We start from the raw sequence: 53,700 nt of genomic DNA, 5'->3' as shown, positions 1-53,700 counted from the left end.
GCCAGGAGTGCCACTGCTGCGATCGTCTTGCCGATGAAGTTCTGCATGTTCTGTCTCCCCGTCTGTACTGAGAGAATGCCATGATAGTTTTACTTTGAAGCGAAATGTCTCGTGTGCATTCGCGTCAATGCTTTATAGAAAAGTTCATAACTTTACTTGCAAGAGCTGAATTCGCGAAGGCAATTTGCATCGTCCCTGTTGGTCTTTTGTCAACCACGAGGATTGAGGGCAGACCGGGCGGGCGACTCTCATCGAAAACTTTGCCTGCCAGCCCAGGCGTGCGGCCTGCAAGATGGGATGTATCCAGCCGCGCAACTCTCGCCGCACCACCGTAGTTCGGCAGGCAGTTGTGTTGAGGCGGGCGACGGCGGGATCCGATGCCCGGCCGGGCCAGCGAAAGGCGCCAGAACACGAGCGCAGACAAGGCATGCGCGAGCCCGCAGCGTGGGGCCTACGCGTATGCCGCCTGATATTCGCAGGAGGGGGAAGGGGATCCGCTCGGACCCCCGGGTGTCAGTCGGCGCTGCGCCCGAGCATCTCGCCGGCAGGGATAGCGCCAAACTCGATGGCGAAGCCTTCCTCGAGATGCCGGACGACGCGGCCGTGGGTCGTGCCCATGGTCACACGGGCGCCGATCGCCGGGCGGACCTTGCTCGACACGGCGGCGCCGGACAGCGACAGGTCGATGATTCGGACCTGATAGCGGCGGCCGTCCTCGAGCACGACGTCGACGAACGGATTTTCCGGCGCGACGCGTTCGTGGCGGCGGTCCTCGGGCAGGTCGAGCTCGTGGCGATTGACCAGCCAAGTCAGCTGCGCCGCGAGCTTTTCGCGCTTGCGCTCGGTGCCCCTCAGCTTCAGCGCGAATCCGCCGGGCGAAGCCCTGACCACTTCGCCTTCGAGCCGGCCGAGGTGATCCAGATAGAGAATGATGTTTTCCCCGACGCGCAGTTCGACAGGGGTGGCGATCGACACGTCGCCGGGGGACATGTTCTCGGCGCGGCAGGGATATTCCGAATGGTCCTCGCGCATGAAACGGCCGAGAATGTCGACGGGGAAGCGGCTGAACCGTCGGCGCTCGTTGTAGTCCGGATCCGGCACTTGCTTCGGGACCTGCGTCATCATTCGTTCGCTCGAGAGGTGGCGGCGAATGTGCGCCGTGCCGTCTTTCCATAAACCCGGAAGCTTAATTTAGGATGGAATCTGCCTCGCGAAATCAAGCACCGATCGGGCTTTCCCAGTGATATTAACCGTTTCCGAGGGTTCGCGTTGCGCACCGACCCGCACAGGTCTAACCAATTGTAAGGACAGATGTAGCTCCTGTCGTCAGCACCAATAAGCACATCTCGACCTCCAGTCGGGTGTCGCCTGTTTACTCGCCGCCCCGCCCAGCGGGGCGGCTTTTTTTCGTCCGGTGGTGAAAAGCGGCTTGGATTTTCCCATGTGCCCATCGCGACCGGCGTGAACCGGCGAGACGCATCGACAAGGGCGGCCATGACACAGAACGATCTCGATCAGGCCCCGGAACCCGTATTCCGGCGGCAGCGCCCGCCACCGGCCTTCAACGTTCCTGGGATCGTGCTGGGGCTGATCTGCGTCTACATCGCCGTGCATGCGATTCGCATGTTCCTCCTCAGCCCGCTCGACGATTCGTTCGTGCTGGTCGACTTCGCCTTCATCCCCGGCTGCTACCAGGCCGTTGCCGAGTTCTGTGCCTATCAGAGGCCTGGCGCCGGTCTCTGGACGCCGCTCACCTATTCGTTCCTGCATGGCGACTGGATGCACCTTGGCGTCAACTCGGTGTGGCTGCTTGCCTTCGGGACACCTGTGGCGCGCCGGCTCGGCGCCGTCCGGTTCCTGCTGTTCTCCGGTTGCGGAGCGGTGGCAGGCGCTGCGGTGTTCTACCTGCTCAATCCGGAGATCGTGGCGCCGGTCATCGGCGCGTCGGGCGTCGTGTCGGCGCTGATGGGCGGCGCCTGCCGTTTCGCCTTCGGGGGAGCGGGCGGGACCATGTCGCCGGCGATCCAGGCTTATCTGCCGGTGGTGTCGATCCGCGAAGCGCTGTCCAACCGCACGGTGCTGATCTTTGTCGCCGTGTTCTTCGGCACCAACCTGCTGATCGGCAGCGCCGCCGGTGGCTTTCTTGGCGGTGGCACCGTTGCCTGGGAAGCCCATCTCGGCGGCTTTGCGTTTGGTTTCCTGCTGTTCAGCGTCTTCGACCGGCGGGCGCGTCCCCGGACCGCCTGAACTCGCCTCTTGCGATGCGGCCGGGACTGGCTCACCTTTCGGCAATGGCACCGGCGGGAGAAGGAGGCCTCGGGAGATGTCCGTAAACCAGATACTCGAGCACAAGGGCAGGGACGTGGTGACGCTCCATCCCGACGTGACGCTTGAAGAGGTCGCGCAGGTCCTGGCGAGGAAGAAGATCGGCGCGATCGTGCTGCTGGAGGAATCCGGGTCGGTCGCGGGGATCGTCTCGGAACGCGACATCGTGCGGGTAATCGGCACGGCGGGCGTTGCGGCGCTCTCGCACGGCGTCCGCGACGAGATGACCATGGACGTCAAAACCTGCACGGGCAGCACCGGCATCGACGAGGCGATGCAGATCATGACCGACGGGCGCTTTCGCCATCTGCCGGTCTGCGAGAACGGCAAGCTGGCAGGGATCATCTCGATCGGCGACGTAGTGAAGCGGCGAATCCAGGACGTCGAGCGCGAGGCCGCCGAGATGCGCGAGTATATCGCGAGCTAGTTGTTCCCGCGCATCGCGCCGGAACGTCTCAGACGGGCAGGCTGGCCCGCTCTTCGCCCATCTCGGCCATGCGCTGGATCTCGGCAATCTGGCTCATCGTCGCCTCGTAGCCGAGCGCGATCGCTTCTTCGGCGCGGAAAAATTCCGACAGGCCGATGTCGCGGACTCGCGGCTGCAGCGACAGATCCGGCGGGTCGCCCGCCAGTCGCGCCCGGGAAATCCGGTCCTGGATGATGTTGAACGCATCGACCATCGTTCGGGCGATGCCCATCTGGTCGCGCCGCAGGGCGGGATTGCCGCCTGCAGCCGCCACCACCGGGTCGGCCAGGCCGAGATCCTGCGGGCTCGCCGTGTCGCTGCCGCCGGCCGAGAGCCGGACGATGGCGGCGCGTCCGAACAGGTCGTAATGGAGGTTCACCGCGATCACGTGCCGCTCTTCGTAGACGCGGCAGACATTGACCGGCACCGGATTCACCAGCGCACCATCCATCAGCCGCCTGCCGCCGCACTCGACCGGCTCGAAGACGCCGGGCAGGGCGTAGGAAGCGCGCATGGCAAGGATCAACGAACCCGAATCGATCCACACCTCGTGGCCGTTGCGCGCCTCGGTGGCGACGCAGACGAGCGGCCGATCCAGATCCTCGATCCGGATGCCCTCGAGTTCCACCGACAGGCGGCGGCTGAGGCGCATGCCGCCGATCAGGCCATCGGCGCCAAAGCGGAAATCAAGAAAGCGCAGCAAGCCGCGCTTGGTCAGCGAAAGGGCGAAGGCTTCGAGTTCGTCGAGCTTGCCGGCGAGATAGCAGCCGCCGACCAGCGCCCCGATCGACGTGCCGGCGATCATCGAGACACGGACGCCGCTCTCGTCGAGCGCCCGCAACACACCGATATGGGCCCAGCCGCGGGCGGCGCCGCCGCCCAGCGCCAGCGCAACGCCGTTGGATCGCCGGGACGAGGGCATGACAATGGGCGGCTCGACCCCGACCGGGGCCTCTTCCCGCCATCCAAATACGCGATCAAACATCCTGCGCTGTCCCGACTGCACTGCGCCGTCCCATCACGAAGGATGGACGCAATCCCTGATTATAACTTTAAGGTAGGGACGATCGTCACGCCTTGTCGAGCGCAGGCACCAGACTGTGACCGTTTGGTTCAATTCTGCGATAGAAACACGTGTCCCGTCCGGTATGGCAGGTATCTTCGGGCTTCTCGACCGCGACCTTCAGCCAGATCGCATCCTGGTCGCAGTCCACGAGGATCTCGCGGACCGTCTGCAGCGCGCCGGAGGTCTCGCCCTTCTTCCACAGCGTCGATCGCGAGCGCGACCAGTAATGCGCAAAGCCGGTCGCCAGCGTCTGCGCCAGCGCTTCGGCGTTCATGTGCGCGACCATCAAGAGGTTGCCACTGGCATGGTCGGTAACCACGGCTGTCACCAGGCCCGCCGCATCGAAGCGGGGACGGAGCTCGCCTCCTTCCTCCTGCTCGGCGGAAATCGGCGAAGGCGCCGCGAACGACCCGGCACCCAGAGAAGGCTCTGTCACGGCCGACGGCCGGCCATGGCCAGGAAGCGTTCCTGCAGCTCGCGATCCTCGCGCAAGGCGCCATGGAAGGCCGTGGTCACCGTGGTCGATCCCTTGCTGCGGATGCCGCGCATCGCCATGCACATATGCTCCGCCTCCAGCATGACCGCGACGCCCTTGGGCCGCAGCATGCTCTCGATCGCCGCAGCGATCTGGGCGGTCATCGATTCCTGCGTCTGCAGTCGGCGGCCGAAGATATCGACCAGCCGGGCGATCTTCGACAGGCCGAGGACGCGGTCGTCCGGAAGGTAGGCGACATGCGCCTTGCCGATGATCGGCACCATGTGGTGTTCGCAATGCGAGTGGAAGTCGATGTCGCGGACCAGCACCATGTCCTCGTAGCCAGACACGTCCTCGAAGGTCCGGCCGAGCACGTCGCCCGGCTGGAGCTTGTAGCCGCCGAACAGCTCCTCATAGGCCTTCACGACCCGGGCAGGGGTCTCGCGCAGACCCTCGCGGGAGGGATCCTCGCCGATCCAGCGCAGCAGCGTGCCGACCGCGGCCTCGGCTTCTTCCCGGCTCGGGCGATCGTCGCTCTTGTCAGCTGGTTCGGGGAATTTCTTGACGACGGCTTCCATGCTGTCCTGCTCCGTGCGGGTCGGAATACGGGCGGCGACCCAGAGGGAATGGTGATCCGGTGCCTGTCCTTGCGAACCAGACAGGCCAACGGTCGAGATCTTCTTCAATGCCAATGCGCTCCCGCCTTCGCCGTCCCGCGCGCAGTCGAGGCGGGGGCGGCTTTCGATCCGGCGCCCACGATCCTATATAGTTGGCGACAAGACGAAATGACAGGGCGCAGCGCGCCGGGATAGGTTCCAGTGATCGACGACGTCTACAATGCGCGGATTCTCGAATTCGCCGGCAACATCCCGCGGATCGGCCGCCTCGACAATCCGGATGCCAGCGCCACGGCGCACTCCAAGCTGTGTGGGTCCACCGTCACGATCGACCTTCGGGTCGAGGACGGCAAGGTTGCGGATTTCGCCCATGAGGTGAAGGCGTGCGCGCTCGGCCAGGCGTCGTCCTCGGTGATGGCGCGCCACATCCTTGGCGCCAGCACTGCCGAGTTGCGGGAACTGCGCGAGACCATGCGCAAGATGCTGAAGGAAAACGGCGCGCCGCCCGAGGGCCGCTTCGCCGATCTGAAATATCTCGAGCCCGTCCGGGACTACAAGGCGCGCCACGCCTCGACGCTGCTGACCTTCGATGCCGTGGTGGAAGCGCTCGACAAGGTCGCCGCCAAGCGCGAGAGCGCCGCGGCCTAAGGGAAGTCACCCAAATGGGCGGCGCTCACCCGCATCGGCCGCAGGCTCGCTCCCGGAACTGGACAGGCAACTGGCGGCGGACGCCAGGACGGATCTTGGGCGTCGGCCTGGTGCGCCTTTACCAGCTGACCTTGTCGGCTTTCATCGGCAATGCCTGCCGACATCTGCCGACATGCTCGGAATATGCCTACGAGGCCGTCGCCCGCCACGGGCTGTGGATCGGCGGCTGGCTTGCCTGTTTCCGCGTCTTGCGATGCGGACCGGGCGGCACCTCGGGGATCGACCGGGTCCCGACGGAGATCCAGCCGAGAACGGCCGGCTGGCGACCCTGGACGCTCTGGCGATACGGCACCCGTCGCACCGGCGATGGGGGCTGAACAGACTCCGCGCCGGTAGCGGTCACGTCTGCCTTGGAATCCGCAGCACCTGACCGGGAAACACCAGATTGGCGTCGGCGACGATGTGCTGGTTGGCCTCCTGGATGAGAGGATAGCGCGAGGCGGCACCATAGTAGCGACGGGCGATGGCGGAGAGGGATTCGCCGCTTGCGACCGTGTGAAGCCAGTACCCGCCAAAGCCGGGCAGGATCATCGGGCCGTAGAGCACCGGAACGGTCACCGCGGGCGGCGGGACACCCTCCTCGCCGCCGCTGTCGTCGGTCACGGTGACGAAGAGTCGGCTGAGCGTGAAGGCCGCTGCCGACGGGATGGCCACCGCGGCCTGGAACTGCCGGATCGAGGTGGATCCGGCGGTGGCAGTCGCGACGATCTCGTCGTGTCCGTCGCTGATACGGATTGTCAGGTGGCTCTCGAACCCGACGGCGTTGCCAGCCACGAGGATCGGGTTTCCGACGAGATCGAATGGTTTCGGCTGGAGAATTTCGATGTTCACGGCGTGCCTCCCTTGCACAGGAACAGCTGCCTCAAATATATCCGACCCCGCCGGTGCCGGCAAACGACCGGCCAGGCGGCTCTCGCCTTACATGCAAACCACCCGCGATCGTAGGCGGGACTGGAAACAGAAAGACCAATCCGATGGCTGACGCCGTATCCCTCCGCTTTCCCGATGGCTCCGAGCGCGAATATGCCGCCGCATCGACGGGCGCCGAAATCGCCGGCGGAATCTCCAAATCCCTCGCCAAGAAAGCCGTCGCCTACGCGATCGACGGCGAAATGCGCGACCTTGCCGATCCGGTGGGTCGCAGCGGCGCAATCGAGATCGTCCTGCGCGACGACCCGCGCGCCCTCGAGCTGATCCGCCACGACGCTGCCCATGTGATGGCGGAGGCGGTGCAGGAATTGTGGCCCGGCACGCAGGTGACCATCGGCCCGGTGATCGAGAACGGCTTCTATTACGACTTCGCCCGCGACACGCCCTTCACGCCCGACGACCTGCCGGTCATCGAGAAGAAGATGGCGGAGATCATCCGCCGCAACGCGCCCTTCGCCAAGACGGTCTGGTCGCGGGACAAGGCGCGGGAGGTTTTCGCTGCCAAGGGCGAGGCCTACAAGGTCGAGCTCATCGACGCGATACCGGCCGACCAGGACCTCAAGATCTACAGCCAGGGCGACTGGTTCGACCTCTGCCGCGGACCGCACATGGCGTCGACGGGGCAGGTGGGCGAAGCCTTCAAGCTCTTGAAGGTCGCCGGCGCCTACTGGCGCGGCAATTCCGACAACCCGATGCTGACGCGCATCTACGGCACGGCCTGGGCCACCCAGGACGAGCTCAAGGCCTATCTCCACATGCTGGAAGAGGCCGAGAAGCGCGATCACCGCCGGCTCGGGCGGGAGATGGACCTCTACCACTTCCAGGACGATGCGCCGGGCACTGTGTTCTGGCACCCGAAGGGCTGGTCGCTCTACCAGACGCTGGTGTCCTACGTCCGTCGCCGCCAGGAGGCCGAGGGCTACCAGGAGGTCAACGCCCCGCAGTTGCTGGAGCGCTCGCTGTGGGAGACGTCCGGCCACTGGGAAAAATACCACGAGAACATGTTCGTCACGGAGACCGAGGACGAGCGGGTTTTCGCACTGAAGCCGATGAACTGTCCTGGCCACGTCCAGATCTTCAAGCATGGCCTGAAGAGTTATCGGGATCTGCCTCTGAAGCTTGCCGAATTGGGCATGGTGCATCGCTACGAGCCCTCCGGCGCCCTGCATGGCCTGATGCGCGTCCGCGCCTTCACGCAGGATGACGCCCACGTCTTCTGCACCGAGGCGCAGATCGCCGCCGAGAGCCTGAAGATCAACGAATTGATCCTGTCGATCTACCGCGATTTCGGCTTCGACCACGTGCTGGTGAAACTCTCGACCCGGCCGGATCAGCGCGTCGGTTCCGACGAGATGTGGGACCGGGCCGAAGCTTCCATGCGCGAGGTCCTGACGATCATCGAGCAGGAAGGCGGCGGACAGGTCACCACGGGTATCGCCGAGGGCGAGGGCGCCTTCTACGGCCCCAAATACGAATACACGCTGCGCGATGCGATCGGCCGGCAGTGGCAGGTCGGCACCAACCAGGTGGACTTCAACCTGCCCGGCCGGTTCGGCGCCTTCTATATCGACCGCGATTCGGAGAAGAAGACCCCGGTCATGCTGCATCGGGCGATGCTCGGCTCGGTGGAGCGCTTCATCGGCATTCTCCTGGAGAACTGTGCCGGGCATCTGCCGCTGTGGCTGTCGCCGGTGCAGGTGGTGGTGGCCACCATCACCTCCGACGCCGACGATTACGCGATGGAGGTCGCGCATCTGCTGAAGCGGGCGGGCCTGAAGGTCGAGACGGACCTGCGCAACGAGAAGATCAACTACAAGGTCCGCGAGCACTCGGTGGCCAAGATCCCGGTCATGCTGGTCTGCGGCAAGCGGGAGGCCGAGGAGCGCACGGTCAACATTCGTCGGCTCGGCTCGCGTGACCAGGCATCGGCGACGCTCGATTCGGCGCTCGCCGCGCTGGTCGACGAGGCGGTTCCGCCGGACCTGCGCCGGATCCGGGCGGAGGATGGCAGGGCCTGAGCCGGCGCCTCTATGGTGCCGGCCATCTCGCGACTGTGAACCGCAGCGTCATCCGCCTGTCATCGGCGAAGGGCAAATGCCGTAAGAGCAAAACTCTTGCGGCTGTTCATGAGACCATACCCTGAACTTACCTACGCCCGGCCCCATGACCGTCTTCTGAAGCGGTTGGCGATCGGCTGGATCGAGGATGTCTCCGGTCGGCGCCTGCTGGCGCGGCTCTATGGCAACTGGCGCAGCCGCGTGGCCGCGGGGGACCCGCTGGCCTTCAACGCGATGCTCGACCTGATGCGCATAAGGCTCGATTGCCGCGGCGCACTGCCTGAGCCGGCCACCCTGCCGTCGCATCTGGTGATGGTGGCCAACCATCCCTTCGGAATCGGTGACGGGATCGCGATGCTGGCGCTGGCCGAACGCCTCGGCCGGCCGTACCGGATCCTCGTCAACAACGATCTGATGAGGATCCCCGAGATGGCCGCCTACGGGCTGCCGGTGTCCTTCGAGGAGACGCGGCAGGCGCAGGCCCTCAATCTGGAGACGCGCCGCGAGGCGATGCGCCTCCTGTCGGAGGGCACCACCATCGTGATCTTCCCGGCCGGGGGCGTCGCCACCGCGCCGACGATGTTTGGTGCCGCCGCCGACCTGCCGTGGAAGCAGTTCACCGCCCGTCTCATCCAGTCGTCCCGCGCGGCGGTGCTGCCGGTGCATTTCGGCGGCCAGAACGGCCCGTTGTTCCATCTGGTCAGTCGCTGGTCGATGACGCTGCGACTGGGCTTGCTGATCGGCGAGTTCCGGCGGCTCTATGGCCGGGCGATCAACGTGACCATCGGCGACCTGATCGGCTACGAAGAGATCGCCGCCATCGACCGGCGGGCGTTGACCGAGCGGCTGCGGGAAATGGTCTTCGGCCTGGCGTCGCAGGAGTCGGAGGCCGACGACATGGCGGACCTGCGGGCTGCCTGACGGCGGAGGCTAGTCGCCCGAGCCGATGAGCGCGTCGGGCGCTTCCGAAAGGCTCGACGTCAGTACCTCGACATCGACGTTCTGCCCCGACTGCACCTCGAAAATGCGCTGGTAGACCTTGTCGCGGTTCTTGGCGATGAGGACATACTCGCCCTCGGCCAGGACCATCGACGGGAAGGCGCCGACGCTCTGCCGCACGATGTCGCCGGATGCCGTGGTGACCGACCAGGCGGTGTCGGCAAGCGCCTCGCCGCCAGGCTCCCTGACCAGCTTCATCGTCATCAGCGCGGCGCGGTGCTGCAGCGTCGCATCGGTGACCTTGCCGGCTTCGACGCGGATATCGGCCCGTACCAGCGCGTTGATCGAACCGTAATTGGAGACGACGTGATAGGTCCCGGCATTGAGCCGGACGATCTTCGACGCCGGTATGTCGCCGGCGACGAGGTTGCGTTCGGATTCAGTCTCGGCGTCGGTGTAGATGTCGAATGTCAGCTTGCCGGCATCGATCTCGGAACCGTCTGACACCAGGGCGTCCAGCCGCAGGCCGCCGGCATCGAGCACCACCACTTCGCGCGTCTTTACCCCGGTGAAGTCGATCCGACGGACCAGCCCGGCACGGCCGAACGCGACGTGCAGGATGTACGACCCGGTCGGCACCTCGAAATTGGCGATGTTGCTTTCCGACGAGGCGATCAGGCTCGGGCGGCCATCGAGACCGGGGATCGCCGAGAACAGCCGCCAGATCAGACCGTGCGGGATGCTTTCGCCGTCTTCCGTCAGCCGCGCCTCGAGCGTCAGCGTCGCGCGCGACCGGATCATGTCCTGGCTCGGCATGTTCTGCGGCGCATAGGCGGGCAGGCCGGGCAGGTCGATGGAAGGCACGCGCAACTTGCCGGGCTCGACGGGCAGGGCGATCGGATCGAAGCGCTGCAGCGAGCGGAGCGACGGCGCGCCGACGTCGGCGGCGTCGGGAACGAGATCGGCAGCAGAGGGCGACACATAGGCGCCGGGCTCGCGCTCCTTGTCCGACCCGAACAGACCGCGCGTGCCGCGGTCGAGCAGGGACGGTATCGGAATGTCCTGGGCGGCAGCGGATGCCGGCATCCAGAGCGCAATGCCCACGGCCATCAGAACACGCATGTCGATGGGCACCGCTCTGCTTCCCTCCGGCCTTTCGGCTCTCTGTCCCCTGATGCTTCATGCACGCAGATGCGGGACGATTTCAAGGCGCTTGGCTTCCCGACGCCCGGGTCGGCACGCGGGAGGTGGCGCCCGCGTTTGAATTGCGACTGCCGAAGCGATAGCAGAGGCGACTTACCAGACCGAAGGATGCCGTCTTGCCCGATGCAATCACGCTGCTCTCCACCCGCCGATCCGTGCCGATCCCGATGCTCGGCCTGCCGGCACCGTCCAGCGCCGAGCTGGAGACGATCCTGACGATCGGGGCACGGGTGCCCGACCACGGCAAGCTGGCGCCCTGGCGCTTCATCCTCTATCGCGGCGCGCCTGCCGAAGCGATCGGCGAAGCGCTTGCCGATTTGATCGAGACCCGCGACGGCGCGCCTTTGTCCGAGGGCCGCCGGCGCGTCGAGACGACGAGGTTGACCCGGGCGCCGCTGGTCATCGGCGTGGTCTCCACGGCGAAGGAGCATGTGAAGATCCGCGAGTGGGAGCAGGTCCTGTCCGGCGGCGCGGTGGCAATGAACCTCGTCAACGCGGTCCACGCGATGGGCTATGGCGCCAACTGGGTGACCGAATGGATGGCCTATGACGACGAGGCCAAGGCGCTGATGGGCATCGCGCCCGAGGAGCAGGTGATCGGCTTCATCCATGTCGGCACCCCGCAGGAGCCACCCAGCGAGCGGCCGCGCCCGGCTCTCGCCGACATCGTCTCGGAAGCCTTCGCGCCGGAGCCGCGCTGATGCTGTTCTACACCACCGACCGCAACGAGCACGGGCTGCCGCACGACCCTTTCAAAGCGATCGTCTCGCCGCGGCCGATCGGCTGGATCTCCACCCGGGCGAAGGACGGCTCGGTTAACCTGGCGCCCTACAGCTTCTTCAACGCCATCAGCGATTCGCCCAAGCTGGTGATGTTCTCGTCCGCGGGAATGAAGGATTCCGCCAGCATCGCCCTCGAGACCGGCGAGTTCGTCGCCAACCTCGCGACAGGCGACCTGGCACGGCAGCTCAACCGGACGTCGGCGCAGGCACCCAGGGGCATCAGCGAGTTCGCGCTGGCGGGGCTCACCGAAGCGCCCTGCCGCCTGGTGGCCGCGCCGCGCGTCGCGGAAAGTCCGGCGGCCCTCGAATGCCGTGTGACCCAGAGCTTCCACCCGAAAGGCGTCGACGGCGCGCCGTCGCCATACGTCATGGTGATCGGCGAGGTCGTCGCCATCCACATCGACGAGGCGATCCTCACCGACGGCATGATCGACATGTCCCTGGCCCGGCCGCTGTCTCGCCTTGGCTACCTCGATTACGCGGTCACCGACGCGGTGTTCCAGATGCCGCGGCCACGCATGCCGGACGCCAGCGACGTCTGAGCCGGCGCGCCGCGAGACGCGCCTTGAGCTTTGCCGTTATGGTGAACGAAACCTAAACCTTTGCTGGCGACAATCGGACAAGAGTTCGGTTTCGTCGCAGAGGGGTAGTGCGTCTCATGATCGTCCAGCGGTTCGTTCATTGGCGCGAGACGGCCACCAGCGCCGGACGCGCGGAAGCGGCCCGGGCCGTCGCGCAGGCTTTCGTCGATGGACGGTTTTGCCCCGCCGAGCGGGCCGAGGCCGAGGCGACTTTGACCCTGATGCTGGACGACCCGTCGCCCAAGGTCCGCCAGGCGCTGGCCGAAGGCCTTGCGGCAGCCAGGGGCGTTCCCGCCGTCATCCTGCGGGCCCTCTGCGAGGACAGCGACCCTATCGCCTGTCCCGTGGTCCAGTCCTCGCCGTCGCTCGACGACGAGGACCTCATCACCCTTGTGGCGAGCGGGTCTGATGCGGTGCGGCGCGCCGTCGTCGCGCGGCCTGTCCTGTCGGTTCGCGTTTCGGCGGCGATCGCCGAGATCGGCGACGCGCCCCTCTGCGTCGCGCTGCTCGACAATGACGGCGCGGCCGTTGCCGGGGTGAGCTACCAGCGGCTGGCCGAACGCCATGGCCAGGACGCCGATTTGCGCGGCGCGCTCCTGGCCCGCCAGGATCTGCCGTCGACGGTTCGCCAGACGTTGATTCTCGCGGCAGGGCAGGCGCTCGCAGCGTTGCCGCTATTGCGCTCGCTGGTCGGGCCTGGGCGTGCCGAGAATGTCACGCTTGCCGCCTGCGAGAAGGCGACGGCGAAACTGGCCGGGATCGCGCCCGCCGGGGAGATCCCGGCTCTCGTGGAGCATCTGCGGGCCAGCGGGCAACTGACGGCCGCCTTCCTGCTGCGTTCGGTCTCGACCGGGCACATCGACCTTCTGGGCGCGGCGCTGGCGCGTCTGTCGCAGACGCCGGAGCGGCGGGTCACGGCGATTCTCGCCGGCGGGCGCCAGAGGGCGGTCACCGCCCTCGTCGTCCAGTGCGGACTGCCTGCGTCGATGGGGCAGCTCTTCTGGATTGCGGTCACGACCTGGCGGGAGGTCGCTGCAGGCAAGCGGCCGGTGCGGCCGGAAGAGGTACCGCAGATGATCATGCAGCGCGTCGCGGCCAACGAGGAGTCCGAACGATCGCCGGCCAATCCCGACGATGCTACGCGATTCCTGCACCGGCTGGCGGCAGAAGCTGCGCACGACGCAGCCCGCGAACGGGCCCGTCGCCTGGCGGCCTGACGGCACTCGGTCAGTAGCGGAACTGTTCGGCCAGGATCCGCTCGTCCCAGGAATGCTCGACATCGAACAGGATCAGCCCGGTATCGGTCGCCGATTCGCGGATCGTGATCTTGCGAACCGACTTGACCTCCGTCGCGTCCGCAACCGCATTGACCGGACGCTTGTCCGGCTCCAGCACGACGATCTCGACCGTCTGGTGATTGGGCAGGAGGGCGCCGCGCCAGCGGCGGGGGCGGAACGGGCTGACCGGCGTCAATGCCAGCAGCGGCGCTTCCACCGGGATGATCGGTCCTTGCGCGGAGAGATTATAGGCGGTCGAGCCGATCGGGGTCGCCACCATGACGCCGTCGCAGACCAGCTCCTCGAGCCGGACGATGCCGTCGATGGCGATCTGCAGCCTCGCTGCCTGGTAGGACTGGCGGAACAGCGCCACCTCGTTGATCGCCAGCGCGTCGTGGGTGTTTCCCTCTGCGTCGATGGCAGTCATCGTCAGCGGATGGATGACGTTCTGGGTCGCCGCGGCGAGTCGCTCGCGCAGACCGTCCTCCCGATACTCGTTCATCAGGAAGCCGATCGTCCCCTTGTTCATGCCGTAGATCGGCACGCCGGTTCCCATGAAACGATGCAGCGTGTTGAGCATGTGGCCATCGCCGCCCAGCGCAACGATCACGCCGGCGTTCTCCGGCTTGTCGTTGCCGTAGAGGACACTCAACCGCCGCGCCGCTTCCTGGGCCGCCGGCGTGCTGCTGGCGAGAAAACTGATCGACTGGAGTTCACGTGACATGACGCCGCCTGGCCCTTGTGTCGACGCGGGCCAGGGCCGCGTCTTGGAACGGCTCAGCTAGCGCGGAAAAGGGTGAAGGCCAAGCGGCCCGCAGGATAGGCCCCGCGAAAGCCCCCGCCATCGAACACGGATCAGCCCGATAGCCGCGAAAAAGGCCGCTGCATCGCGCGCACTTTCGTGCTAATGCGCCCCTCGCGCCGGATTAGCTCAGCGGTAGAGCAGCGGTTTTGTAAACCGAAGGTCGGGGGTTCAATCCCCTCATCCGGCACCAGCCATTTCCTGCCCGATCGCAGGGCTTTCCCGTTTCCCTCGGCGACACCACGCGACAGGGGATGCAACATGGCCGACCGATACGATCCCCAGAACGCCGTCGTGATGGTTGATCGCGCAGCCAAGACTGCCAGAACCAGCCACCTCGGCGTCCCGGCCCTGCGAGATGCAGCTCACTTTCCCTTCGTCAGCAGCGCAAGGCCGCCTAGCACCACGAACAGCCCTGCTACGTGATGGGTCGTGAGCTGCTCGCCGAGCACGATTGCCGAGCCCACCACGCCGAACACCGGGACGAGGAAGGCGTAAAGGGAGGCGAAGGCGGCTCCGGCGCGTGCGACGAGGACGTAATAGCCAAGATAGGCAACCCCCATCCCGAGCGAGCCCTCGGCGACGAGCGGCCATACCGCCGATCCCAATTCCACGGAGAAAGGCTGCTCGAGGATCAGGGCGGCGAGGGAGAGCGCGACGGCGCCGAAGATGATGGTCCAGGCGGCGAGGACGTGCGGGTTGAGATCGCGGGTCTGGTGCGCGGCGAGGAGGCCGTTCAAGGCGAAGACCAGGCCGCCGGCCATCATGATCAGCATGCCGTCCAGATCAGCCGGATCGTCGGTAAGTGCCGCCCAGCCGCCCACGAAGATCACGAGGCCGGACAGCGCGACGACGATCCCGAGCATTCGCACCGTGGAAAAGGCACTTTGGCGCGTCACGAAGGTCGTCAGCAGGATCGTGGCAATCGGAACCGTTGTGCCAAGGACGGCGGCGAGATCCGCCGGCACGGTATGTTCCGCGGCGACCACCGCGAGATTGGGCAAGGCTATGGCGCTTACCGCCATCACCGCCGGCACCCACGGCCGCTTTTTGAGGTCTGGAAGCAATGCGTGCCCGAAGCCGAACCGCACGCTGCCCGCAATGACGATCGCGCCGACAATGGTCATCACCGCCGTGGCGGTGATCGGGGGAACGTGGCGCGCGGCTCCGATGAAGAGGTATCCGGCGGCCCAGGCGACGGAGATGGCGAAGAGCAGTCCAAACTTGAGAAGCATGGCGCAACGTCAGCCGAGATGCCGCCTTGCCGCGTACAGCGCGATGGCCGCGGCGTTGGAGACGTTCAGCGACTTGATCGTGCCCGGCATGTCGAGCCGCGCCAGGCGATCGACCGTCGTGCGCGTCTTCTGCCGCAATCCCTTGCCCTCGGCGCCCAGCACGATGGCGATGCGCTCGCCGGCGAGGGCCGTCTCGTAGGGCTCGTCGCCCTCCGAATCGAGGCCGATCGTCTGGAAGCCCTGCGCCGAGAGTTCGCTTAGCGCCTCGGCGAGGTTGACCACTTCCAGATGCGGCACGTGCTCAAGCGCGCCGGAGGCGGCCTTCGCCAGAACGCCGCTTTCCTGCGGCGAGTGGCGCGCCGTGGTGACCAGCGCGTCGGCCGAAAAGGCCGCCGCCGAGCGGAAGACCGCGCCGACATTGTGCGGATCGGTGACCTGGTCGAGGACGAGCACCAGCGTTGCGCCGGAAAGCCCGGCGAGCCGGCCGGGAATCAGCGGATCGGCTTCCAGCATCACGCCCTGGTGCACCGCCTCGCTGCCGAGCTCGGTGTCGAGCAGCTTCGGCTCGACGATTTCGACCGGGCAGGAAATCGTCTCCGGATCGATCTCGAGGCGGGCAAGGGCGTTCCGCGTCACCAAAAGGCGGTGCAGCTTGCGCTTCGGATTGGCGAGCGCCGCAGCGACGCTGTGCAGCCCGTAGAGGCGGATCCGCCCGGCCGGGGAGGGCTTGCCGGGCCGGGCCTGGCGCGGCGCCACGGCCGGCGGCAGCCCACCATCGGCGCGCTTGCGGTCGCGGTGGGCACGGCGGAGTTTGGCGTAATGGGTATCTTTGGGGCGTGCGGTGTCGTCGCTCATCCCTGCTGCTTACCGGAGGCAGGGTTCCGGCGAAAGGGCAGACCATGCGGCGTTGACAGATCGGTTCGGGACTTTCATAAGGCCGCTCGGATGCGCGTCGGGTTGCTGGTCGACTCGATGTGTCCGGCAGAGATCGTGTTCAGACCGGTCGAAGCGGTGCCGGAGGGGTGTCCGAGTGGTTAAAGGAGACGGACTGTAAATCCGTTCGCTTAGCGTACGCTGGTTCGAATCCAGCCCCCTCCACCATCGCCGTTCAGACAGTGCAGGCGCGGGTATAGCTCAATGGTAGAGCAGCAGCCTTCCAAGCTGAATATGCGGGTTCGATTCCCGCTACCCGCTCCAAGCCACCAGACCTCCTGAAGCCTTCGTTTCATGTCATCGGAACCGTCGACCGTCTTCGCGGCGGATGCCGCAACAGCGTCGTGCGGTGCAGCACGCTTGTCTTTGGCGGCGGCAATCGCTATGTCGCGCCGGAACTTCAGACCTCCGCACTGGGAGCAGGCATGGCCAAGAGTAAATTTGAGCGCAACAAGCCGCATGTGAACATCGGGACGATTGGTCACGTTGATCACGGCAAGACGTCCTTGACGGCAGCGATCACGAAGTATTTCGGCGAATACCGTGCGTATGACCAGATCGACGCGGCGCCGGAAGAGAAGGCGCGCGGCATCACGATCTCGACCGCGCATGTCGAGTACGAGACGGAAGCGCGGCACTACGCCCATGTCGACTGCCCGGGCCATGCCGACTACGTGAAGAACATGATCACCGGCGCTGCGCAGATGGACGGCGCGATCCTGGTGGTCTCGGCGGCCGACGGCCCGATGCCGCAGACCCGCGAGCACATCCTGCTCGCCCGTCAGGTCGGCGTTCCGGCGATCGTGGTGTTCCTCAACAAGGTCGACCAGGTCGATGACGAGGAGCTCCTGGAGCTGGTCGAGCTCGAGGTTCGCGAGCTCCTGTCGAGCTACGAGTATCCGGGCGACGACATCCCGATCGTCAAGGGCTCGGCGCTCGCCGCGCTGGAAGATTCCAACAAGACGATCGGCGAGGACGCGGTGCGTGCGCTGATGGCCGAGGTCGATGCGTACATTCCGACGCCTGAGCGTCCGATCAACCTGCCGTTCCTGATGCCGATCGAGGACGTGTTCTCGATCTCGGGTCGCGGCACGGTGGTGACCGGTCGTGTCGAGCGCGGCATCGTCAAGGTCGGCGAGGAAGTCGAGATCGTCGGCATCCGCGACACCAAGAAGACGACGGTGACCGGCGTCGAGATGTTCCGCAAGCTGCTCGACCAGGGCCAGGCGGGCGACAACATCGGCGCACTGATCCGCGGTGTGGATCGCGAGGGCGTCGAGCGCGGCCAGGTGCTGTGCAAGCCGGGTTCGGTGAAGCCGCACACCAAGTTCAAGGCCGAGGCGTACATCCTGACGAAGGAAGAGGGCGGTCGTCATACGCCGTTCTTCACCAACTACCGTCCGCAGTTCTACTTCCGCACGACGGACGTGACCGGCGTGTGCACGCTTCCCGAGGGCACCGAGATGGTGATGCCGGGCGACAACGTGACGATGGACGTGGTGCTGATCGTGCCGATCGCGATGGAAGAGCGCCTGCGCTTCGCCATCCGCGAAGGCGGCCGCACCGTCGGCGCCGGCATCGTCGCCTCGATCATCGAGTAGCGACTGACGGCATTCGTCGTCTGACTGGTAGACGGGCCCCGTGCGGGCCCGTTTGCATTTGAAGCGCTGATTTTAGACCTCCCGTCCCCCCGGATATTGGTCGGGGCGAGGGCGCGCAGCGCCTTCGGCTAAACCTCGAGCCGGCGCTCGCCCCCGGCTGGCGCCGGCGGCGGTATTTGCGCTAGACACCGGCAGAATTTTGCGGGGGAAGCGCGTGCGAGTCTGGACCGTCAGCGAGGAGAAGGCCGGCACCCTGACCCAGTGCCTCGGCGTTGCCGGCCATCTTACGGCCGAGCCTGTCGTCCATACGATCGGGCGACTGGCAAAATGGCGGCGCGGCCTCCTGTCCCCCTACCGGCGCGTCCGGGAGGCGGAACCCGACATCGTCATCTCCTGCGGCTGGTTCGCCGAACGCCACGTCGCGCGGATCAGGGAGCGCTTCGGCGGGCGTCCACTCGCGGTTCATCTGCAGCCGCCGGCCCCGCCATCGGCCGGGGTCTACGACCTCGCTTTCGTCTCCCGTCACGACTGGAAAAGCGAGCAGCTGGAGGGCACCGAGTATCGTGGCATGATCGGCGTGCCGCATCGCATCACCCGGCAATGGCTGGAGGAGCGGCGGCCTGCTGCCCGCGCGCAATGGCTGCCGGCTGGCGACGAAAGCCCGGTGGTCGCCATGCTCCTCGGCGGGCCGAACGGGGCCTATAACTACGACCCCCCGACGATCCAGCGCCTTGTCGACACGGCCCGGCAACTGGCGGCGGAGGGCCGCGTGGTACTCGTATCGACCTCGCGGCGCAGCCGCCCGGCGCTCCTGGAGGCGTTGCTCCGGATCGACGACCCACGCGTCCATGTCTGGGACCGGACGGGTGACAACCCCTATCGCGACTATCTCGCCGCCGCGGACGGATTTCTCATCGGCAAGGACACGGTGACGATGCATTGCGAGGCGTTGACGTCGGGGCGCCCCGTCTACAGCCTCGACCTCGCGCCGACCGACGGCGAGCGGCTCGATAAGTTCGAGTGGTTTCATCATGACCTGCAGGCGACGCTGGGGCTGACCCGACCATTCGAGGGGCAACTCGACCCGTATGACTACAGCTTCCCCGACCAGGCCGAAGCGATCGCCGATGCCATCCGGGCCTATCAAGCGGCGCGGCGTCGATGACGCATTTCCCACTGACACCGAGGCTGGTGCAGCTCCGCGAGACGCACCGCGCCGCGATGGACCGTCTCGGGCTGCTGCAGCGCCCGTGGGTCATCCTGGGCGGCGCACCGGAGCCGACGATGCCGGCCGCCCTGCTGGCCAGCCACGCGCGGGTGGACGTGAACAATGCCGGTCTGGCGGCGAAGCAGCGCGGCTGGGGCCCTGCCGATCTCACCGTGCGCCGCCCGGTGGAGTCGTGGACGGTCTTCCCCGACCTCGAGACGAAGGCGTTGCTCTGGTACAATGCCCGGCCAAGATGGCGGCAGCGCTGGAAGCTGATGCGCCAGCGCCAGGCGAAGATCGGCGCGCTGGTCTCCCTCGATCCCGACGATCGGGAGGCCATCAACCAGGGGCTGATCGGGCCGGAGATTCTGGCCATCGGCGAACTGGGCAAGCCGTCCACAGGCATCGCGGCGCTTTGCTACGGCCTATTCCTGGGCGTCCCCGAAATCGTCCTTTCCGGTTTTTCTTTTACCCGCGCGGGTCATTCCTACGACACGCTCGCCCGACCAAGGCTGCAGGTCGCCGAGGATCGCCTCGCTCTGGAGCGTCTGCGGAGCGATCGCGGGGTGGCGACGAGCGAGCCGGAACTGGCTGAAGATCTCGGCCTTCGGCTCTGGCGGCCGTGAAGCCATCCGCACCTGGATCCTTGCGAACGCGCTTGCGCCGGCCGCTGGTCGGGGGCGAGCCGGCCGCTCGGAATTGGCTATTCCGCGTCGGGGGTGTATGAGGCCCCGGTTTTATCAAACCACGAGGTCGTCACGTGAAGCACCCGCCAGTCCAGGTCTTCGTAGGGTTCGACTCCAAGGAAGTGATCGCCTACCACGTCCTTTGCCAGAGCATCCTCGAGCGGTCGTCGGTGCCGGTCCTGTTTTCTCCGTTGTATCTGCCGAATCTCGAGCAGGTCTTCACCCGCGAGCGCAACGCCCTGCAGTCCACCGAATTCTCCTTCTCGCGATTCCTCGTGCCTGCCCTGAGCAATTTCGAGGGCTGGAGCCTGTTCATGGATTGCGACATGCTGATGCGTGCCGACATCGCCGAGCTCTGGGCGCTGCGGGACGAGAATTACGCGGTGCAGGTCGTCAAGCATGACTACACGCCGAAGGTCGAGACCAAGTTCCTCGGCCAGGCGCAGACCAAATACGAGAAGAAGAACTGGTCGAGCGTCATGCTCTTCAACAATGCCCGATGCCGCGCGCTGACCACCGACTACGTGAATTCGGCCACCGGGCTCGAGCTGCATCAGTTCAAGTGGCTCGAAGGCGACGAGAATATCGGCGAGATTCCGGCGACCTGGAACTGGCTGGTCAACGAGTACGACTTCAACGCCGACGCCCGTAACGTCCACTTCACCGATGGCGGCCCGTATTTCGACGAATACAAGAATGACGACTATGCCGACGAGTGGTTCGCCGCGCGTGATCGCACGTTGTTCGTGCAGCAGCGTGGCGGCTGACAGGCGGGGCGGGGGCATTTGAACACGACGGGGTACCAGCCGGCGAGCCTGCCAGAAACGCGCGAGGGCTGGGCGGATTATTTCGGCGGTTTCGAGAGGGTCGTGCTCGTCGCCAACAGCGACGCGGTCGATATCGCTTCGCTCGCGTCGCGCTACGGCGAGGGCACGCTCTTCGTCTTCTTCAACAAGGTGTTCAAGGTTCTCGACGCGCCCTTCCAGAGGCCGTCTCTGCTGGTCGCCCGCAGCAGTGCGGCGGGGGCGAACATCGTCTATCGGCGGGAAGTCGACGACGTGCTGCGGCTCCTGCGCGGCGAGCATTTCCAGGGAATATTGAACCTCAGCGCCGGCGACCGGGAGGTCTTCAGCCCCGCCAAAGACTTCGGCGGCGCCAGGGTCGGCTATCTCGATCTCACGCCAGTCTTCGCCGGCTTCTATCCGCAGACGCATGTCCCGACGAGCGGGTTTGCGCTGGCCTACTGGCTGGCGGAAGCCTGTCCGCACTTGCCGATCGTCTTGGCCGGCTTCACCGCGCGCCGGTCGCAGGCTTGGAAGCTGTTCCACGACCATGAATGGACCTTCGAGCAGATCGTCAACCGGCTGCTGGTGCGCAACGGCCGGCTGACGATGGACGGCGGCAGCAGTGGCGGGCAATGGGACCGCATCGCGGAGCGCGTGCCCGGCATCACCCCGACGGACGTGGCATTGGTTTCGGCCGAGGTGCTCTCGGAGCGGCTAGAGGGCACCAACATCGTGGTCGACCGGCTGCTGTCCCTGACCCGGCTGCAGGGCCGTTTCAGCGGGTTCCTGCGCTCGCTGAAGCCCAAGACGCGCAAACAGAAGCTGGCGGAGAAATCGGCGGCTGAGTCGGCCGGCAAGTCCTGAGCGGGGCACGCCGTTCGCTCAGCCGGCGGCGACGCTTGCCAAGAGTGGGATGCCGGTTGCCCGGCTGAGGCCTGGTTCGGTCGTCGTGACCTGCGGATAGCGCTCGGCGACGACCGCGAGCGCTGCGCGATCCTCCGCGAGATGGCGTCTCGTGCGCGCGGAGCGGTCATAGGCATAGCCGTCGCTGTCGAGCGAGATGCCGGCCACGATGATCTGCGGAATGCCGACGGCGATCGCGTAGGCGATCAGCGCGACGCCGTTGGACGGCCGGATCTCGTCGCCGCTGCCGCCGAAGAGCGTTCCCAGCGTGCCGATGATGAAGGCATCGCGCTCCCGATCGGTGAGGGCGCATTCCTTCGCCCGCAGAAACGGGAGGTCGCGGCGGATGCGGGTCAGCGGGCTGTGGCGCTTGCACAGGCGCAGGACGGCTCTGAGTTCGAGCCCGGCTATGTCCTCCGGTTTCGTCTTGGTCAGAAGAAAGGTCAGATCGCCCGGCGGCAGACCGTGCTGGCGCGCGGCATGGCCGGCATATTTGACGTGGATGTGGGCAGTCCTTGCCGGAAACGGCTCCGGGACGTGGGGATCCGGCGCGGAACCGAGGATGAACCAGGGGCGGCTCGTGAGCCCACGGCCTTCCAGCCATGCCGTGTGCCTGGCCGACAGGGCGGCAAAATCCTTCGCGATAGCCTGCTCTTCGGCACCATCGAATGGTCGCCGTGCGATCTCGGTCATGGCGCTGCTCCTGCTCACGCTTCGCGTGTCGGCACCGGGTCCAGCGCGACGGACCTCAATGGCCGGCCATCAGCGCGCGGACGCGGTCGAGATCGGCGGGCGTGTCGACCGGAATGCCTTCGTCGTTCGGCACCTGCACCATCTGGACCCCGTAGCCATGCTCGACGAAGCGCAGCATCTCGACGCCCTCGGCCTGTTCCAGCGGTCCAGGCTTCAGCGCAGCGAAACGCTCAAGCCCTTCGCGCCGGAAGGCATAGAGCCCAAGCTGGCGCAGATGGCGGACGGCGCCGCCTTTCGGATAGGGGATCGGCAGGCGCGAATAGGCCATGGCGAGGCCCGAGACCGTCATCACCACCTTGACGACATTGGTGTCGATTGCGTCGGAGGGCGACGATATCTCGTTGTAGCCGTTGGATGCCTGGACATTCCGATCGTCGCAGGTGGCGATGCCTCTGGCGACGCGCGCAATCGCCTCCGGCTCGATCATCGGCTCGTCGCCCTGCACGTTGACGATGATATCGGCGTCGAGGCGTACCGCGCATTCGGCGACCCGGTCCGTACCGGAAACGTGATCGGAGCGAGTCATCAGCACCGGCAGGTCGAGTACTTCGCACACCTTTCGGATGCGGTCGTCATCGGTGGCGATCGTCGCCGCGTCGATGCCCTCGGCGGCGATCGTCTGCTGATAGACGTGCCAGAGCATCGGCTTGCCGTTGATGTCCGCGATCGGCTTGCCAGGAAAACGCGATGCGCCGAAACGGCAGGGAATGACGGCGACGATACGCGGGGCCATGATGCGGGTCCTCAGCTGAGCAGGAAAGTCTGGAGATCGGCCGGCGCGGCGGCCGCGAAGAGGCAGCCTGCCGGTCGTGCACCGTAACCCCAGTCGACATGAACGTAATCTATGCGTGCCCGCCGGGCGGCCTCCGCGTCGGAATCCATGTCGCCGATGAACACCGAGTCCGACGGGTCGACGTTGCAGTAAGCCATGGCAGACAGCAGATGGTCGGGTGCCGGCTTGCCGCGAAGCCCGTCCCGCGGCGTCATCACGACGGCGAAGCCGACCGACAGGCGGTCGAGGACGAGTTCGGTGCGTGCCGCGTCCTTCGATGTCACGATGCCGAGCTGGCGTCCGCTGTCGGCCAGCGTCGCCAGTACGGCCTCCATGCCCTCGAAGAGAGGCGTCGCGTGCAGCGACTGGCTGGAAGCCCGGCGAAACACCCGTTCGATGGCGCCGGCGGAATGAGCCAGCCCGAGTCGCGCCATGATGTCGGGGAAGGGCCGCCCGATCTCGGCGAAATAAACCTCGAAGGGCAGGGCGATCCCGCACTCTTCCTGAACGCTGTGCCAGGCGATCTCCATGTTGCGACGCGAATCCAGGATCACGCCGTCGAGATCGAACAGGATCAGGGACTTTGGCCGTGTCACCATGGTCATGTCTATGGCCGGCTCCGGTATGTTCTGGCTGCCGGCTGTTCTTGGTGCCAGCCTGCCCTCTGCCGCGGCGGATGTAGCGACCTGTCGGGAGGGTGTCCATGGCTAAGCGGGCGAGCGGGACTGGGCCGCTCACGGCTTCGTGGGCGTCTGGTGGCGCGGGTACGTCCTGTCAGGCCGTGTCATCCGGCGTTTGGCCGGGGCCGGGTTCGGGCGCTCCGTCCAAAATCGCTGTTGCAGTTCGGCACGCGAGGCGATATGCGGACCGCACGAAGGGGTATAGCTCAGTTGGTAGAGCGGCGGTCTCCAAAACCGCAGGTCGTAGGTTCGAGCCCTACTGCCCCTGCCAGCGCCCTCCGGTCTCGATCATTCGAAATAGACGCGACCGGGCTTGTGAATCACGTCAAGGGCGTTTAAATGGATTTTCACAGACACGTGGCGCGTGGGGCTGGTTAGCGGCCTTCACGCGCTTTAGCTATGAGCGGTGCATGGCCAAGACCAATCCCTTCACCTTTATCCAGCAGGTGCGCACCGAGACCGCCAAGGTCACGTGGCCGACCCGCAGGGAGACGATGATCTCGACGATCATGGTGTTCGTGATGGTCACCTTTGCCGCGGCGTTCTTCTTTATCGCCGACCAGGCCCTTGGCTATCTGGTCGGGCTGATCATGAACGTCAGCGTCTGACGCCAGACACCGCAGGAGTAATCGCAGCATCATGACAGCCCGCTGGTACATCGTCCACGCCTACTCGAATTTCGAGAAGAAGGTCGCGGAATCGATCGAGGAGCAGGCCCGGCAGAAGGGGCTCTCCGACAAGTTCGAGAAGATCCTCGTCCCGACCGAGAAGGTCGTCGAGGTTCGTCGCGGGCGCAAGGTCGACGCCGAGCGCAAGTTCTTTCCGGGCTACGTGCTGGTGAAGGCAGAGCTGACCGACGCCGTGTTCTCGATGATCAAGAACACGCCGCGGGTCACCGGGTTCCTCGGGCCGGACAATCGTCCGGTGGCGATTTCCGACAAGGAAGCCGAGCAGATCCTGATGCAGGTCCAGGACGGCGTCGAGCGTCCGAAGCCGACGATATCTTTCGACATCGGCGAGAATGTCCGTGTCTCGGACGGTCCGTTCGCATCGTTCAACGGTGTCGTTCAGGAAGTCGACCAGGAGCGCACGCGGCTCAAGGTCGAGGTGTCGATCTTCGGCCGGGCAACGCCCGTCGATCTCGAATTCGGTCAGGTCGAAAAGGTCTGATCGCCGGGCTTCGGCCCGATCCCAGTGCGGGAGGCATCGAGGCTTAGCCGGCCGACAATGCCGCACCGCGCGAACTGCAAGAAGCTGCCGGCCCTGTCGATACGGGCGTCCGGCACCAGAAACGAAAGCAGGAACCAATGGCTAAAAAGATCCAGGGCCAGCTGAAGCTGCAGGTCCCGGCCGGTTCGGCAACGCCGTCCCCGCCGATCGGACCCGCGCTCGGTCAGCGCGGCGTCAACATCATGGAATTCTGCAAGGCGTTCAACGCCCAGACGCAGGACCAGGAGAAGGGCCAGCCGATCCCAGTCATCATCACCTACTACCAGGACAAGTCCTTCACGTTCGTGATGAAGACCCCGCCGGTGAGCTACTTCCTCAAGAAGGCCGCCAACCTGCCGAAGGGGTCGCAGACCCCGGGCAAGGCCGTCGCCGGATCGGTCACCCGTGACCAGGTTCGCGAGATCGCGGAAAAGAAGCTGCAGGACCTCAACGCGACCAATCTGGACGCGGCGATGGCGATGATCGAGGGCTCTGCCCGCTCCATGGGCCTCGAAGTGGTGGGTTGAGACGATGGCAAAAGCTGGAAAGCGCATTCAGAACGCCCGTGAGGGCCTCGACCGCCTCAAGCTCTACGGCCTCGACGAGGCCGTCGAGATGCTGAAGCAGCGGGCGACCGCGAAGTTCGACGAGACCGTCGAAGTTTCGATGAACCTCGGCGTCGACCCGCGCCATGCGGACCAGATGGTTCGCGGCGTCGTCAACCTGCCGAACGGCACGGGCCGGACGGTCCGCGTTGCGGTCTTCGCGCGTGGCGACAAGGCTGACGAAGCCCGCGCCGCCGGCGCCGATCTCGTCGGTGCGGAAGATCTCGTCGAGCAGGTCCAGAACGGCACGATCGATTTCGACCGCGCCATCGCGACGCCGGACATGATGGCCCTCGTCGGCCGTCTCGGTAAGGTGCTCGGCCCTCGCGGCCTGATGCCGAACCCACGCGTCGGCACGGTGACCCCGGACGTCGCGGCTGCCGTCAAAGCTTCGAAGGGCGGCGCCGTCGAGTTCCGCGTCGAGAAGGCTGGTATCGTGCATGCCGGCGTCGGCAAGGTGAGCTTCGATTCCAAGGCGATCACGGAGAACATCCGTGCGTTCGCTGACGCGGTGCAGCGGGCGAAGCCGTCCGGCGCCAAGGGCAATTACGTCCAGCGCGTCGCGATCACGTCGACGATGGGCCCGGGCGTCCGGATCGATCCTTCGTCTCTCGTGGCTTCGGCCTGAGACTTTTAATCGGTGAACGGCGCCCCTATATGCGGCGTTCACCTTCAAAAAGGTTCCGGGGTTCGCCCCGGTACGTGGGAGTCCTTCGGGGCTCCTTGAATGCCTGTCCGAGATTGCGGGGCGACTGGTCTAACGACCAGTCATAATCGTCAGATAGCCCTCATGAGACGGGGTGTTCCGAATTTACCGGTCCGTCCGGGACTTCGGTTCGAACCTCCGAATGCCTTGCGTCGCCTGTCGGTTCCATCGGAATCGCCCGGGCAGCCGAGGGGACAGGATCTCCGAGCGTCGCCCGGATGGTCCGGGTGGCAAAAGGCAACCGGCTACGACGCCCTCGGGCGTTGCAGTCAAATGGAGAGAGGCAGTGGACAGAGCGGAAAAACGCGAATTCGTCACGGCGCTTCAAGAGACTTTCAAGGTCTCCGGAACGGTCGTGGTGGCCCACTATGCCGGTCTTACCGTCGCGCATATGAACGACTATCGGTCGAAGATGCGTGATGCGGGAGGCACCGTCAAAGTCGCGAAGAACCGCCTCGCCAAGATCGCTCTTCAAGGCACGGACGCCGAAGGCATCTCGAACCTGTTCGAGGGCCAGACTCTGATCGCTTATTCGAGTGATCCGGTCGCGGCGGCCAAGGTCTCCAACGATTTCGCCAAGGGGAACGATCGACTCGTGATCCTCGGCGGGGCGATGGGCAAGACCACGCTCGATGCAGATGGTGTGAAGGCCTTGGCCACCATGCCGTCGCTGGACGAACTCAGGGCCAAGCTGGTCGGAATGATCAGCACACCGGCCACGCGCATTGCTGGAGTTCTCCAGGCGCCTGCGGGGCAACTCGCGCGCGTCTTCGGAGCGTACGCCAAGAAGGACGAGGCGGCGTGAGGATGGTTCCTCGCTGCTCAACTCAAAGTTCGAACCTGAAGGAAAATCAAAATGGCTGATCTTGCCAAGATCGTTGACGAACTCTCGACCCTGACCGTCCTCGAGGCGGCTGAGCTGTCGAAGATGCTGGAAGAGAAGTGGGGCGTTTCCGCCGCCGCTCCTGTCGCCGTTGCCGCCGCTGGTGGCGCGGCTCCGGCCGAGGCCGCCGAAGAGCAGACGGAATTCAACGTCATTCTCGTCGCCGCCGGCGCGCAGAAGATCAACGTCATCAAGGAAGTCCGCGCGATCACGGGTCTCGGCCTGAAGGAAGCCAAGGACCTCGTCGACAACGCCCCGAAGCCGGTCAAGGAAGCCGTCGACAAGGCAGAGTCGCAGAAGATCAAGGACCAGCTCGAGAAGGCTGGTGCGACGGTCGAAGTCAAGTAATCGCGGCCTAGCCGCGGTTGCCAACGAAAATCCGGTAGGCGGGGCGGCTTTTGTCGTCCCGCCTTCCGTGCTCGCCGCAGCGGCGAGCAGGATCGGTGGCCCCGGTCCGGCGTCTCGATGCCTGCCGCAAACAGGCATGCGCGTGTCCCGACGGCTCTTCGGAGCCTTTCGGAGACGCGGGGGTACGTCCCGGTAGTTCGTCAGTACCGCCCAGTCCGTCCCGGACTGAGACGGCTCCTCTCGGCGGAGAGGAATAAGAGTTGAAGCCCTTCGGTCAAGGGCGATGTCACGAGAAGGAGCGACGATGTCTCAGACGACGACGTTTAGCGGTCGCAGGCGCGTGCGCAAGTTCTTCGGGTCGATCCCCGAAGTTGCCCAGATGCCGAACCTCATCGAGGTCCAGAAGGCCTCATACGATCAGTTTCTGATGGTGGAGGAGCCCAAGGGCGGCCGCACCGACGAGGGTCTGCAGGCCGTGTTCCGGTCGGTCTTCCCGATTTCCGACTTCTCGGGCCAGGCGATGCTGGAATTCGTCAAGTACGAGTTCGAGGCGCCGAAGTTCGACGTCGACGAGTGCCGTCAGCGCGACCTGACCTACGCCGCGCCGCTCAAGGTGACGCTGCGCCTGATCGTCTTCGACATCGACGAGGACACCGGCTCCAAGTCCGTCAAGGACATCAAGGAGCAGGACGTCTACATGGGCGACATGCCGCTCATGACGACCAACGGCACGTTCATCGTCAACGGCACCGAGCGCGTGATCGTCTCGCAGATGCACCGCTCGCCGGGCGTCTTCTTCGACCACGACAAGGGCAAGAGCCATTCGTCGGGCAAGCTTTTGTTCGCGGCCCGCGTCATCCCATATCGCGGCTCGTGGCTCGACATCGAGTTCGACGCCAAGGATGTCGTGCATGCGCGCATCGACCGTCGCCGGAAGATCCCGGTGACGTCGCTCTTGATGGCGCTCGGCATGGACGGCGAGGAAATCCTCTCGACCTTCTACGACATCGTGAAGTTCGAGAAGGACAAGAATGGCTGGCGCGTGCCGTTCTCGGTCGAGCGTGTCCGTAACCAGGGTGCCGTCGTCGACCTGATCGACGCGGACTCCGGCGAGGTTCTCGTCGAGGCCGGCAAGAAGGTCACGGCGCGCCAGGCGCGGCAGATGCAGGAGAAGGGCGTCAAGGCGCTTCGGGCGACCGAGGAAGACCTCTACACCAACTACCTGGCCGAAGACATTGTCGACCCGGAGACGGGCGAGGTCTTCCTCGAGGCCGGCGACGAGATCGACGAGAAGACCCTCAAGGTCCTGGTCGACGCCGGTCACGACGAGATCGCCGTGCTCGACATCGACCACGTCAATGTCGGCGCCTACATCCGTTCGACGCTTGCGATCGACAAGAACGAGGGACGCCAGGACGCGCTCTTCGACATCTATCGCGTCATGCGTCCGGGCGAGCCGCCGACGATCGACACCGCCGAAGCGATGTTCAAGTCGCTGTTCTTCGATGCGGAGCGCTACGACCTGTCGGCCGTCGGCCGCGTCAAGATGAACATGCGTCTCGACGTCGACGCCGAGGACACCGTGCGCGTGCTGCGCAAGGAGGACATCCTCGCCGTCGTCAAGACCCTGGTGAACCTGCGCGACGGCAAGGGCGAGATCGACGACATCGACAATCTCGGCAATCGCCGCGTGCGCTCGGTCGGCGAGCTCATGGAGAACCAGTACCGCATCGGTCTGCTCCGCATGGAGCGAGCGATCAAGGAGCGCATGTCGTCGGTCGAGATCGACACGGTGATGCCGCAGGATCTGATCAACGCCAAGCCGGCGGCCGCCGCCGTGCGCGAGTTCTTCGGTTCCTCGCAGCTCTCGCAGTTCATGGATCAGACCAACCCGCTGTCGGAGATCACCCACAAGCGTCGCCTGTCGGCGCTCGGACCCGGTGGTCTGACGCGCGAGCGTGCGGGCTTCGAAGTCCGCGACGTGCATCCGACCCATTACGGCCGGATCTGCCCGATCGAGACGCCGGAAGGCCCGAACATCGGTCTTATCAACTCGTTGGCGACGTTTGCTCGGGTCAACAAGTATGGCTTCATCGAGAGCCCGTACCGCAAGGTCGTGGACGGCAAGGTGACCGACGAGGTCGTCTATCTGTCGGCCATGGAGGAGTCCAAGCACCACGTCGCGCAGGCGAACGCGGTGCTGACGAAGGACATGAACTTCGAGAACGAGTTCGTGGTCTGCCGGCATTCGGGCGACGTCTTCATGACGCCGCGCGACAATGTCGACCTCATGGACGTCTCGCCGAAGCAGCTCGTGTCGGTCGCGGCCGCGCTCATCCCGTTCCTCGAGAACGATGACGCGAACCGAGCGCTGATGGGCTCGAACATGCAGCGTCAGGCCGTGCCGCTGGTGCGCGCCGAGGCGCCGTTCGTCGGTACCGGCATGGAAGCGATCGTTGCCCGTGACTCGGGTGCGGCCATCGGCGCACGCCGGACCGGCGTCGTCGACCAGGTCGACGCGACGCGTATCGTCATCCGGGCGACCGAGGACCTTCAGGCAGGCCGCTCGGGCGTCGACATCTACCGGCTGATGAAGTTCCAGCGCTCGAACCAGAACACCTGCATCAACCAGCGTCCGCTGGTGGCGGTGGGTGATCGGGTCGACAAGGGCGACATCATCGCCGACGGCCCGTCGACGGATCTCGGCGATCTGGCGCTCGGCCGCAACGTGCTCGTCGCGTTCATGCCGTGGAACGGCTACAACTACGAGGATTCGATCCTCCTCTCCGAGCGCATCGTCGCCGACGACGTCTTCACCTCGATCCACATCGAGGAGTTCGAGGTCATGGCGCGCGATACCAAGCTTGGACCCGAGGAGATCACCCGCGACATTCCGAACGTCTCGGAAGAAGCGCTGAAGAACCTCGACGAGGCCGGCATCGTCTATATCGGTGCCGAGGTTCAGCCGGGCGACATCCTGGTCGGCAAGATCACGCCGAAGGGCGAAAGCCCGATGACGCCGGAAGAGAAGCTTCTGCGCGCCATCTTCGGCGAGAAGGCTTCCGACGTGCGCGACACGTCGAGCCGCATGCCCCCCGGTGCGTTCGGCACGGTCGTCGAGGTGCGCGTGTTCAATCGACATGGCGTCGAGAAGGACGAGCGCGCCATGGCGATCGAGCGGGAAGAGATCGAGCGTCTCGCCAAGGACCGTGACGACGAGCAGGCGATCCTCGACCGTAACGTCTACGGCCGCCTGATCGACATGCTCGACGGCAAGGCCGCGGTTGCCGGTCCGAAGGGCTTCAAGAAGGGCTCGAGCCTGTCGCCGGATGCGATGCGGGAATATCCGCGTTCGCAGTGGTGGATGTTCGCGGTCGAAGACGAGAAGCTGCAGGCCGAACTCGAGGACCTGCGCAACGTCTATGACGAAGCCAAGAAGACGCTCGAGCAGCGCTTCATGGACAAGGTCGAGAAGGTCCAGCGCGGTGACGAGCTGCCCCCGGGCGTCATGAAGCAGGTCAAGGTCTTCGTCGCTGTGAAGCGCAAGATCCAGCCGGGCGACAAGATGGCTGGCCGGCACGGCAACAAGGGCGTTGTCTCGCGGATCGTCGCGGTCGAGGACATGCCGTTCCTCGAAGACGGCACCCATGCCGACATCGTGCTCAATCCGTTGGGCGTGCCGTCGCGCATGAATGTCGGGCAGATCCTCGAGACGCATCTCGGTTGGGCCTGCGCGGGCATGGGTCGGAAGATCGGTGAACTCATCGAAGCCTACAATGCCAACGGCGACATCAAGCCGCTGCGGGCGACGATCGAGGACATCATTCCGGACAACGACCGCAACGAACCGGTCCGGACCTACGACGACAAGAGCGTGCTCCTGCTCGCGGACCAGATGAAGCACGGCGTCACCATCGCGACGCCGGTCTTCGACGGTGCCAACGAGGCGGACATCAACAAGCTGCTCGAGCAGGCCGGGCTTCACAGCAGCGGCCAGTCGACGGCCTATGATGGCCGTACCGGCGAGGCATTCGATCGTCAGGTGACGATGGGCTACATCTACATGCTGAAGCTGCATCACCTGGTGGACGACAAGATCCACGCCCGTTCGATCGGACCGTACTCGCTGGTCACCCAGCAGCCGCTCGGCGGCAAGGCGCAGTTCGGTGGACAGCGCTTCGGCGAGATGGAGGTGTGGGCACTCGAGGCATACGGTGCGGCCTACACGCTGCAGGAGATGCTGACGGTGAAGTCGGACGACGTCGCGGGCCGCACCAAGGTCTACGAGTCGATCGTGCGCGGCGACGATGCGTTCGAATCCGGCATTCCGGAGAGCTTCAACGTGCTCGTCAAGGAAATGCGCTCGCTGGGTCTCGACGTCGATCTCGCCAACACCGCGGTGGAGCTTCCGGCTCCTGTCGACGGCCTGCCGGACGCGGCCGAATGACGTTCAGCGAGGCGCGGCCTGACAGGGCCGCGCAACGGATCGGCGCCCGCCGGCGCCGGTCCTTCTACGAGGAAGATTTCAGCGGTCGGCCTTGCCACCGCGACTCGGGGCTCCGCGTCCCAGAAGGAGAAAATCCATGCACCAAGAGGTCATGAACATCTTCAACCCGCAGGTTGCGGCGCAGTCGTTCGATTCGATCCGGATCTCGCTCGCCTCACCCGAGAAGATCCTCTCCTGGTCCTTTGGCGAGATCAAGAAGCCGGAAACCATCAACTACCGTACGTTCAAGCCCGAGCGTGACGGGCTTTTCTGCGCGCGCATCTTCGGTCCGATCAAGGACTACGAGTGCCTGTGCGGCAAGTACAAGCGCATGAAGTACAAGGGCATCATCTGCGAGAAGTGTGGCGTCGAGGTCACCCTCTCGCGCGTGCGGCGCGAGCGCATGGGCCACATTGAGCTGGCCGCCCCGGTCGCGCACATCTGGTTCCTGAAGTCGCTGCCGAGCCGTATCGGCACGCTGCTCGACATGACGCTCAAGGATATCGAGCGCGTCCTGTATTTCGAGAACTACATCGTCACCGAGCCGGGCCTGACCTCGCTGAAGGAGCACCAGCTCCTGTCGGAAGAGGACTACATGCTCGCGGTCGACGAGTTCGGCGAGGACAGCTTCACTGCGCTGATCGGCGCCGAGGCGATCCAGGAACTGCTGGGCGCGATGGATCTCGAGAAGATCGCGGGCGATCTGCGGGCCGAGCTCGCGGAGACGACCTCCGAGCTCAAGACCAAGAAGCTGATGAAGCGGCTCAAGATCGTCGAGAACTTCCTCGACTCCGGCAACAAGCCGGAGTGGATGATCATGAGCGTCGTTCCGGTGATCCCGCCGGACCTGCGTCCGCTCGTCCCGCTCGACGGCGGCCGCTTCGCGACCTCCGACCTGAACGATCTCTATCGCCGCGTCATCAACCGCAACAACCGCCTCAAGCGGCTGATCGAACTGCGCGCGCCCGGCATCATCATCCGCAACGAGAAGCGGATGCTGCAGGAAGCCGTCGATGCGCTGTTCGACAACGGCCGTCGCGGCCGCGTCATCACCGGTGCCAACAAGCGGCCGCTGAAGTCGCTGTCCGACATGCTGAAGGGCAAGCAGGGGCGTTTCCGCCAGAACCTGCTCGGTAAGCGCGTCGACTATTCCGGCCGTTCGGTCATCGTGACCGGTCCGGAGCTGAAGCTGCACCAGTGCGGCCTGCCGAAGAAGATGGCGCTCGAGCTGTTCAAGCCGTTCATCTATGCGCGGCTGGACGCCAAGGGCTATTCGTCGACCGTCAAGCAGGCCAAGAAGCTGGTCGAGAAGGAGCGTCCGGAAGTCTGGGATATCCTCGACGAGGTCATCCGCGAGCATCCGGTGCTGCTGAACCGTGCGCCGACTCTGCATCGTCTCGGCATCCAGGCGTTCGAGCCGGTGCTGATCGAGGGCAAGGCCATCCAGCTTCACCCTCTGGTCTGCACGGCCTTCAATGCCGACTTCGACGGCGACCAGATGGCGGTGCACGTGCCGCTGTCCATCGAGGCGCAGCTCGAAGCGCGCGTCCTGATGATGTCGACCAACAACATCCTGCATCCCGCGAACGGTCAGCCGATCATCGTGCCGTCGCAGGACATGGTGCTCGGGCTCTATTACCTCTCGATCATGAACGAGAACGAGCCGGGGCAGGGCATGGCCTTCTCCGACATCGGCGAGCTCGAGCAGGCAGTGTTCACCAAGGCGGTGACGCTGCACTCCAAGATCAAGGGCCGCTTCAAGACCGTCGACGCCGACGGCAAGCCGGTCTCGAAGATCTACGAGACGACGCCTGGCCGCATGCTCATCGGCGAATTGCTGCCGAAGAATGCCAAGGTGCCGTTCGACATCTGCAACGAGCTGATGACCAAGAAGAACATCTCCCGGATGATCGACCAGGTCTATCGCCACTGCGGCCAGAAGGAGACGGTCATTTTCTGCGACCGGATCATGCAGCTCGGCTTCAAGCATGCGTGCATGGCTGGCATCTCGTTCGGCAAGGACGACATGCTGATCCCGGACACCAAGCCCCAGATGATCGGGGAGACCCAGGCGCTCGCGAAGGAATACGAGCAGCAGTACAATGACGGCCTGATCACCCAGGGCGAAAAGTACAACAAGGTCGTCGATGCCTGGGCCAAGTGCACGGACAAGATCGCCGACGAGATGATGGCCCGCATCAAGGCTATCGAGTTCAACGAAGACGGCCGTCAGAAGCCGATGAACTCGATCTACATGATGTCGCACTCCGGCGCGCGTGGGTCCCCGACCCAGATGCGCCAGCTGGCGGCGATGCGCGGCCTGATGACCAAGCCTTCGGGCGAGATCATCGAGACGCCGATCATCTCGAACTTCAAGGAAGGTCTGACCGTTCTCGAGTACTTCAACTCGACCCACGGTGCCCGTAAGGGTCTGGCCGACACCGCCTTGAAGACGGCGAACTCGGGCTACCTGACGCGTCGTCTCGTCGACGTGGCGCAGGATTGCATCATCACGCAGACCGATTGCGGCACGCCCAAGGGTCTGACGATGCAGCCCATCGTCGACGCCGGCCAGGTGGTCGCGTCGATCGGCCAGCGTATCCTGGGCCGTACGGCGCTCGAGGACATCGTGCATCCGCTCACCGGTGAGGTCATCGTCAAGGGTGGCGTCACCATCGAGGAGCCGGATGTCGAGATCATCGAGAAGGCGCAGATCCAGTCGGTGAAGATCCGCTCGGCGCTGACCTGCGAAGTGCGGACCGGCATCTGCGCAATCTGCTACGGACGCGATCTGGCCCGCGGCACGCCCGTCAACATGGGCGAAGCCGTCGGCGTCATCGCGGCGCAGTCGATCGGCGAGCCTGGCACGCAGCTGACCATGCGGACGTTCCACATGGGCGGCACCGCACAGGTGGTCGACAGTTCGTTCCTCGAGGCGTCCTACGAAGGCACGGTCCAGATCCGCAACCGCAACGTTGTGCGGGACTCGGACGGCAAGCTCGTCGCGATGGGCCGCAACATGGCGATCCTGATCCTCGATCAGGCCGGCAAGGAGCGCGCGTCGCACCGCGTCACCTACGGCAGCCGCATCTTCGTCGACGACGGGGACACGGTGCGCCGCGGCCAGCGTATCGCCGAGTGGGATCCGTATACCCGCCCGGTGCTGACCGAGCTGGAAGGCATCGCGGACTTCGAGGACCTGGTCGACGGTCTCTCGGTGACCGAGCAGGCCGACGAGTCGACCGGCATCACCAAGCGTGCCGTCATCGACTGGCGTGCAAGCCCGCGCGGCCAGGACCTGAAGCCGGCGATCGTCATCAAGGGCGACGACGGCGAGATCCTGAAGCTGGCCCGTGGCTCCGACGCCCGGTACTTCCAGTCGGTCGACGCCATCCTGTCGATCGAGCCGGGTGCCCGCGTGAAGGCGGGTGACGTCCTGTCGCGTATTCCGATGGAAAGCGCGAAGACCAAGGACATCACTGGTGGTCTGCCGCGCGTCGCCGAGTTGTTCGAGGCCCGCAAGCCGAAGGACAACGCGGTCATCGCCGAGATCGACGGTACGGTGAAGTTCGGGCGCGACTACAAGAACAAGCGCCGGATCGTCATCGAGCCGCATGAGGAAGGCGCGGAGGCCGTCGAGTACCTGATCCCGAAGGGCAAGCCGTTCCATCTCCAGGAAGGCGACGTCATCGAAAAGGGCGACTACATCCTCGACGGCAACCCGGCACCGCACGACATCCTGGCGATCCGCGGCGTGGAGGCTCTTGCGAGCTACCTCGTCAACGAGATCCAGGAGGTCTACCGGCTGCAGGGCGTGTTGATCAACGACAAGCACATCGAGGTCATCGTCCGGCAGATGCTGCAGAAGGTCGAGATCGTGGAGTCGGGCGATTCCGGCTACATCCCGGGCGACAATGTCGACCGGATCGAGCTCGCCGAACTCAACGAGCGGCTTGAGGAAGAAGGCAAGAAGCCGGCTTCCGGCAACCCGGTGCTGCTCGGCATCACCAAGGCGTCGCTGCAGACGCCATCCTTCATCTCGGCGGCCTCCTTCCAGGAGACGACGAGAGTGCTCACCGAGGCAGCGGTTGCCGGCAAGACCGACACGCTGCAGGGCCTGAAGGAGAACGTCATCGTCGGCCGCCTGATCCCGGCCGGTACCGGCGGAATGATGACCCAGGTGCGCCGCATCGCGACCTCGCGCGACGACCTCATCATCGAGGATCGCCGTCGGGCCGCCAACGCGGCTGCCACCGACCGCATGCTGACCTCGGTCGACGACGCCGCCGAATAACGGCAGCGCCGGACCGCATGAGAAGACGAAGGGCCGCTCGCGAGAGCGGCCCTTCGTCGTTCTGACCCTTAGGCGCAGCGCAGGAGCCGGAGACGATGAGCGAGCCGACTGATCAGGCTTTCATGGCCACGCTGCAGGCCATCCGCGCCGGCGACATGCCGGGGCTGCTGGCGCTCAACAATGCCCACGCCGAGGAGTTGTCGCTCCTGACCACGGCTGAGTTCGCGCGTCTCGTGAACACGGCCTACCTGGCCATCCGGGCGACCACGGCAGCTGCCTTCCTGCTGGCGTTCGACCAGGACACTGATTACGCCAGCCCGAATTTCCTCTGGATGCGCGAGCGCTTCGACCGCTTCGTCTACATCGATCGTATCGCTGTCGCTGCGGAGGCGAGGGGGCGGGGACTGGCACGGCAGCTCTACGCCGCCGTGTTCGCCACCGCTGCACGCGCCGGTCACGTGCGCGTCGTCTGCGAGGTCAACCGCGAACCGCCGAACCCGACCTCCGACGCCTTCCATCGGGCGATGGGATTTGTTGAAATCGGCAGTGCCGATACGATGGATGGCGGGAAGTCGGTGCGGTATTTCGCGCGCGCCATCGACACTGCTGACGATACGGCAGCTGTTTCGAGCCTTCCGGCGGCCAGAGAGGCCTAGCCCTGCGTGTGCGGGGTTGACGGGGCCCGGCAGAATCGGTAAACACCCGCCAACAGAGCCGATGTGAAGCCGAATCTTCCCATGGACGCCACGTCCGGGATCCAGCGCTTCAAACAAGGCTTCGTTCAACGAGACGATACATCGCTGGCTGCACGACCGAAAGACGGTCCTCTGCATCATTCCGGGCAGTCCGCAGATAACGCGGATCCACTGCCCGGTTTCGCGCATGAGGGTCACTCCTCTCGCGGGTGGAGCGTTTTGTTCAGAACCTGGATTTGGAAGAAGAGGGAAGGTTGGAATGCCGACCATTAACCAGCTGGTTCGGAAGCCGCGCGTTCGCCCCGTCGAGCGCAACACGGTTCCGGCACTTGAGGCCAACCCGCAGAAGCGCGGCGTTTGCACGCGCGTCTACACCACGACCCCGAAGAAGCCGAACTCGGCCCTTCGTAAGGTCGCGAAGGTGCGGCTCGTCAACGGCTACGAAGTCATCGGCTACATTCCGGGCGAGGGTCATAACCTTCAGGAGCACTCCGTGGTGATGATCCGCGGCGGTCGCGTCAAGGACCTTCCCGGTGTGCGCTATCACATCATCCGCGGCGTGCTCGACACGCAGGGCGTCAAGAACCGCAGACAGCGCCGTTCGAAGTACGGCGCCAAGCGTCCGAAATAAGCCCCACGCCGACAAGTTGAAGAGACGATAGAATGTCCCGCCGTCACAGAGCCGAAAAGCGCGAAATCAACCCGGACCCGAAGTTCGGCGATCTCGTGGTGTCGAAGTTCATGAACGCCGTCATGTATGACGGCAAGAAATCTATCGCCGAGCGCATCGTCTACGGCGCGTTCGACGCCGTGCACGACAAGACCCGCCAGGATGCGGTCGTGGTCTTCCACCAGGCGCTCGAGAACATCTCGCCGCACGTGGAAGTTCGCTCCCGTCGTGTCGGTGGTGCCACCTACCAGGTCCCGGTCGACGTTCGTCCGGAGCGCCGTCAGGCGCTGGCTATCCGCTGGCTCATTACGGCGGCGCGCAAGCGTAACGAGACCACGATGGTCGATCGCCTTTCCGGCGAGCTGATGGATGCCGCAAACAATCGCGGTACCGCAGTGAAGAAGCGCGAAGACACGCACCGCATGGCGGAAGCGAACCGCGCCTTCTCGCATTATCGCTGGTAATTCAAGCTTCCGTCCGAAAGGCGACGCCCCTATGGCACGCGAGTACAAGATCGAAGACTACCGCAATTTCGGCATCATGGCCCACATCGACGCGGGCAAGACGACGACGACCGAGCGGATTCTCTTCTATACCGGCAAGTCCCACAAGATCGGCGAAGTGCACGACGGCGCTGCGACGATGGATTGGATGGAGCAGGAGCAGGAGCGCGGCATCACCATCACGTCCGCCGCGACGACGACCTTCTGGGAAGGCCGTGATGGCAAGAAGCGCCGCTTCAACATCATCGACACCCCGGGCCACGTCGACTTCACCATCGAGGTCGAGCGTTCGTTGCGCGTCCTCGACGGTGCGATCGCGCTTCTGGACGCCAATGCCGGTGTCGAGCCGCAGACCGAGACGGTCTGGCGCCAGGCCGACAAGTACCACGTCCCGCGGATGATCTTCGTCAACAAGATGGACAAGACCGGCGCGGACTTCTTCCGCTGCGTCGAGATGATCAAGTCGCGCCTCGGTGCACGGCCGGTCGTCGTCCAGCTGCCGATTGGTGCCGAGAACGAGTTCGTTGGCCTGGTCGACCTGATCGAGATGAAGGCCCTGATCTGGCGCGACGAGACGCTCGGCGCGCAGTGGGACATCGTCGAGATCCCCGCCGATCTCCAGGCTCAGGCCGAGGAATATCGCGAGGCGATGATCGAGGCCGCCGTCGAGATCGACGAAGGCGCGATGGAGAAGTATCTCGAGGGCGAGATGCCCTCGAACGAGGAACTGCGTCGCCTGATCCGCAAGGGTACCTGCGACGTGTGGTTCACGCCGGTTCTCTGTGGCTCTGCCTTCAAGAACAAGGGCGTCCAGCCGCTGCTCGACGCCGTCGTCGACTTCCTGCCGTCGCCGGTCGAAGTGCCGTCGATCAAGGGTATCGACCCGAAGACGGATGGCGAGATCATCCGCCGTTCGGCCGACGACGAGCCGCTGTCGATGCTGGCGTTCAAGATCATGAACGACCCGTTCGTCGGCTCGCTGACCTTTGCCCGCATCTATTCGGGCGTGCTCACCAAGGGCACCTCCGTGACCAACACGGTCAAGGAGAAGAAGGAGCGCATCGGCCGCATGCTGCAGATGCATTCCAACTCCCGTGAGGACATCGAGGAAGCCTTCGCCGGCGACATCGTTGCGCTCGCCGGTCTCAAGGAGACCACCACGGGTGACACGCTCTGCGATCCGCTGAAGCCGGTGATCCTCGAGCGTATGGAATTCCCCGATCCGGTCATCGAGATCGCGATCGAGCCGAAGACCAAGGGCGACCAGGAGAAGATGGGCCTCGCGCTCAACCGCCTGGCAGCCGAGGATCCGTCCTTCCGCGTCAAGACGGACGAGGAAAGCGGCCAGACGATCATCGCCGGCATGGGCGAACTGCATCTCGACATCCTCGTCGACCGCATGCGTCGCGAGTTCAAGGTCGAGGCGAACATCGGTGCGCCGCAGGTTGCCTACCGCGAGACGATCACCCGTCGCGCCGAAGTCGACTACACGCACAAGAAGCAGACCGGTGGTACGGGCCAGTTCGCCCGCGTCAAGATGATCTTCGAGCCGGCAGAGATCGGCGCAGGCTTCACCTTCGAGTCGAAGGTCGTCGGCGGCTCCGTGCCGAAGGAATACGTCCCGGGCGTCCAGAAGGGCATCATGTCGGTGCTGTCTTCCGGTCCGCTCGCCGGCTTCCCGATGGTCGACATCAAGTCGGAACTGATCGACGGCGCCTTCCATGACGTCGACTCCTCGGTTCTGGCCTTCGAGATCGCCGCCCGTGCAGGTTTCCGCGAAGCCATCCAGAAGGCTGGTCCGAAGCTGCTCGAGCCGATCATGAAGGTCGAGGTCGTGACGCCGGAAGACTATGTCGGCGACGTCATCGGCGACCTGAATTCACGGCGTGGACAGATCCAGGGTACCGAGCCACGTGGCATCGCCCAGGTGGTCAACGCCATGGTGCCGCTCGCCAACATGTTCGGCTACGTCAACACGCTTCGTTCCATGTCGCAGGGCAGGGCGCAGTATACGATGCAGTTCGATCATTACGAGCAGGTCCCGAACCAGGTCGCGGACGAGATCCAGAAGAAATTTGCCTGATCGGATCCGTCCGGAACAGAAATTCGGCTCCTTGAGCCGCGATAAGACAATGGAGCGCCACGATGGCCAAGAGTAAATTTGAGCGCAACAAGCCGCATGTGAACATCGGGACGATTGGTCACGTTGATCATGGCAAGACGTCCCTGACGGCGGCGATCACGAAGTATTTCGGCGAATACCGTGCGTATGACCAGATCGACGCGGCGCCGGAAGAGAAGGCGCGCGGCATCACGATCTCGACGGCGCATGTCGAGTACGAGACGGAAGCGCGGCACTACGCGCATGTCGACTGCCCGGGCCATGCCGACTACGTGAAGAACATGATCACGGGCGCTGCGCAGATGGACGGCGCGATCCTGGTGGTCTCGGCGGCCGACGGCCCGATGCCGCAGACCCGCGAGCACATCCTGCTCGCCCGTCAGGTCGGTGTTCCGGCGATCGTGGTGTTCCTCAACAAGGTCGACCAGGTCGACGACGAGGAGCTGCTGGAGCTGGTCGAGCTCGAGGTTCGCGAGCTCCTGTCGAGCTACGAGTATCCGGGCGACGACATCCCAATCGTCAAGGGCTCGGCGCTGGCGGCGCTGGAAGATTCGAACAAGACGATCGGCGAGGACGCGGTGCGTGCGCTGATGGCCGAGGTGGATGCGTACATCCCGACGCCTGAGCGTCCGATCAACCTGCCGTTCCTGATGCCGATCGAGGACGTGTTCTCGATCTCGGGTCGTGGCACGGTGGTGACCGGCCGCGTCGAGCGCGGCATCGTCAAGGTCGGCGAGGAAGTCGAGATCGTCGGCATCCGCGACACCAAGAAGACGACGGTGACCGGCGTCGAGATGTTCCGCAAGCTTCTGGACCAGGGCCAGGCGGGCGACAACATCGGCGCGCTGATCCGCGGTGTGGATCGCGAGGGCGTCGAGCGCGGCCAGGTGCTGTGCAAGCCGGGTTCGGTGAAGCCGCACACCAAGTTCAAGGCCGAGGCATACATTCTGACGAAGGAAGAGGGCGGCCGTCATACGCCGTTCTTCACCAACTACCGTCCGCAGTTCTACTTCCGCACGACGGACGTGACCGGCGTGTGCACGCTGCCCGAGGGCACCGAGATGGTGATGCCGGGCGACAACGTGACGATGGACGTGGTGCTGATCGTGCCGATCGCGATGGAAGAGCGCCTGCGCTTCGCCATCCGCGAAGGCGGCCGCACCGTCGGCGCCGGCATCGTCGCCTCCATCATCGAGTAGCGACGAGACAATCGGGCGCGGCGCCGGAGCAGTCCGGTCCGCCGCGCCCTTTGAATTCGCCCCACGGGGCAGGCGGGGTCAGTCCTCGCGACGACATGGCTGCCTTGAGAAGACAAGCGCTCGGAAACCGCCGCTAGGCCGGTGTGGTCCGACGAGAGGACGAATGAAATGAACGGCCAGAATATCCGCATCCGCCTCAAGGCGTTCGACCACCGGGTCCTTGACGCCTCGACGCGCGAGATTGTTTCGACTGCCAAGCGCACCGGCGCCAATGTCCGTGGTCCGATCCCGCTGCCGACGCGAATCGAAAAGTTTACCGTCAACCGCTCGCCGCACATCGACAAGAAGTCGCGCGAGCAGTTCGAAATGCGCACCCACAAGCGGCTCCTCGACATCGTCGATCCGACGCCGCAGACGGTTGATGCGCTCATGAAGCTCGACCTCGCCGCTGGCGTCGATGTCGAGATCAAGCTCTGATTCGAGCACGGGAAGGATAACGCCCCATGCGTTCAGGTGTGATTGCACAGAAGGTCGGCATGACCCGCGTCTATAACGACGTCGGCGAGCACGTGCCGGTTACCGTCCTGCGGGTTGAAAACCTCCAGGTCATCGCCCAGCGGACCCTCGAGAAGAATGGCTATAGCGCCGTTCAGCTCGGCGCCGGTCTCGCCAAGGTGACGAGAACTTCCAAGGCCATGCGCGGCGTTTTCGCCCAGGCCTCGGTTGAACCGAAGCGCAAGCTCGTTGAGTTCCGCGTAACGGACGACAACATGATCGACGTCGGATCCGAGATCACGGCCGAGCATTTCGTCCCCGGCCAGAAGGTCGACGTGACGGGTACCTCGATCGGTAAGGGTTTCGCCGGCGGCATGAAGCGCCATAATTTCGGTGGTCTTCGGGCAACCCACGGCGTCTCGGTCTCGCACCGTTCGCTGGGTTCGACCGGTCAGCGCCAGGATCCGGGCAAGGTCTTCAAGAACAAGAAGATGGCCGGTCACATGGGTCAGGTTCGCGTCACGACGCAGAACCTCGAAGTGGTCCGCACCGATCCCGACAAGGGCCTTATCCTGATCCGCGGTGCGGTTCCGGGTTCGAAGGGCGGCTGGATCGAAATTCGCGACGCCGTCAAGGCGGCGCTGCCCGACAACGCGCCGAAGCCGGCCGCGCTGCGCTCGGCTGCCGGTAACGGTGCCGCCGCGGAGACTGCGGACGCTTCCGAGGGAGCGGAATAATGGATTTCACGATCAAGAGCCTCGACGGCAAGGATGCCGGCCAGGTCACGCTCGCGGATGAGATCTTCGGTCTCGAGCCGCGTGAGGACATCCTGCAGCGCATGGTGCGCTGGCAGCTGGCCAAGCGCCAGCAGGGCACGCACCAGACGCTGGGCCGCGCGGAGATCGCACGGACCGGTGCCAAGCTCTACCGCCAGAAGGGCACGGGTCGTGCGCGTCACGGCTCGGCTCGCGCGCCGCAGTTCCGCGGCGGTGGCAAGGCCCACGGCCCGACCTCGCGCAGCCACGCTCACGACCTTCCCAAGAAGGTTCGGGCGCTGGCGCTTCGGCACGCTCTTTCGGCCAAGGCAAAGTCCGGCGGCCTGATGATCATCGACGATCTGAAGAGCGCCGATGCCAAGACCAAGGGCATGGTGAAGAACTTCGCCGATCTCGGCCTGGCGAACGCACTGATCATCGGCGGTGCCGAGCTCGACGTGAACTTCTCGCGCTCGGCTCGCAACATCCCGAACATCGACGTGCTGCCGGTCCAGGGCATCAACGTCTACGACATTCTCCGTCGCCGGACCCTCGTCCTTTCGAAGGCCGCCGTCGAGGCTCTCGAGGAGCGGTTCAAATGAACGATCTTCGCCACTACGACGTCATCACCAGCCCGGTGATCACCGAGAAGTCGACCATGCTGTCGGATTCGAACCAGGTGGTCTTCAACGTCCCCAAAACGGCTACCAAGCCGGAGATCCGGGCGGCCGTCGAGGCACTGTTCGGGGTGAAGGTCACCGCCGTCAACACGCTGGTCCGCAAGGGCAAGGTCAAGCGCTTCCGCGGCCGTATCGGTCGCCAGAGCGATCAGAAAAAAGCCGTCGTGACATTGGCCGAAGGCCAGTCGATCGACGTCTCGACCGGTCTTTGATCGGGACCGGAGGATTAGGCAATGGCACTTAAGAATTTCAAACCGAACACGCCGAGCCAGCGCCAGCTGGTCATCGTCGATCGCTCGGGCCTCTGGAAGGGCAAGCCGGTCAAGCATCTGACCGAGGGCCTCAGCCAGAAGGGCGGCCGCAACAATACCGGCCGCGTGACGGCTCGGTATCAGGGCGGCGGGCACAAGCGGACCTACCGCCAGATCGACTTCAAGCGGCGCAAGCTGGATGTCGTCGGTACGGTGGAGCGGATCGAGTACGATCCGAACCGGACCGCTTTCATCGCGCTGATCAAGTACGCCGACGGCGAGCTTGCCTACATCCTGGCGCCGCAGCGCCTGGCTGCCGGTGACCAGATCATCGCAGGCATGACCGGCGTCGACGTCAAGCCCGGCAATGCGATGCCGCTGTCGTCGCTGCCCGTCGGCACCATCATCCACAATGTGGAGATGAAGCCGATGAAGGGTGGTCAGATCGCCCGCTCGGCCGGGTCCTATGCCCAGCTGGTCGGTCGCGACCAGGGCATGGCGATCCTGCGCCTCAATTCGGGTGAGCAGCGGCTGGTTTCGTCCTCGTGCTTTGCCACGGTCGGGGCGGTGTCCAATCCGGACCATTCGAACATCAATCTCGGCAAGGCTGGGCGCTCGCGCTGGCTCGGCCGCCGGCCGCACGTTCGCGGTGTCGCGATGAACCCGGTCGATCACCCGCACGGCGGCGGCGAAGGCCGCACCTCGGGTGGCCGTCATCCGGTCTCGCCCTGGGGCAAGCCCACGAAGGGCAAGCGGACGCGCCAGAACAAGGCGACCGACCAGTTCATCATGCGCTCGCGCCATCAGCGTAAGAAGTAAGGGGTTTTTTCATGACACGTTCCGTCTGGAAGGGTCCGTTCGTCGATGGCTACCTTCTCAAGAAAGCCGAGAAGGCGCGCGAGAGCGGCCGCAACGATGTGATCAAGATCTGGACCCGTCGCTCGACGATCCTGCCGCAGTTCGTCGGACTTACGTTCGGCGTCTACAACGGCAACAAGCACATCCCGGTCTCGGTCAACGAGGACATGGTCGGACACAAGTTCGGCGAGTTCTCGCCTACCCGTACCTATTACGGCCACGGCGCCGACAAGAAGGCGAAGAGGAAGTAATCATGGGTAAGGTGAAGGCCGAGCGCCGGCTTAACGAAAACGAAGCGAGAGCTGTCGCCCGGACGATCCGTGTCAGCCCGCAGAAGCTCAACCTCGTCGCGCAGCTGATCCGCGGCAAGAAGGTCGAGGCCGCCCTGGCGGACCTGACCTTCTCGCGCAAGCGGATTGCCGAGACGGTCAAGAAGACGCTGGAAAGCGCCATTGCGAACGCCGAGAACAACCATGATCTCGACGTCGACTCGCTGATCGTGGCGGAAGCCTATGTCGGCAAGTCGATCACGATGAAGCGTTTCCACGCTCGCGGTCGCGGTCGTGCGAGCCGGGTGGAGAAGCCCTTCTCGCATCTGACGATCGTCGTTCGCGAGGTCGCCGCACTCGAGGAGGCCGCATAATGGGTCAGAAAATCAACCCGACCGGCTTCCGCCTCGGGATCAACCGCACCTGGGACTCGCGCTGGTTCGCCAACACCGGCGAATACGGCGAGCTCCTGCATGAGGATCTCAAGATCCGCGCCTATCTGCTCGAAGAGCTGAAGCAGGCAGCGGTTTCCAAGATCGTCATCGAGCGTCCGCACAAGAAGTGCCGCATCACGATCCACTCGGCACGTCCGGGCATCGTCATCGGCAAGAAGGGCGCCGACATCGAGAAGCTTCGCAAGAAGCTCGCCTCGATGACCGACGCCGAGACGCACATCAATATCGTCGAGATCCGCAAGCCCGAGATCGACGCGACGCTGGTGGCGCAGTCGATCGCCCAGCAGCTGGAGCGCCGGGTGGCGTTCCGTCGGGCGATGAAGCGTGCGGTCCAGTCGGCCATGCGCCTCGGTGCCGAAGGCATCCGGATCAATTGCGGCGGTCGCCTCGGCGGCGCCGAGATCGCCCGGACGGAATGGTACCGCGAAGGCCGTGTGCCGCTGCACACGCTGCGCGCCGACATCGATTACGGCACCGCCGAAGCCAAGACTGCCTATGGCATTTGCGGCGTCAAGGTGTGGATCTTCAAGGGCGAAATCCTCGAGCATGATCCGATGGCCTCCGAGCGCCGTCAGATCGAGGGTGATGCCCAGGGCGGCGGCGGTCGTCGTCGCGAGCACGCCTGACGGCCAGAATTCGGAGTAACGAAAGATGCTGCAGCCAAAGCGCACGAAGTACCGGAAGGCGTTCAAGGGACGCATTCACGGCACGGCCAAGGGTGGAACGAGCCTCAACTTCGGCTCGTTCGGTCTGAAGGCGGTCGAACCCGAGCGGGTCACCGCGCGGCAGATCGAGGCGGCACGCCGCGCGATCACCCGTCAGATGAAGCGCCAGGGCCGCGTCTGGATCCGGATCTTCCCGGACCTGCCGGTCACGTCGAAGCCGACCGAAGTCCGCATGGGCAAGGGCAAGGGCTCCGTCGACTACTGGGCCGCCCGGGTTCATCCCGGTCGCGTCATGTTCGAGATCGACGGCGTATCCGAAGACATCGCGCGGGAAGCGCTGCGGCTGGGAGCTGCGAAGCTCCCGATCCGCACGCGCTTCATCCAGCGCATCGCCGAGTAAGGAGAGTTTGAAGTGAAAGCTTCCGACGTCAAGACGCTGACCCAGGACGAACTCACGGACGAGCTCGCCAAGCTGAAGAAGGAGCAGTTCAACCTGCGCTTCCAGCGTGCCACCGGTCAGCTTGAGAACACCGCCCGCGTTCGCCAGGTGCGTCGCGATATCGCACGGATCAAGACGATCAACCGCTCCAAGGCGGCCGAGGCGAAGGCCTGAGGATCAGATAATGCCGAAACGCATCCTGCAGGGGACGGTCGTCTCCGACAAGAACGAAAAGACGGTGGTGGTTCTGGTGGAGCGTCGCTTCACCCATCCGCTGTTCAAGAAGACCGTGCGCCGGTCGAAGAAGTACAAGGCGCACGATGAGAACAATCAGTGCAAGATCGGCGACATGGTCTCCATCCAGGAGAGCCGTCCGATCTCGAAGGACAAGAGCTGGGTCGTCGTTTCCAACGACGCGGCAGCAGCCAGTTAATCGGTACGGTCGGTGAAGCGCCTCCGCGGCGCCTCCCGGCAACAAGCTTTGAAGGCGGCCTGATATGATTCAGATGCAAACAAACCTCGACGTCGCGGATAATTCCGGCGCGCGTCGTGTCATGTGCATCAAGGTTCTGGGCGGCTCGAAGCGGAAATATGCCTCCGTCGGCGACATCATCGTGGTGTCGATCAAGGAAGCTATTCCGCGCGGCCGCGTCAAGAAGGGCGACGTGATGAAGGCCGTGGTGGTTCGTACCGCCAAGGACATCCGTCGCGCCGACGGCTCGGTCATTCGGTTCGATTCGAATGCCGCGGTGCTCATCGACAACAAGAAAGAGCCAGTCGGCACCCGTATCTTCGGACCGGTTCCGCGCGAGCTTCGCGCCAAGAACCACATGAAGATCATCTCACTGGCCCCCGAAGTTCTATAGAGGAGAGCGGACGATGCAAAAGATCCGCAAGGGCGACACGGTCGTCGTGCTCGCCGGCAAGGACAAGGGCCGGTCGGGTGAAGTCATCAAGATGATGCCGAAGGACGAACGCGCCCTGGTGCGCGGCGTCAATATGGTCAAGCGCCATCAGCGCCAGACCGCTTCCCAGGAAGCCGGTATCATCAACAAGGAAGCTCCGATCCACCTGTCGAACCTCGCGGTCTCCGACCCGAAGGACGGCAAGGCCACCCGCGTCGGCTTCAAGAACCTCGACGACGGCACCAAGGTGCGCGTCGCGAAGCGCTCGGGAGAGCAGATCAATGGCTGAGACCGCAACCGCTTACGAGCCGCGGCTGAAGCGCGTCTATCGCGATGAAATCCGCAAGGCGCTGCTGGAGCAGTTCTCGTACTCGAACGAGATGCAGGTGCCGCGCCTCGAGAAGATCGTCATCAACATGGGTGTCGGCGAGGCGACGGCAGACTCCAAGAAGCCGAGCGTGGCCGCCGAGGATCTCGCGCGCATCGCCGGGCAGAAGCCCGTCGTGACCCGCGCCACCAAGTCCATCGCCGGCTTCAAGCTGCGCGAAGGCATGCCGATCGGCGCGAAGGTCACTTTGCGCAAGGACAAAATGTACGAGTTCATGGACCGGCTGGTGCAGATCGCCCTGCCGCGTGTCCGCGACTTCCGCGGCCTGAACCCGAAGAGCTTCGATGGCCGCGGCAATTTCGCCATGGGCATCAAGGAACACATCGTGTTCCCCGAGATCAACTACGACAAGGTTGATCAGATGTGGGGCATGGACATCATCGTCTGTACGACGGCGAACAATGACGAGGAAGCCCGGGCGCTGCTGAAGGCGTTCAACTTCCCCTTCCGCCAGTAACGGCAGTCGAGCAAAGGACGAGACAATGGCCAAAAAGGGCATGATCGAGCAGAACGAGCATCGCAAGAAGCTGGTGAAGAAGTACGCCGCCAAGCGAGCCGCTCTGAAGACGATCACCAAGAATGCCGACGCTCCCATGGAGGAGCGTTTCCGGGCGCAGCTCGAGCTGGCGGAACTTCCGCGCAACGGCTCGAAGGTGCGTGTCCGCAACCGCTGCGAGGTCACCGGTCGCCCGCGTGCCTATTATCGCAAGCTGAAGATGAGCCGCATCGCGCTGCGGGACCTGGGCAATAGTGGCCAGATTCCCGGCATCGTGAAGTCGAGCTGGTAAGGAGGTCACGCCATGTCACTATCTGATCCTCTCGGCGATATGCTGACCCGTATCCGCAACGCGATCATGCGCAACAAGTCGTCGGTGATGACACCGGCTTCAAAGCTGCGCGGCCGCGTGCTCGACGTCCTCAAGGACGAGGGCTACATTCGGGGCTACACGCAGACGGAATTCGTCAACGGCCAGTCTGAGTTCCAGATCGAGCTGAAGTACTACGAGGGCACTCCGGTGATTCGCGAGATCGCTCGCGTCTCCAAGCCTGGTCGACGGGTCTACGTTTCGGCGAAGACCATTCCGCAGGTGGCGAACGGGCTGGGCATCTCGGTGCTGTCGACGCCGAAGGGCGTCATGGCTGACCACAGCGCTCGCGAACAGAATGTCGGCGGTGAGGTGCTCTGCCGCGTCTTCTGACGCGGTAGCAGCCTCCCAGCGCAACGAACGGACAGGGTTTCGATATGTCTCGTATTGGTAAAAAGCCGGTCGCCGTACCTGATGGCGTGACTGCGTCCGTCGATGGGCAGACCGTCACGGTCAAGGGACCGAAAGGCGAGCTCTCCTTCGTGGTGAACGAAGAAGTGCTGGTGAAGATGGAAGAGGGCGCGATCCAGGTGGATCCGCGCGACCAGTCCAAGGATGCGCGGTCGAAGTGGGGCATGTCCCGCACGATGATCTCGAACATCCTGAACGGCGTGAAGACCGGCTTCGAAAAGAAGCTGGAGATCAACGGCGTTGGTTATCGTGCCTCGCTGCAAGGCAAGAACCTGCAGCTGGCGCTTGGCTTCAGCCACGACGTGCTCTATCCGGTGCCGGAAGGCATCCAGATCGTCGTTCCGAAGCCGACGGAAATCGTCGTCTCCGGCATCGACAAGCAGCGTGTCGGCCAGGTCGCCGCTGAAATCCGCGAATACCGCGGTCCCGAGCCGTACAAGGGCAAGGGCGTGAAATACGCGGACGAAACCATCGTCCGCAAGGAAGGCAAGAAGAAGTAGGGCTCGTTATGGCTACACCGAAGGAAAACCTGCGGCGCCGTGCTTCGCGCGTCCGCCGCTCGCTCAAGAAGGTGGCGAATGGCAGGCCTCGCCTGTCCGTTCACCGCTCGTCGAAGAACATCTATGCGCAGATCATCGACGACGAGGCGGGCCGGACACTGGCTGCAGCTTCGAGCCTCGATCTCAATCTGCGCGAAGCACTGAAGACGGGGGCCGACACGGCCGCCGCAGCTGCCGTGGGCAAGCTCGTCGCCGAGCGCGCCAAGGAGGCTGGCGTTACCGACGTGGTTTTCGATCGGGGCGCTTTCATCTATCACGGCCGCATCAAGGCTCTGGCTGATTCCGCCCGTGAGGGCGGGCTCAACTTCTGAGCCAGCCGTTCCGCCGGCATTGCGGCGGCGGAATGGCAACGAACCGGACGGTCGCCCTGGCGGCCGTCTTCGCTTAGACGCCTCCGGAAAAGAACAAGGAACAGGATATGGCGCCTCGCAATGACAGACATGACGATCGCGACGACGGTTTCGTCGACAAGCTCGTCCACATCAACCGCGTCGCCAAGGTCGTCAAGGGCGGCCGTCGCTTCGGTTTCGCCGCGCTCGTCGTGGTCGGTGACCTGAAGGGCCGCGTCGGCTTCGGCCACGGCAAGGCCCGTGAAGTGCCGGAGGCGATCCGGAAGGCGACGGAAGCCGCCAAGCGCGACCTGATCTTCGTTCCGCTGCGCGACGCTCGCACGCTGCATCATGACACCGAGGGCCGCCACGGCGCCGGCAAGGTTATCCTGCGCGCGGCCGAAGCCGGTACCGGCATCATCGCCGGTGGTCCGATGCGCGCCGTGTTCGAGGCCGTCGGCATGCACGACGTCGTCGCCAAGTCGCTGGGATCGTCGAACCCCTACAACATGGTTCGCGCCACGTTCGACGCGCTGAAGCAGGCGGTTCACCCCAAGGATGTTGCGGCTCGCCGCGGCTTGAAGTACTCGACCCTGCAGGCACGTCGACGCGATCTCGCGGGCGTTTCGGTATCGGCCGAGGATTGATTGGACGGGCAGGGGGTCGACCCCTGCCGCTTTGAGTGAAGGAGCCAATCGATGGCCGACAAGAAAACTGCGGGTAACACGATCACCGTCGAGCAGATCGGCAGCCCGCTCCGCCGTCCCGACGCCCAGCGCCAGACGCTGGTCGGGCTCGGCCTGAACAAGATGAACCGCCGCCGCACGCTCGAGGACACTCCTGCAGTGCGCGGCATGATCGCCAAGGTCCACCACCTCGTTCGCGTGATCGAGGAGGCCTGATCATCGATGCGGGCGCGGCCATCCGGCCGCGTCGCTTCGAAAGGCACAACCCATTGCCAGAGCATCTCTGCCGTCCCCTTTCGTCGGGACATCGCGTCGGGGATACTCCAGGAGAAGACTGATGAATCTGAACGAGATCTCCGACAAGCCCGGTGCCACCCATTCGCGCAAGCGCGTCGGTCGCGGCATCGGTTCGGGCACCGGCAAGACCGGTGGCCGCGGCGTGAAGGGGCAGAAGTCCCGCTCGGGCGTCGCCATCAACGGCTTCGAGGGCGGCCAGATGCCGCTGTTCCGGCGCCTGCCGAAGCGCGGCTTCACCAACATTTTCGCCAAGGACTTCACCGTCGTGTCCGTCGGGCGCATCCAGCAGGCGATCGACGCCGGCAAGCTCGATGCCGCCGGTGACATCGACGTCGCCGCGCTGAAGGCGGCGGGTGTCGTTCGTCGCACCAAGGACGGTGTCCGTCTGCTCGGTGATGGCGAACTGTCCGCGAAGATCAGCATCACTGTCGCGGGCGCGTCCAAGTCGGCGGTCGAGAAGGTCGAGAAGGCTGGCGGATCGGTGACGTCGGGAACCAGCACCGCGGCTTAAGCTGCGGCTTGCGCCCCACGTTCGACCCGCCTATCTCTCGGGCTCCCTCGTTGAGGGAGCCCGTTCTCTACCCGGGCCGGCGGGTTTCGCCTGAGCGTCTCTCGACCGACATGCGGGACGACAACCCGGAGACATCCCCTTCATGGCATCGGCTGCGGAACAACTCGCCGCTAACCTGAATTTCTCCGCCTTTTCCAAGGCTGAGGACCTCAAGAAGCGTATATGGTTTACGCTTGGCGCGCTTCTGGTCTACCGGCTCGGGACGTATATCCCGATGCCTGGCATCAATCCGGACGCGCTGGCGCAGGCCTTCTCCCAGCAGTCGTCGGGCATCCTCGGCCTGTTCAACATGTTTTCCGGCGGCGCCATCGAGCGGATGGCGATCTTCGCTCTCGGAATCATGCCCTACATTTCGGCGTCGATCATCATCCAGCTCATGACCTCGGTCGTGCCGTCGCTGGAGACGCTGAAGAAGGAAGGCGAGCAGGGCCGCAAGGTCATTAACCAATACACCCGCTACGGCACCGTGCTCCTGGCCACAGTCCAGGCTTACGGCATTGCCGCTGGCCTGGAATCGCAGCCGGGGATCGTCGTCGATCCGAGCTGGTTCTTCCGTCTTTCCGCCGTGATCACGCTGGTTGGCGGCACGATGTTCCTGATGTGGCTCGGCGAGCAGATCACCGCCCGCGGCATCGGTAACGGCATCTCGCTGATCATCTTCGCCGGCATCGTTGCCAACCTGCCCTCGGCCATCGCGAACCTGCTGGAACTCGGCCGGACCGGTGCCCTGTCGACCGCGATCATCCTTCTGGTGATCGTCGTGGCGATTACCTGCATCGCCGGGATCGTGTTCTTCGAGAGGGCGCAGCGACGATTGCTGATCCAGTACCCGAAGCGCCAGGTCGGCAACCGAATGTTCCAGGGCGACACGTCGCATCTGCCGCTGAAGCTGAACACGTCGGGCGTTATCCCGCCGATCTTCGCCTCCTCGCTTCTGCTGCTGCCGGTCACGGTCGCCAACTTCACCGACACGACGCAGCTGCCGGGTTGGGCGACCACCGTCGTCGCCTCGCTCGGCCATGGCCAGCCGCTTTACATGTTCTTGTATGCCGCGCTGATCGCCTTCTTCGCCTTCTTCTACACGGCGGTCGTCTTCAGCCCGAAGGACACCGCCGACAATCTCAAGAAGCACGGCGGCTTCATTCCGGGCATCCGCCCGGGTGAGCGCACCGCGGACTACATCGACTATGTCCTGACCCGGATAACCGTCATCGGCGCCATCTATCTGGTGGTGATCTGCCTGTTACCCGAATTTCTCATATCGGCCGCCGGCATTCCGTTCTATCTCGGGGGCACTTCGCTGCTGATCGTCGTCAGCGTGACCATGGATACCGTCGCCCAGGTTCAGGGCCATCTTCTGGCTCACCAGTACGAGGGCCTGGTCAAGAAGGCGAAGCTCAGAGGGGGGAGACGAGGGGGCAAATGATATTGATTTTGTTGGGGCCGCCGGGCGCGGGCAAGGGAACCCAGGCTCATCGGCTGATCGAACGGCTGGGCGTACCGCAGCTGTCGACGGGGGATATGCTCAGGGCAGCGGTGGCTGCCCAGAGCGAAGTAGGACTGCAGGCCAAGGCCGTCATGGATGCCGGCAATCTCGTGTCCGACGACATCGTCAACGCGATCGTGTCGGAGCGGATCGACCAGCCTGACTGCGCCGACGGCTTCATTCTCGACGGCTATCCGCGCACCCTGGTGCAGGCGGATGCGGTGGAGGCGATGCTGGACGCCAAGGGCCTGGCGCTCGATCATGTGATCGAGATGCGGGTCGACGACGACGTGCTGGTCAAGCGCGTCTCCGGCCGGTTCACCTGTGCCAAGTGCGGGGCGGTCTATCACGACGAGGACCGCAAGCCGACGGTGGACGGCGTCTGCGACGTCTGCCAGTCGACGGAGTTCAAGCGCCGGCCCGACGACAACGCCGAAACCATGCGCACCCGCCTGAGGTCCTATTACAAGGATACCTCGCCGCTGGTGGGCTACTACCACTGCAAGGGCACGCTGCGCTGGGTGGATGGCATGCAGGATGTGGACGCGGTGACGCAGAGCATCGAGCGTATCGTCAACGGCTGACGCTGCGCCAGCGACGACCCGGGGCAGGCGGTTGACTTGTCAAGCCCCGATGATCTATATCCTGCGCCTATTCGCGAATCCTTTGCGATCGGCGCAGGCCTTCATTCGGAAGTCCTGTATCGGTCGTTGTCGGCTGTAGGGCTCCCGCATCTTGTGCGAGGCAGCTTCTCTGCCCATTTAATTCTAGGAGTATGGTTGTGGCACGCATCGCTGGCGTCAACATCCCGACGAACAAGCGCGTCGTCAT

General features: G+C 64.6%; 64 protein-coding genes and 4 tRNA genes (2 of these 68 cut by a window edge). 55 read left to right on the top strand and 13 right to left on the bottom strand.

The genetic code is table 11. From position 1 onward, the window contains the following. Both GTW51_RS15390 and GTW51_RS15385 read right to left on the bottom strand, forming a co-directional pair. Positions 1-47 carry the beginning of a transglutaminase-like cysteine peptidase gene (locus tag GTW51_RS15390; protein ID WP_163044908.1) on the bottom strand. 556 nt of this gene lie to the left of the window's left edge, so the window shows 47 of its 603 coding nt (coding positions 1-47); it begins with the start codon at positions 45-47; the stop codon falls past the left edge of the window. Between the two features lie 466 nt (positions 48-513). Continuing rightward, a complete protein-coding gene (locus GTW51_RS15385) occupies positions 514-1,125 on the bottom strand; it encodes a PilZ domain-containing protein (protein WP_246233174.1) in 612 nt (203 codons plus the stop codon). A 369-nt stretch (positions 1,126-1,494) separates the two neighbouring features. Between GTW51_RS15385 and GTW51_RS15380 the strand changes: the two genes are divergently transcribed. Then, on the top strand, positions 1,495-2,247 hold the full coding sequence (locus tag GTW51_RS15380) for a rhomboid family intramembrane serine protease (RefSeq protein WP_163044907.1): 753 nt from the start codon (positions 1,495-1,497) through the stop codon (positions 2,245-2,247). 76 nt (positions 2,248-2,323) lie between these two features. Further along, positions 2,324-2,752, top strand: coding sequence for a CBS domain-containing protein (locus GTW51_RS15375; RefSeq protein ID WP_163044906.1), 429 nt, complete (start codon positions 2,324-2,326; stop codon positions 2,750-2,752). 28 nt (positions 2,753-2,780) lie between these two features. Here GTW51_RS15375 and GTW51_RS15370 read toward each other — a convergent pair whose 3' ends face one another. The 3 genes from GTW51_RS15370 to folE form a co-directional block, all read right to left on the bottom strand. After that, positions 2,781-3,713 (bottom strand): patatin-like phospholipase family protein, encoded by a 933-nt coding sequence (locus tag GTW51_RS15370; RefSeq protein ID WP_246233185.1) that lies wholly within the window; start codon positions 3,711-3,713, stop codon positions 2,781-2,783. Between the two features lie 148 nt (positions 3,714-3,861). After that, on the bottom strand, positions 3,862-4,278 hold the full coding sequence (gene hisI / locus GTW51_RS15365) for a phosphoribosyl-AMP cyclohydrolase (RefSeq protein ID WP_203566113.1): 417 nt from the start codon (positions 4,276-4,278) through the stop codon (positions 3,862-3,864). Positions 4,279-4,289: 11 nt separating this feature from the next. Then, positions 4,290-4,910 (bottom strand): GTP cyclohydrolase I FolE, encoded by a 621-nt coding sequence (gene folE / locus GTW51_RS15360; RefSeq protein ID WP_163044904.1) that lies wholly within the window; start codon positions 4,908-4,910, stop codon positions 4,290-4,292. A gap of 240 nt (positions 4,911-5,150) precedes the next feature. Between folE and GTW51_RS15355 the strand changes: the two genes are divergently transcribed. Together GTW51_RS15355 and yidD are read left to right on the top strand one after the other, a co-directional pair. Then, entirely contained in the window at positions 5,151-5,597 is a 447-nt protein-coding gene (locus tag GTW51_RS15355; protein ID WP_163044903.1) for an iron-sulfur cluster assembly scaffold protein, read from the top strand. 14 nt (positions 5,598-5,611) lie between these two features. Beyond that, complete coding sequence (gene yidD, locus GTW51_RS15350) at positions 5,612-5,974, top strand: membrane protein insertion efficiency factor YidD (RefSeq protein WP_163044902.1); 363 nt, start codon at positions 5,612-5,614, stop codon at positions 5,972-5,974. Between the two features lie 22 nt (positions 5,975-5,996). Here the strand turns inward: yidD and GTW51_RS15345 are convergent, their stop codons facing one another. Then, positions 5,997-6,488, bottom strand: a complete 492-nt coding sequence (locus tag GTW51_RS15345) for a Gmad2 immunoglobulin-like domain-containing protein (RefSeq protein ID WP_163044901.1) — start codon at positions 6,486-6,488, stop codon at positions 5,997-5,999. Between the two features lie 143 nt (positions 6,489-6,631). Here GTW51_RS15345 and thrS point away from each other — a divergent pair, with 143 nt between their 5' ends. Together thrS and GTW51_RS15335 are read left to right on the top strand one after the other, a co-directional pair. Then, positions 6,632-8,605, top strand: coding sequence for a threonine--tRNA ligase (thrS, locus tag GTW51_RS15340; protein ID WP_163044900.1), 1,974 nt, complete (start codon positions 6,632-6,634; stop codon positions 8,603-8,605). Positions 8,606-8,713: 108 nt separating this feature from the next. Continuing rightward, positions 8,714-9,565 carry a 1-acyl-sn-glycerol-3-phosphate acyltransferase gene (locus tag GTW51_RS15335; protein ID WP_163044899.1) on the top strand — a complete coding sequence of 284 codons (852 nt, stop codon included), beginning with the start codon at positions 8,714-8,716 and terminating at the stop codon, positions 9,563-9,565. Between the two features lie 9 nt (positions 9,566-9,574). Here the strand turns inward: GTW51_RS15335 and GTW51_RS15330 are convergent, their stop codons facing one another. Continuing rightward, on the bottom strand, positions 9,575-10,717 hold the full coding sequence (locus tag GTW51_RS15330) for a hypothetical protein (protein ID WP_343034022.1): 1,143 nt from the start codon (positions 10,715-10,717) through the stop codon (positions 9,575-9,577). Positions 10,718-10,902: 185 nt separating this feature from the next. Between GTW51_RS15330 and GTW51_RS15325 the strand changes: the two genes are divergently transcribed. The 3 genes from GTW51_RS15325 (at position 10,903) to GTW51_RS15315 (ending at position 13,366) form a co-directional block, all read left to right on the top strand. Beyond that, positions 10,903-11,487, top strand: coding sequence for a nitroreductase family protein (locus tag GTW51_RS15325; RefSeq protein WP_163044898.1), 585 nt, complete (start codon positions 10,903-10,905; stop codon positions 11,485-11,487). Between the two features lie 2 nt (positions 11,488-11,489). Beyond that, positions 11,490-12,110, top strand: coding sequence for a flavin reductase family protein (locus GTW51_RS15320; RefSeq protein ID WP_163044927.1), 621 nt, complete (start codon positions 11,490-11,492; stop codon positions 12,108-12,110). 116 nt (positions 12,111-12,226) lie between these two features. Beyond that, positions 12,227-13,366, top strand: coding sequence for a DUF2336 domain-containing protein (locus GTW51_RS15315; protein ID WP_163044897.1), 1,140 nt, complete (start codon positions 12,227-12,229; stop codon positions 13,364-13,366). A 10-nt stretch (positions 13,367-13,376) separates the two neighbouring features. Here the strand turns inward: GTW51_RS15315 and GTW51_RS15310 are convergent, their stop codons facing one another. Then, positions 13,377-14,150, bottom strand: a complete 774-nt coding sequence (locus GTW51_RS15310) for an NAD kinase (RefSeq protein ID WP_163044896.1) — start codon at positions 14,148-14,150, stop codon at positions 13,377-13,379. A 196-nt stretch (positions 14,151-14,346) separates the two neighbouring features. Here GTW51_RS15310 and GTW51_RS15305 point away from each other — a divergent pair. Beyond that, a tRNA-Thr gene (locus GTW51_RS15305) sits at positions 14,347-14,421 on the top strand. Positions 14,422-14,593: 172 nt separating this feature from the next. On the opposite strand, the gene GTW51_RS15300 is transcribed toward GTW51_RS15305, so the two are convergent. Further along, positions 14,594-15,463, bottom strand: coding sequence for a DMT family transporter (locus tag GTW51_RS15300; protein WP_163044895.1), 870 nt, complete (start codon positions 15,461-15,463; stop codon positions 14,594-14,596). Between the two features lie 9 nt (positions 15,464-15,472). Further along, positions 15,473-16,318 (bottom strand): TrmH family RNA methyltransferase, encoded by an 846-nt coding sequence (locus tag GTW51_RS15295; protein ID WP_163044894.1) that lies wholly within the window; start codon positions 16,316-16,318, stop codon positions 15,473-15,475. A 161-nt stretch (positions 16,319-16,479) separates the two neighbouring features. Here GTW51_RS15295 and GTW51_RS15290 point away from each other — a divergent pair. The 7 genes from GTW51_RS15290 (at position 16,480) to GTW51_RS15260 (ending at position 21,539) form a co-directional block, all read left to right on the top strand. Further along, positions 16,480-16,564 (top strand) — tRNA-Tyr (locus GTW51_RS15290). 22 nt (positions 16,565-16,586) lie between these two features. Beyond that, positions 16,587-16,660 (top strand) — tRNA-Gly (locus tag GTW51_RS15285). Between the two features lie 161 nt (positions 16,661-16,821). After that, entirely contained in the window at positions 16,822-17,997 is a 1,176-nt protein-coding gene (gene tuf / locus GTW51_RS15280; protein ID WP_163044875.1) for an elongation factor Tu, read from the top strand. Positions 17,998-18,211: 214 nt separating this feature from the next. Continuing rightward, positions 18,212-19,162, top strand: coding sequence for an ELM1/GtrOC1 family putative glycosyltransferase (locus tag GTW51_RS15275; RefSeq protein ID WP_163044893.1), 951 nt, complete (start codon positions 18,212-18,214; stop codon positions 19,160-19,162). Beyond that, the gene (locus GTW51_RS15270) at positions 19,159-19,830 is read left to right on the top strand and encodes a hypothetical protein (RefSeq protein WP_163044892.1); all 672 of its coding nucleotides are present in this window, start codon (positions 19,159-19,161) and stop codon (positions 19,828-19,830) included. Before GTW51_RS15275 ends, GTW51_RS15270 begins: the two co-directional genes overlap by 4 nt. Before the next feature lie 134 nt (positions 19,831-19,964). Then, a complete protein-coding gene (locus tag GTW51_RS15265) occupies positions 19,965-20,657 on the top strand; it encodes a glycosyltransferase (RefSeq protein WP_163044891.1) in 693 nt (230 codons plus the stop codon). Between the two features lie 18 nt (positions 20,658-20,675). Further along, the gene (locus tag GTW51_RS15260; protein ID WP_246233170.1) at positions 20,676-21,539 is read left to right on the top strand and encodes a 3-deoxy-manno-octulosonate cytidylyltransferase; all 864 of its coding nucleotides are present in this window, start codon (positions 20,676-20,678) and stop codon (positions 21,537-21,539) included. 18 nt (positions 21,540-21,557) lie between these two features. Here the strand turns inward: GTW51_RS15260 and GTW51_RS15255 are convergent, their stop codons facing one another. Genes GTW51_RS15255 through GTW51_RS15245 form a run of 3 tightly spaced genes read right to left on the bottom strand, consistent with a single transcriptional unit; the run spans position 21,558 to position 23,708 of the window. Next, complete coding sequence (locus GTW51_RS15255) at positions 21,558-22,271, bottom strand: hypothetical protein (protein ID WP_163044890.1); 714 nt, start codon at positions 22,269-22,271, stop codon at positions 21,558-21,560. A 55-nt stretch (positions 22,272-22,326) separates the two neighbouring features. After that, positions 22,327-23,064 carry a 3-deoxy-manno-octulosonate cytidylyltransferase gene (kdsB, locus tag GTW51_RS15250; protein WP_163044889.1) on the bottom strand — a complete coding sequence of 246 codons (738 nt, stop codon included), beginning with the start codon at positions 23,062-23,064 and terminating at the stop codon, positions 22,327-22,329. A gap of 11 nt (positions 23,065-23,075) precedes the next feature. After that, complete coding sequence (locus tag GTW51_RS15245) at positions 23,076-23,708, bottom strand: HAD family hydrolase (RefSeq protein ID WP_163044888.1); 633 nt, start codon at positions 23,706-23,708, stop codon at positions 23,076-23,078. A gap of 270 nt (positions 23,709-23,978) precedes the next feature. Here GTW51_RS15245 and GTW51_RS15240 point away from each other — a divergent pair. The 38 genes from GTW51_RS15240 to rpsM all read left to right on the top strand — a co-directional run. Beyond that, positions 23,979-24,054 (top strand) — tRNA-Trp (locus GTW51_RS15240). 139 nt (positions 24,055-24,193) lie between these two features. Then, complete coding sequence (gene secE, locus GTW51_RS15235) at positions 24,194-24,391, top strand: preprotein translocase subunit SecE (RefSeq protein WP_163044887.1); 198 nt, start codon at positions 24,194-24,196, stop codon at positions 24,389-24,391. A gap of 31 nt (positions 24,392-24,422) precedes the next feature. After that, positions 24,423-24,953, top strand: coding sequence for a transcription termination/antitermination protein NusG (gene nusG / locus GTW51_RS15230; RefSeq protein WP_163044886.1), 531 nt, complete (start codon positions 24,423-24,425; stop codon positions 24,951-24,953). 137 nt (positions 24,954-25,090) lie between these two features. After that, the gene (gene rplK, locus GTW51_RS15225) at positions 25,091-25,519 is read left to right on the top strand and encodes a 50S ribosomal protein L11 (protein ID WP_163044885.1); all 429 of its coding nucleotides are present in this window, start codon (positions 25,091-25,093) and stop codon (positions 25,517-25,519) included. Between the two features lie 4 nt (positions 25,520-25,523). Next, a complete protein-coding gene (gene rplA, locus GTW51_RS15220) occupies positions 25,524-26,225 on the top strand; it encodes a 50S ribosomal protein L1 (protein WP_163044884.1) in 702 nt (233 codons plus the stop codon). Between the two features lie 364 nt (positions 26,226-26,589). Further along, complete coding sequence (gene rplJ / locus GTW51_RS15215; protein WP_163044883.1) at positions 26,590-27,108, top strand: 50S ribosomal protein L10; 519 nt, start codon at positions 26,590-26,592, stop codon at positions 27,106-27,108. Positions 27,109-27,159: 51 nt separating this feature from the next. Then, a complete protein-coding gene (gene rplL / locus GTW51_RS15210) occupies positions 27,160-27,534 on the top strand; it encodes a 50S ribosomal protein L7/L12 (protein WP_163044882.1) in 375 nt (124 codons plus the stop codon). Positions 27,535-27,838: 304 nt separating this feature from the next. Continuing rightward, entirely contained in the window at positions 27,839-31,981 is a 4,143-nt protein-coding gene (rpoB, locus tag GTW51_RS15205) for a DNA-directed RNA polymerase subunit beta (protein WP_163044881.1), read from the top strand. A 136-nt stretch (positions 31,982-32,117) separates the two neighbouring features. Beyond that, the gene (gene rpoC, locus GTW51_RS15200; RefSeq protein WP_163044880.1) at positions 32,118-36,314 is read left to right on the top strand and encodes a DNA-directed RNA polymerase subunit beta'; all 4,197 of its coding nucleotides are present in this window, start codon (positions 32,118-32,120) and stop codon (positions 36,312-36,314) included. A 122-nt stretch (positions 36,315-36,436) separates the two neighbouring features. After that, positions 36,437-36,970 (top strand): GNAT family N-acetyltransferase, encoded by a 534-nt coding sequence (locus GTW51_RS15195; protein WP_163044879.1) that lies wholly within the window; start codon positions 36,437-36,439, stop codon positions 36,968-36,970. Positions 36,971-37,268: 298 nt separating this feature from the next. Further along, positions 37,269-37,640, top strand: a complete 372-nt coding sequence (rpsL, locus tag GTW51_RS15190; RefSeq protein ID WP_163044878.1) for a 30S ribosomal protein S12 — start codon at positions 37,269-37,271, stop codon at positions 37,638-37,640. Between the two features lie 32 nt (positions 37,641-37,672). After that, the gene (gene rpsG, locus GTW51_RS15185; protein WP_163044877.1) at positions 37,673-38,143 is read left to right on the top strand and encodes a 30S ribosomal protein S7; all 471 of its coding nucleotides are present in this window, start codon (positions 37,673-37,675) and stop codon (positions 38,141-38,143) included. Between the two features lie 31 nt (positions 38,144-38,174). Continuing rightward, on the top strand, positions 38,175-40,265 hold the full coding sequence (gene fusA / locus GTW51_RS15180; RefSeq protein WP_163044876.1) for an elongation factor G: 2,091 nt from the start codon (positions 38,175-38,177) through the stop codon (positions 40,263-40,265). A 62-nt stretch (positions 40,266-40,327) separates the two neighbouring features. Then, positions 40,328-41,503 carry an elongation factor Tu gene (tuf, locus tag GTW51_RS15175; RefSeq protein WP_163044875.1) on the top strand — a complete coding sequence of 392 codons (1,176 nt, stop codon included), beginning with the start codon at positions 40,328-40,330 and terminating at the stop codon, positions 41,501-41,503. A 168-nt stretch (positions 41,504-41,671) separates the two neighbouring features. Further along, a complete protein-coding gene (gene rpsJ / locus GTW51_RS15170; protein WP_007066362.1) occupies positions 41,672-41,980 on the top strand; it encodes a 30S ribosomal protein S10 in 309 nt (102 codons plus the stop codon). 26 nt (positions 41,981-42,006) lie between these two features. Continuing rightward, positions 42,007-42,735 (top strand): 50S ribosomal protein L3, encoded by a 729-nt coding sequence (gene rplC / locus GTW51_RS15165; RefSeq protein WP_163044874.1) that lies wholly within the window; start codon positions 42,007-42,009, stop codon positions 42,733-42,735. Further along, the gene (gene rplD, locus GTW51_RS15160) at positions 42,735-43,355 is read left to right on the top strand and encodes a 50S ribosomal protein L4 (protein WP_163044873.1); all 621 of its coding nucleotides are present in this window, start codon (positions 42,735-42,737) and stop codon (positions 43,353-43,355) included. The genes rplC and rplD overlap by 1 nt, the downstream gene beginning before the upstream one ends. Next, positions 43,352-43,645, top strand: coding sequence for a 50S ribosomal protein L23 (locus tag GTW51_RS15155; protein ID WP_163044872.1), 294 nt, complete (start codon positions 43,352-43,354; stop codon positions 43,643-43,645). Before rplD ends, GTW51_RS15155 begins: the two co-directional genes overlap by 4 nt. Positions 43,646-43,666: 21 nt before the next feature. Beyond that, positions 43,667-44,503, top strand: a complete 837-nt coding sequence (gene rplB / locus GTW51_RS15150; RefSeq protein ID WP_163044871.1) for a 50S ribosomal protein L2 — start codon at positions 43,667-43,669, stop codon at positions 44,501-44,503. Positions 44,504-44,514: 11 nt separating this feature from the next. Further along, the gene (gene rpsS / locus GTW51_RS15145) at positions 44,515-44,793 is read left to right on the top strand and encodes a 30S ribosomal protein S19 (RefSeq protein ID WP_163044870.1); all 279 of its coding nucleotides are present in this window, start codon (positions 44,515-44,517) and stop codon (positions 44,791-44,793) included. A 2-nt stretch (positions 44,794-44,795) separates the two neighbouring features. Next, complete coding sequence (rplV, locus tag GTW51_RS15140) at positions 44,796-45,185, top strand: 50S ribosomal protein L22 (RefSeq protein ID WP_163044869.1); 390 nt, start codon at positions 44,796-44,798, stop codon at positions 45,183-45,185. Further along, entirely contained in the window at positions 45,185-45,892 is a 708-nt protein-coding gene (gene rpsC, locus GTW51_RS15135) for a 30S ribosomal protein S3 (RefSeq protein WP_163044868.1), read from the top strand. The genes rplV and rpsC overlap by 1 nt, the downstream gene beginning before the upstream one ends. Before the next feature lie 25 nt (positions 45,893-45,917). After that, on the top strand, positions 45,918-46,331 hold the full coding sequence (gene rplP / locus GTW51_RS15130) for a 50S ribosomal protein L16 (RefSeq protein ID WP_163044867.1): 414 nt from the start codon (positions 45,918-45,920) through the stop codon (positions 46,329-46,331). Between the two features lie 12 nt (positions 46,332-46,343). Then, positions 46,344-46,544, top strand: a complete 201-nt coding sequence (rpmC, locus tag GTW51_RS15125; RefSeq protein WP_163044866.1) for a 50S ribosomal protein L29 — start codon at positions 46,344-46,346, stop codon at positions 46,542-46,544. A 10-nt stretch (positions 46,545-46,554) separates the two neighbouring features. Beyond that, the gene (rpsQ, locus tag GTW51_RS15120; protein WP_163044865.1) at positions 46,555-46,803 is read left to right on the top strand and encodes a 30S ribosomal protein S17; all 249 of its coding nucleotides are present in this window, start codon (positions 46,555-46,557) and stop codon (positions 46,801-46,803) included. 64 nt (positions 46,804-46,867) lie between these two features. Beyond that, complete coding sequence (gene rplN / locus GTW51_RS15115) at positions 46,868-47,236, top strand: 50S ribosomal protein L14 (protein WP_163044864.1); 369 nt, start codon at positions 46,868-46,870, stop codon at positions 47,234-47,236. 13 nt (positions 47,237-47,249) lie between these two features. Next, a complete protein-coding gene (gene rplX / locus GTW51_RS15110) occupies positions 47,250-47,564 on the top strand; it encodes a 50S ribosomal protein L24 (protein WP_163044863.1) in 315 nt (104 codons plus the stop codon). Then, on the top strand, positions 47,557-48,120 hold the full coding sequence (rplE, locus tag GTW51_RS15105; RefSeq protein WP_163044862.1) for a 50S ribosomal protein L5: 564 nt from the start codon (positions 47,557-47,559) through the stop codon (positions 48,118-48,120). Before rplX ends, rplE begins: the two co-directional genes overlap by 8 nt. Before the next feature lie 25 nt (positions 48,121-48,145). After that, complete coding sequence (gene rpsN, locus GTW51_RS15100) at positions 48,146-48,451, top strand: 30S ribosomal protein S14 (RefSeq protein ID WP_163044861.1); 306 nt, start codon at positions 48,146-48,148, stop codon at positions 48,449-48,451. 12 nt (positions 48,452-48,463) lie between these two features. Then, a complete protein-coding gene (rpsH, locus tag GTW51_RS15095) occupies positions 48,464-48,862 on the top strand; it encodes a 30S ribosomal protein S8 (RefSeq protein WP_163044860.1) in 399 nt (132 codons plus the stop codon). Positions 48,863-48,906: 44 nt separating this feature from the next. Next, positions 48,907-49,440: a 50S ribosomal protein L6 gene (gene rplF / locus GTW51_RS15090; RefSeq protein ID WP_163044859.1), complete on the top strand. Its 534-nt coding sequence runs from the start codon at positions 48,907-48,909 to the stop codon at positions 49,438-49,440. A gap of 8 nt (positions 49,441-49,448) precedes the next feature. Further along, positions 49,449-49,811: a 50S ribosomal protein L18 gene (gene rplR / locus GTW51_RS15085; RefSeq protein ID WP_163044858.1), complete on the top strand. Its 363-nt coding sequence runs from the start codon at positions 49,449-49,451 to the stop codon at positions 49,809-49,811. A 107-nt stretch (positions 49,812-49,918) separates the two neighbouring features. Continuing rightward, the gene (rpsE, locus tag GTW51_RS15080; protein WP_163044857.1) at positions 49,919-50,476 is read left to right on the top strand and encodes a 30S ribosomal protein S5; all 558 of its coding nucleotides are present in this window, start codon (positions 49,919-49,921) and stop codon (positions 50,474-50,476) included. Positions 50,477-50,527: 51 nt separating this feature from the next. After that, positions 50,528-50,731 (top strand): 50S ribosomal protein L30, encoded by a 204-nt coding sequence (gene rpmD / locus GTW51_RS15075; protein WP_163044856.1) that lies wholly within the window; start codon positions 50,528-50,530, stop codon positions 50,729-50,731. Positions 50,732-50,852: 121 nt separating this feature from the next. Next, positions 50,853-51,323: a 50S ribosomal protein L15 gene (gene rplO / locus GTW51_RS15070; protein WP_163044855.1), complete on the top strand. Its 471-nt coding sequence runs from the start codon at positions 50,853-50,855 to the stop codon at positions 51,321-51,323. Between the two features lie 142 nt (positions 51,324-51,465). Then, entirely contained in the window at positions 51,466-52,809 is a 1,344-nt protein-coding gene (secY, locus tag GTW51_RS15065; protein ID WP_163044854.1) for a preprotein translocase subunit SecY, read from the top strand. After that, complete coding sequence (locus tag GTW51_RS15060; protein WP_163044853.1) at positions 52,806-53,453, top strand: adenylate kinase; 648 nt, start codon at positions 52,806-52,808, stop codon at positions 53,451-53,453. Before secY ends, GTW51_RS15060 begins: the two co-directional genes overlap by 4 nt. Positions 53,454-53,650: 197 nt before the next feature. Continuing rightward, on the top strand, positions 53,651-53,700 hold the beginning of the coding sequence (gene rpsM / locus GTW51_RS15055) for a 30S ribosomal protein S13 (protein ID WP_163044852.1). 319 nt of this gene lie beyond the right edge of the window; the window shows 50 of its 369 coding nt (coding positions 1-50); its start codon is at positions 53,651-53,653; the stop codon falls past the right edge of the window.

The sequence above is a fragment of the Aurantimonas aggregata genome (assembly GCF_010500835.1).
GTDB lineage: Bacteria > Pseudomonadota > Alphaproteobacteria > Rhizobiales > Rhizobiaceae > Aurantimonas > Aurantimonas aggregata.
Note: the sequence above shows the minus strand (reverse complement) of the source record. Positions and strands in the feature narration are given on the sequence as shown.

Excerpts from the sequence above, each read along its gene's own strand:
- GTW51_RS15370 (WP_246233185.1), bottom strand. The coding sequence starts at position 3,713 with ATGCCCTCGTCCCGGCGATCCAACGGCGTTGCGCTGGCGCTGGGCGGC.
- rplV (WP_163044869.1), top strand. The coding sequence starts at position 44,796 with ATGGGTAAGGTGAAGGCCGAGCGCCGGCTTAACGAAAACGAAGCGAGA.
- rplO (WP_163044855.1), top strand. The coding sequence starts at position 50,853 with ATGAATCTGAACGAGATCTCCGACAAGCCCGGTGCCACCCATTCGCGC.
- rplB (WP_163044871.1), top strand. The coding sequence starts at position 43,667 with ATGGCACTTAAGAATTTCAAACCGAACACGCCGAGCCAGCGCCAGCTG.
- rpsH (WP_163044860.1), top strand. The coding sequence starts at position 48,464 with ATGTCACTATCTGATCCTCTCGGCGATATGCTGACCCGTATCCGCAAC.
- rplL (WP_163044882.1), top strand. The coding sequence starts at position 27,160 with ATGGCTGATCTTGCCAAGATCGTTGACGAACTCTCGACCCTGACCGTC.
- rplN (WP_163044864.1), top strand. The coding sequence starts at position 46,868 with ATGATTCAGATGCAAACAAACCTCGACGTCGCGGATAATTCCGGCGCG.
- GTW51_RS15385 (WP_246233174.1), bottom strand. The coding sequence starts at position 1,125 with ATGATGACGCAGGTCCCGAAGCAAGTGCCGGATCCGGACTACAACGAG.
- rplC (WP_163044874.1), top strand. The coding sequence starts at position 42,007 with ATGCGTTCAGGTGTGATTGCACAGAAGGTCGGCATGACCCGCGTCTAT.
- GTW51_RS15060 (WP_163044853.1), top strand. The coding sequence starts at position 52,806 with ATGATATTGATTTTGTTGGGGCCGCCGGGCGCGGGCAAGGGAACCCAG.
- rpmD (WP_163044856.1), top strand. The coding sequence starts at position 50,528 with ATGGCCGACAAGAAAACTGCGGGTAACACGATCACCGTCGAGCAGATC.
- rplR (WP_163044858.1), top strand. The coding sequence starts at position 49,449 with ATGGCTACACCGAAGGAAAACCTGCGGCGCCGTGCTTCGCGCGTCCGC.
- rpsE (WP_163044857.1), top strand. The coding sequence starts at position 49,919 with ATGGCGCCTCGCAATGACAGACATGACGATCGCGACGACGGTTTCGTC.
- secE (WP_163044887.1), top strand. The coding sequence starts at position 24,194 with ATGGCCAAGACCAATCCCTTCACCTTTATCCAGCAGGTGCGCACCGAG.
- tuf (WP_163044875.1), top strand. The coding sequence starts at position 40,328 with ATGGCCAAGAGTAAATTTGAGCGCAACAAGCCGCATGTGAACATCGGG.
- GTW51_RS15375 (WP_163044906.1), top strand. The coding sequence starts at position 2,324 with ATGTCCGTAAACCAGATACTCGAGCACAAGGGCAGGGACGTGGTGACG.
- GTW51_RS15245 (WP_163044888.1), bottom strand. The coding sequence starts at position 23,708 with ATGACCATGGTGACACGGCCAAAGTCCCTGATCCTGTTCGATCTCGAC.
- rpsC (WP_163044868.1), top strand. The coding sequence starts at position 45,185 with ATGGGTCAGAAAATCAACCCGACCGGCTTCCGCCTCGGGATCAACCGC.
- GTW51_RS15300 (WP_163044895.1), bottom strand. The coding sequence starts at position 15,463 with ATGCTTCTCAAGTTTGGACTGCTCTTCGCCATCTCCGTCGCCTGGGCC.
- rpoC (WP_163044880.1), top strand. The coding sequence starts at position 32,118 with ATGCACCAAGAGGTCATGAACATCTTCAACCCGCAGGTTGCGGCGCAG.
- rpsJ (WP_007066362.1), top strand. The coding sequence starts at position 41,672 with ATGAACGGCCAGAATATCCGCATCCGCCTCAAGGCGTTCGACCACCGG.
- fusA (WP_163044876.1), top strand. The coding sequence starts at position 38,175 with ATGGCACGCGAGTACAAGATCGAAGACTACCGCAATTTCGGCATCATG.
- GTW51_RS15295 (WP_163044894.1), bottom strand. The coding sequence starts at position 16,318 with ATGAGCGACGACACCGCACGCCCCAAAGATACCCATTACGCCAAACTC.
- rplX (WP_163044863.1), top strand. The coding sequence starts at position 47,250 with ATGCAAAAGATCCGCAAGGGCGACACGGTCGTCGTGCTCGCCGGCAAG.
- rpsS (WP_163044870.1), top strand. The coding sequence starts at position 44,515 with ATGACACGTTCCGTCTGGAAGGGTCCGTTCGTCGATGGCTACCTTCTC.
- secY (WP_163044854.1), top strand. The coding sequence starts at position 51,466 with ATGGCATCGGCTGCGGAACAACTCGCCGCTAACCTGAATTTCTCCGCC.
- tuf (WP_163044875.1), top strand. The coding sequence starts at position 16,822 with ATGGCCAAGAGTAAATTTGAGCGCAACAAGCCGCATGTGAACATCGGG.
- GTW51_RS15195 (WP_163044879.1), top strand. The coding sequence starts at position 36,437 with ATGGCCACGCTGCAGGCCATCCGCGCCGGCGACATGCCGGGGCTGCTG.
- GTW51_RS15255 (WP_163044890.1), bottom strand. The coding sequence starts at position 22,271 with ATGACCGAGATCGCACGGCGACCATTCGATGGTGCCGAAGAGCAGGCT.
- rplE (WP_163044862.1), top strand. The coding sequence starts at position 47,557 with ATGGCTGAGACCGCAACCGCTTACGAGCCGCGGCTGAAGCGCGTCTAT.
- rplA (WP_163044884.1), top strand. The coding sequence starts at position 25,524 with ATGGCAAAAGCTGGAAAGCGCATTCAGAACGCCCGTGAGGGCCTCGAC.
- rpoB (WP_163044881.1), top strand. The coding sequence starts at position 27,839 with ATGTCTCAGACGACGACGTTTAGCGGTCGCAGGCGCGTGCGCAAGTTC.
- GTW51_RS15270 (WP_163044892.1), top strand. The coding sequence starts at position 19,159 with ATGACGCATTTCCCACTGACACCGAGGCTGGTGCAGCTCCGCGAGACG.
- yidD (WP_163044902.1), top strand. The coding sequence starts at position 5,612 with ATGGGCGGCGCTCACCCGCATCGGCCGCAGGCTCGCTCCCGGAACTGG.
- folE (WP_163044904.1), bottom strand. The coding sequence starts at position 4,910 with ATGGAAGCCGTCGTCAAGAAATTCCCCGAACCAGCTGACAAGAGCGAC.
- GTW51_RS15380 (WP_163044907.1), top strand. The coding sequence starts at position 1,495 with ATGACACAGAACGATCTCGATCAGGCCCCGGAACCCGTATTCCGGCGG.
- rpsL (WP_163044878.1), top strand. The coding sequence starts at position 37,269 with ATGCCGACCATTAACCAGCTGGTTCGGAAGCCGCGCGTTCGCCCCGTC.
- thrS (WP_163044900.1), top strand. The coding sequence starts at position 6,632 with ATGGCTGACGCCGTATCCCTCCGCTTTCCCGATGGCTCCGAGCGCGAA.
- rpsG (WP_163044877.1), top strand. The coding sequence starts at position 37,673 with ATGTCCCGCCGTCACAGAGCCGAAAAGCGCGAAATCAACCCGGACCCG.
- rplP (WP_163044867.1), top strand. The coding sequence starts at position 45,918 with ATGCTGCAGCCAAAGCGCACGAAGTACCGGAAGGCGTTCAAGGGACGC.
- GTW51_RS15310 (WP_163044896.1), bottom strand. The coding sequence starts at position 14,150 with ATGTCACGTGAACTCCAGTCGATCAGTTTTCTCGCCAGCAGCACGCCG.
- kdsB (WP_163044889.1), bottom strand. The coding sequence starts at position 23,064 with ATGGCCCCGCGTATCGTCGCCGTCATTCCCTGCCGTTTCGGCGCATCG.
- GTW51_RS15155 (WP_163044872.1), top strand. The coding sequence starts at position 43,352 with ATGAACGATCTTCGCCACTACGACGTCATCACCAGCCCGGTGATCACC.
- nusG (WP_163044886.1), top strand. The coding sequence starts at position 24,423 with ATGACAGCCCGCTGGTACATCGTCCACGCCTACTCGAATTTCGAGAAG.
- rplD (WP_163044873.1), top strand. The coding sequence starts at position 42,735 with ATGGATTTCACGATCAAGAGCCTCGACGGCAAGGATGCCGGCCAGGTC.
- rpsQ (WP_163044865.1), top strand. The coding sequence starts at position 46,555 with ATGCCGAAACGCATCCTGCAGGGGACGGTCGTCTCCGACAAGAACGAA.
- rplF (WP_163044859.1), top strand. The coding sequence starts at position 48,907 with ATGTCTCGTATTGGTAAAAAGCCGGTCGCCGTACCTGATGGCGTGACT.
- GTW51_RS15335 (WP_163044899.1), top strand. The coding sequence starts at position 8,714 with ATGAGACCATACCCTGAACTTACCTACGCCCGGCCCCATGACCGTCTT.
- GTW51_RS15315 (WP_163044897.1), top strand. The coding sequence starts at position 12,227 with ATGATCGTCCAGCGGTTCGTTCATTGGCGCGAGACGGCCACCAGCGCC.
- rpsN (WP_163044861.1), top strand. The coding sequence starts at position 48,146 with ATGGCCAAAAAGGGCATGATCGAGCAGAACGAGCATCGCAAGAAGCTG.
- rplK (WP_163044885.1), top strand. The coding sequence starts at position 25,091 with ATGGCTAAAAAGATCCAGGGCCAGCTGAAGCTGCAGGTCCCGGCCGGT.